Annotated in this window: 50 protein-coding genes (2 of these 50 cut by a window edge); 17 read left to right on the plus strand and 33 right to left on the minus strand. The window is 73.8% G+C overall.

Features of this window, described 5'->3' with window-relative positions; all coding sequences use genetic code 11:
- From AC6CH6_RS14370 to AC6CH6_RS14420, 11 genes are all read right to left on the minus strand, one after another.
- A protein-coding gene (locus AC6CH6_RS14370) for a copper chaperone PCu(A)C (protein ID WP_498255631.1) crosses the window boundary here: on the minus strand, positions 1-569 show its 5' portion. 148 nt of this gene lie to the left of the window's left edge; only the first 569 of its 717 coding nucleotides appear in the window; its start codon is at positions 567-569; the stop codon falls past the left edge of the window.
- Between the two features lie 148 nt (positions 570-717).
- Positions 718-1,278 carry a copper resistance CopC family protein gene (locus tag AC6CH6_RS14375; RefSeq protein WP_498255632.1) on the minus strand — a complete coding sequence of 187 codons (561 nt, stop codon included), beginning with the start codon at positions 1,276-1,278 and terminating at the stop codon, positions 718-720.
- Positions 1,279-1,406: 128 nt separating this feature from the next.
- Positions 1,407-2,081 carry a hypothetical protein gene (locus tag AC6CH6_RS14380; RefSeq protein ID WP_498255633.1) on the minus strand — a complete coding sequence of 225 codons (675 nt, stop codon included), beginning with the start codon at positions 2,079-2,081 and terminating at the stop codon, positions 1,407-1,409.
- A 240-nt stretch (positions 2,082-2,321) separates the two neighbouring features.
- Complete coding sequence (locus AC6CH6_RS14385; RefSeq protein ID WP_031282576.1) at positions 2,322-2,606, minus strand: HU family DNA-binding protein; 285 nt, start codon at positions 2,604-2,606, stop codon at positions 2,322-2,324.
- A gap of 73 nt (positions 2,607-2,679) precedes the next feature.
- Positions 2,680-2,985: a 30S ribosomal protein S14 gene (gene rpsN, locus AC6CH6_RS14390; protein WP_017832641.1), complete on the minus strand. Its 306-nt coding sequence runs from the start codon at positions 2,983-2,985 to the stop codon at positions 2,680-2,682.
- A 4-nt stretch (positions 2,986-2,989) separates the two neighbouring features.
- On the minus strand, positions 2,990-3,157 hold the full coding sequence (rpmG, locus tag AC6CH6_RS14395; protein ID WP_017832642.1) for a 50S ribosomal protein L33: 168 nt from the start codon (positions 3,155-3,157) through the stop codon (positions 2,990-2,992).
- A 1-nt stretch (position 3,158) separates the two neighbouring features.
- Positions 3,159-3,395 carry a 50S ribosomal protein L28 gene (gene rpmB / locus AC6CH6_RS14400; protein ID WP_017832643.1) on the minus strand — a complete coding sequence of 79 codons (237 nt, stop codon included), beginning with the start codon at positions 3,393-3,395 and terminating at the stop codon, positions 3,159-3,161.
- 325 nt (positions 3,396-3,720) lie between these two features.
- Positions 3,721-4,590 (minus strand): SGNH/GDSL hydrolase family protein, encoded by an 870-nt coding sequence (locus AC6CH6_RS14405; RefSeq protein ID WP_498255634.1) that lies wholly within the window; start codon positions 4,588-4,590, stop codon positions 3,721-3,723.
- A gap of 58 nt (positions 4,591-4,648) precedes the next feature.
- The gene (gene malQ, locus AC6CH6_RS14410) at positions 4,649-6,859 is read right to left on the minus strand and encodes a 4-alpha-glucanotransferase (RefSeq protein ID WP_498255635.1); all 2,211 of its coding nucleotides are present in this window, start codon (positions 6,857-6,859) and stop codon (positions 4,649-4,651) included.
- A gap of 58 nt (positions 6,860-6,917) precedes the next feature.
- The gene (locus AC6CH6_RS14415; protein WP_498255636.1) at positions 6,918-7,964 is read right to left on the minus strand and encodes an NAD(P)-dependent alcohol dehydrogenase; all 1,047 of its coding nucleotides are present in this window, start codon (positions 7,962-7,964) and stop codon (positions 6,918-6,920) included.
- 106 nt (positions 7,965-8,070) lie between these two features.
- The gene (locus AC6CH6_RS14420) at positions 8,071-9,063 is read right to left on the minus strand and encodes an LLM class flavin-dependent oxidoreductase (RefSeq protein WP_498255637.1); all 993 of its coding nucleotides are present in this window, start codon (positions 9,061-9,063) and stop codon (positions 8,071-8,073) included.
- A gap of 147 nt (positions 9,064-9,210) precedes the next feature.
- On the opposite strand from AC6CH6_RS14420, the gene AC6CH6_RS14425 reads away from it, so the two are divergent.
- A complete protein-coding gene (locus tag AC6CH6_RS14425; protein ID WP_498255638.1) occupies positions 9,211-9,927 on the plus strand; it encodes an HAD family hydrolase in 717 nt (238 codons plus the stop codon).
- A gap of 18 nt (positions 9,928-9,945) precedes the next feature.
- Here AC6CH6_RS14425 and AC6CH6_RS14430 read toward each other — a convergent pair whose 3' ends face one another.
- Positions 9,946-10,791, minus strand: a complete 846-nt coding sequence (locus tag AC6CH6_RS14430) for an HpcH/HpaI aldolase/citrate lyase family protein (protein WP_498255639.1) — start codon at positions 10,789-10,791, stop codon at positions 9,946-9,948.
- 122 nt (positions 10,792-10,913) lie between these two features.
- Entirely contained in the window at positions 10,914-11,990 is a 1,077-nt protein-coding gene (locus AC6CH6_RS14435) for a glutathione S-transferase family protein (RefSeq protein ID WP_498255640.1), read from the minus strand.
- A 194-nt stretch (positions 11,991-12,184) separates the two neighbouring features.
- Here AC6CH6_RS14435 and AC6CH6_RS14440 point away from each other — a divergent pair, with 194 nt between their 5' ends.
- Positions 12,185-12,880, plus strand: a complete 696-nt coding sequence (locus AC6CH6_RS14440) for a hypothetical protein (RefSeq protein ID WP_498255641.1) — start codon at positions 12,185-12,187, stop codon at positions 12,878-12,880.
- 59 nt (positions 12,881-12,939) lie between these two features.
- Positions 12,940-13,422: a MarR family winged helix-turn-helix transcriptional regulator gene (locus tag AC6CH6_RS14445; protein ID WP_133409130.1), complete on the plus strand. Its 483-nt coding sequence runs from the start codon at positions 12,940-12,942 to the stop codon at positions 13,420-13,422.
- A gap of 399 nt (positions 13,423-13,821) precedes the next feature.
- Here the strand turns inward: AC6CH6_RS14445 and catA are convergent, their stop codons facing one another.
- Complete coding sequence (gene catA / locus AC6CH6_RS14450; protein ID WP_498255642.1) at positions 13,822-14,706, minus strand: catechol 1,2-dioxygenase; 885 nt, start codon at positions 14,704-14,706, stop codon at positions 13,822-13,824.
- A 367-nt stretch (positions 14,707-15,073) separates the two neighbouring features.
- Between catA and benA the strand changes: the two genes are divergently transcribed.
- The 5 genes from benA to AC6CH6_RS14475 all read left to right on the plus strand — a co-directional run bounded on the left by benA (position 15,074) and on the right by AC6CH6_RS14475 (position 22,453).
- Positions 15,074-16,456: a benzoate 1,2-dioxygenase large subunit gene (gene benA, locus AC6CH6_RS14455; RefSeq protein WP_498255643.1), complete on the plus strand. Its 1,383-nt coding sequence runs from the start codon at positions 15,074-15,076 to the stop codon at positions 16,454-16,456.
- Between the two features lie 39 nt (positions 16,457-16,495).
- Complete coding sequence (gene benB / locus AC6CH6_RS14460) at positions 16,496-17,032, plus strand: benzoate 1,2-dioxygenase small subunit (RefSeq protein ID WP_498255644.1); 537 nt, start codon at positions 16,496-16,498, stop codon at positions 17,030-17,032.
- A 125-nt stretch (positions 17,033-17,157) separates the two neighbouring features.
- Positions 17,158-18,732: a benzoate 1,2-dioxygenase electron transfer component BenC gene (benC, locus tag AC6CH6_RS14465; protein WP_498255645.1), complete on the plus strand. Its 1,575-nt coding sequence runs from the start codon at positions 17,158-17,160 to the stop codon at positions 18,730-18,732.
- Positions 18,732-19,559: a 1,6-dihydroxycyclohexa-2,4-diene-1-carboxylate dehydrogenase gene (locus tag AC6CH6_RS14470; protein WP_498255646.1), complete on the plus strand. Its 828-nt coding sequence runs from the start codon at positions 18,732-18,734 to the stop codon at positions 19,557-19,559. The genes benC and AC6CH6_RS14470 overlap by 1 nt, the downstream gene beginning before the upstream one ends.
- A gap of 62 nt (positions 19,560-19,621) precedes the next feature.
- Positions 19,622-22,453 carry an AAA family ATPase gene (locus tag AC6CH6_RS14475; RefSeq protein WP_498255647.1) on the plus strand — a complete coding sequence of 944 codons (2,832 nt, stop codon included), beginning with the start codon at positions 19,622-19,624 and terminating at the stop codon, positions 22,451-22,453.
- A gap of 89 nt (positions 22,454-22,542) precedes the next feature.
- On the opposite strand, the gene catC is transcribed toward AC6CH6_RS14475, so the two are convergent.
- The 3 genes from catC to AC6CH6_RS14490 form a co-directional block, all read right to left on the minus strand.
- Entirely contained in the window at positions 22,543-22,821 is a 279-nt protein-coding gene (gene catC, locus AC6CH6_RS14480; protein WP_133409124.1) for a muconolactone Delta-isomerase, read from the minus strand.
- A 77-nt stretch (positions 22,822-22,898) separates the two neighbouring features.
- Positions 22,899-24,002 (minus strand): mandelate racemase/muconate lactonizing enzyme family protein, encoded by a 1,104-nt coding sequence (locus tag AC6CH6_RS14485; RefSeq protein WP_498255648.1) that lies wholly within the window; start codon positions 24,000-24,002, stop codon positions 22,899-22,901.
- The gene (locus AC6CH6_RS14490) at positions 23,999-24,934 is read right to left on the minus strand and encodes a LysR substrate-binding domain-containing protein (RefSeq protein ID WP_498255649.1); all 936 of its coding nucleotides are present in this window, start codon (positions 24,932-24,934) and stop codon (positions 23,999-24,001) included. Before AC6CH6_RS14490 ends, AC6CH6_RS14485 begins: the two co-directional genes overlap by 4 nt.
- A gap of 186 nt (positions 24,935-25,120) precedes the next feature.
- Here AC6CH6_RS14490 and AC6CH6_RS14495 point away from each other — a divergent pair, with 186 nt between their 5' ends.
- Positions 25,121-25,735 carry a flavin reductase family protein gene (locus tag AC6CH6_RS14495; protein ID WP_498255650.1) on the plus strand — a complete coding sequence of 205 codons (615 nt, stop codon included), beginning with the start codon at positions 25,121-25,123 and terminating at the stop codon, positions 25,733-25,735.
- Positions 25,736-25,745: 10 nt separating this feature from the next.
- Here AC6CH6_RS14495 and AC6CH6_RS14500 read toward each other — a convergent pair whose 3' ends face one another.
- On the minus strand, positions 25,746-27,452 hold the full coding sequence (locus AC6CH6_RS14500; RefSeq protein ID WP_498255651.1) for a long-chain-fatty-acid--CoA ligase: 1,707 nt from the start codon (positions 27,450-27,452) through the stop codon (positions 25,746-25,748).
- A gap of 113 nt (positions 27,453-27,565) precedes the next feature.
- Between AC6CH6_RS14500 and AC6CH6_RS14505 the strand changes: the two genes are divergently transcribed.
- The 5 genes from AC6CH6_RS14505 to AC6CH6_RS14525 all read left to right on the plus strand — a co-directional run bounded on the left by AC6CH6_RS14505 (position 27,566) and on the right by AC6CH6_RS14525 (position 32,621).
- A complete protein-coding gene (locus AC6CH6_RS14505) occupies positions 27,566-28,537 on the plus strand; it encodes a hypothetical protein (protein ID WP_498255652.1) in 972 nt (323 codons plus the stop codon).
- A gap of 136 nt (positions 28,538-28,673) precedes the next feature.
- Positions 28,674-29,390 (plus strand): LuxR C-terminal-related transcriptional regulator, encoded by a 717-nt coding sequence (locus tag AC6CH6_RS14510; protein ID WP_017832665.1) that lies wholly within the window; start codon positions 28,674-28,676, stop codon positions 29,388-29,390.
- A 33-nt stretch (positions 29,391-29,423) separates the two neighbouring features.
- Complete coding sequence (locus AC6CH6_RS14515) at positions 29,424-30,719, plus strand: sensor histidine kinase (protein WP_498255653.1); 1,296 nt, start codon at positions 29,424-29,426, stop codon at positions 30,717-30,719.
- Entirely contained in the window at positions 30,716-31,729 is a 1,014-nt protein-coding gene (locus tag AC6CH6_RS14520; protein ID WP_368794956.1) for a DUF8320 family protein, read from the plus strand. Before AC6CH6_RS14515 ends, AC6CH6_RS14520 begins: the two co-directional genes overlap by 4 nt.
- Positions 31,730-31,859: 130 nt before the next feature.
- The gene (locus AC6CH6_RS14525; protein ID WP_498255654.1) at positions 31,860-32,621 is read left to right on the plus strand and encodes a DNA-3-methyladenine glycosylase I; all 762 of its coding nucleotides are present in this window, start codon (positions 31,860-31,862) and stop codon (positions 32,619-32,621) included.
- Here the strand turns inward: AC6CH6_RS14525 and AC6CH6_RS14530 are convergent.
- From AC6CH6_RS14530 to AC6CH6_RS14550, 5 genes are all read right to left on the minus strand, one after another.
- Positions 32,587-33,816, minus strand: a complete 1,230-nt coding sequence (locus AC6CH6_RS14530) for an aminotransferase class I/II-fold pyridoxal phosphate-dependent enzyme (protein ID WP_498255655.1) — start codon at positions 33,814-33,816, stop codon at positions 32,587-32,589. The genes AC6CH6_RS14525 and AC6CH6_RS14530 overlap by 35 nt on opposite strands.
- Before the next feature lie 469 nt (positions 33,817-34,285).
- Entirely contained in the window at positions 34,286-35,734 is a 1,449-nt protein-coding gene (locus tag AC6CH6_RS14535; protein WP_336649649.1) for a dihydrolipoamide acetyltransferase family protein, read from the minus strand.
- Between the two features lie 82 nt (positions 35,735-35,816).
- Complete coding sequence (locus tag AC6CH6_RS14540) at positions 35,817-36,800, minus strand: alpha-ketoacid dehydrogenase subunit beta (RefSeq protein WP_498255656.1); 984 nt, start codon at positions 36,798-36,800, stop codon at positions 35,817-35,819.
- Positions 36,797-38,119, minus strand: coding sequence for a thiamine pyrophosphate-dependent enzyme (locus AC6CH6_RS14545; RefSeq protein ID WP_498255657.1), 1,323 nt, complete (start codon positions 38,117-38,119; stop codon positions 36,797-36,799). Before AC6CH6_RS14545 ends, AC6CH6_RS14540 begins: the two co-directional genes overlap by 4 nt.
- A 56-nt stretch (positions 38,120-38,175) precedes the next feature.
- Positions 38,176-39,339 carry a histidinol-phosphate transaminase gene (locus AC6CH6_RS14550; RefSeq protein ID WP_035928359.1) on the minus strand — a complete coding sequence of 388 codons (1,164 nt, stop codon included), beginning with the start codon at positions 39,337-39,339 and terminating at the stop codon, positions 38,176-38,178.
- A gap of 167 nt (positions 39,340-39,506) precedes the next feature.
- Here AC6CH6_RS14550 and purB point away from each other — a divergent pair, with 167 nt between their 5' ends.
- The gene (gene purB / locus AC6CH6_RS14555) at positions 39,507-40,934 is read left to right on the plus strand and encodes an adenylosuccinate lyase (RefSeq protein WP_498255658.1); all 1,428 of its coding nucleotides are present in this window, start codon (positions 39,507-39,509) and stop codon (positions 40,932-40,934) included.
- Positions 40,935-41,061: 127 nt separating this feature from the next.
- On the opposite strand, the gene AC6CH6_RS14560 is transcribed toward purB, so the two are convergent.
- Positions 41,062-41,325 carry a hypothetical protein gene (locus AC6CH6_RS14560; protein ID WP_017833496.1) on the minus strand — a complete coding sequence of 88 codons (264 nt, stop codon included), beginning with the start codon at positions 41,323-41,325 and terminating at the stop codon, positions 41,062-41,064.
- A gap of 324 nt (positions 41,326-41,649) precedes the next feature.
- On the opposite strand from AC6CH6_RS14560, the gene AC6CH6_RS14565 reads away from it, so the two are divergent.
- Entirely contained in the window at positions 41,650-42,357 is a 708-nt protein-coding gene (locus AC6CH6_RS14565; RefSeq protein ID WP_165979620.1) for an AfsR/SARP family transcriptional regulator, read from the plus strand.
- 127 nt (positions 42,358-42,484) lie between these two features.
- On the opposite strand, the gene AC6CH6_RS14570 is transcribed toward AC6CH6_RS14565, so the two are convergent.
- From AC6CH6_RS14570 to AC6CH6_RS14605, 8 genes are all read right to left on the minus strand, one after another.
- Positions 42,485-46,552, minus strand: a complete 4,068-nt coding sequence (locus AC6CH6_RS14570) for a Pls/PosA family non-ribosomal peptide synthetase (RefSeq protein ID WP_241482883.1) — start codon at positions 46,550-46,552, stop codon at positions 42,485-42,487.
- A 470-nt stretch (positions 46,553-47,022) separates the two neighbouring features.
- Complete coding sequence (locus AC6CH6_RS14575; protein ID WP_498255659.1) at positions 47,023-48,693, minus strand: FAD-dependent oxidoreductase; 1,671 nt, start codon at positions 48,691-48,693, stop codon at positions 47,023-47,025.
- A gap of 22 nt (positions 48,694-48,715) precedes the next feature.
- A complete protein-coding gene (locus AC6CH6_RS14580; protein WP_498255660.1) occupies positions 48,716-49,633 on the minus strand; it encodes an FAD:protein FMN transferase in 918 nt (305 codons plus the stop codon).
- Positions 49,634-49,749: 116 nt separating this feature from the next.
- Entirely contained in the window at positions 49,750-50,700 is a 951-nt protein-coding gene (locus AC6CH6_RS14585) for a glycerophosphodiester phosphodiesterase (RefSeq protein ID WP_498255661.1), read from the minus strand.
- 169 nt (positions 50,701-50,869) lie between these two features.
- Positions 50,870-51,688, minus strand: a complete 819-nt coding sequence (locus tag AC6CH6_RS14590; RefSeq protein WP_419966384.1) for a di- and tripeptidase — start codon at positions 51,686-51,688, stop codon at positions 50,870-50,872.
- A gap of 105 nt (positions 51,689-51,793) precedes the next feature.
- Positions 51,794-52,768 carry an acyl-CoA thioesterase gene (locus AC6CH6_RS14595; RefSeq protein ID WP_498255662.1) on the minus strand — a complete coding sequence of 325 codons (975 nt, stop codon included), beginning with the start codon at positions 52,766-52,768 and terminating at the stop codon, positions 51,794-51,796.
- 63 nt (positions 52,769-52,831) lie between these two features.
- The gene (locus tag AC6CH6_RS14600) at positions 52,832-54,727 is read right to left on the minus strand and encodes a pyruvate kinase (protein ID WP_498255663.1); all 1,896 of its coding nucleotides are present in this window, start codon (positions 54,725-54,727) and stop codon (positions 52,832-52,834) included.
- 81 nt (positions 54,728-54,808) lie between these two features.
- Positions 54,809-55,060: a hypothetical protein gene (locus AC6CH6_RS14605; protein ID WP_133409105.1), complete on the minus strand. Its 252-nt coding sequence runs from the start codon at positions 55,058-55,060 to the stop codon at positions 54,809-54,811.
- 230 nt (positions 55,061-55,290) lie between these two features.
- Between AC6CH6_RS14605 and AC6CH6_RS14610 the strand changes: the two genes are divergently transcribed.
- Positions 55,291-55,905, plus strand: coding sequence for a cyclodeaminase/cyclohydrolase family protein (locus AC6CH6_RS14610; RefSeq protein ID WP_498255664.1), 615 nt, complete (start codon positions 55,291-55,293; stop codon positions 55,903-55,905).
- A gap of 19 nt (positions 55,906-55,924) precedes the next feature.
- Here AC6CH6_RS14610 and AC6CH6_RS14615 read toward each other — a convergent pair whose 3' ends face one another.
- Positions 55,925-56,392, minus strand: the 3' portion of a protein-coding gene (locus AC6CH6_RS14615; RefSeq protein ID WP_368794967.1) for an MDR family MFS transporter. It continues 1,062 nt past the right edge of the window; the window shows 468 of its 1,530 coding nt (coding positions 1,063-1,530); its start codon lies off the right edge, out of view; the stop codon is at positions 55,925-55,927.

Below are 56,392 nucleotides of genomic sequence, written 5' to 3' on the forward strand. Positions count from 1 at the left end.
CCCGCGAAGTCGCGGACGGCCGCCGTGACCGTCTGCTGGGTCCCGTCCTCGAAGCGCAGGACGAGCTCGAGGTCGTCCCCGGCACGGAGCCCGCAGCGCAGGTCCAGGAGCATGAGGTGGTCCGCCCCGGGCTCGAGGGCGTAGGACTCCCCCGGCGCGATGCCGACCGGGTCCTGCATCCGCTGCATGACCGTGCTGCCGGTCTCGGGGTCGAGCACGGTCTCGTGCAGCTCGACCGCCCCGGCGACGCCCTCGGCGGACGCGCCGGTGAGCACGACCGGGGCGTCGCCCTCGTTGACGAGGGTGCCGAACACCCCGGTCATGCCTCCGGCGGGGGCCGCCTTCGCCCAGGGCTGCTCCACGGTGAGCGGTTCGTGCGCGGCGGCGCCCCCCGCGTCGTGCGGGGAGGGGGCGCCGGAGGCGGAGGTGGACGCGGCGGACGGTGCCGGTTCCTGGGCGGAGGACGCGCAGCCCGTGAGCGCGAGGGCGCCGAGGGCGAGGACGGTGCTGGTGCGCAGCAGCGCGGCGGGCAGAGAGGTGGACAGGGAGGTGGGCAGGGAAGTGGGCATGGGTGCTCCTGGGAGTCGATGACGAGGGTGCGCGGGGCGGGGCACGCGCAGGAGGGTGCACGGCGGCAGCCCCCGGGGGCGCGGCGGCGCCCGGCGGGCTGCGGGCGGCAGGTGCGGACGGTGCGGGAGCGGGGCGGACCCCGGGAGCTCAGCCCTTGCGGCGCCGGTTCGAGACGAGGCTCACCACGCCGAGCACGGCGAGGGCCACGGCGGCGCCGGCGACCGCGACGAGCCAGAGCGGGACGTCCCCGGACGAGGCGCGGTCCGCGGCGTCCTGGGCGCTCGCGGCGGCGTCCTCCACCGCGGCGCTCGGGTCCGCCGAGGGCTCGCCGCCGGAGCCGACGTCGTAGCTGAACGTGCCCTCGATGGGGTGCCCGTCGCCGGAGACCACGCGCCAGACCACGCGGTAGGTCTCGTCCTCCGCCCCGGCCGCGGCCAGGGGCTGGACGACCGTGTTCCCCTCCGGCTCGAGCGGGCCCTCCGTCACGGAGCGCCCCTCGGAGTCGGTGACCAGGATCTGGTGGCCGATGTCCATGATCTCGCCGGAGAAGGTGAGCTCGAGCTCCTCCGGCGCGGTGGTCAGGACGGAGTCGGGCTCCGGCGTGACGGCGGTCAGCTCGTCGTGCGCGGCGGCGGGCAGCAGGGGCAGGAGGGTGAGGGCTGCCGCTGCCAGCAGGGCGGCGGTGCGGCGGGTGGTGGACGTGGGCATGAGGTCTCCTCGGAGGGCCGGGCGGCGGTGGGCGGGGCCGCCGGGCCGGGAGGGCCGGGCGGCGGGCACGGGCCGTCGGACGTCCTGCCGAGGTCGGTGGCCCGGGCGGCGCCCCGCGGTCGTCCGGCTCAGCCGGCGGGCAGCGTGGCGGGTCCCGGGAGGAGGACCGGCAGCAGGGGTCGACGGCGGGCGCGCGGCGGCCCGCGGTGGGAGCGCACGGGACGCAGCAGCGTCTGGTCGGTCAGCACGTGCGGGCGCCCGGCCCGCACGGCGCGCGGGCGGCCGACGACCACGGGGGCCGGCCGGACCTGCCGCCGGCGGCGCACGCGCAGCCGCAGCGCCTCCAGGAGGACCACGGCCGCGACCTCGCCGTGGCGCATGAGCACGTAGGAGGCCAGTGCGGCGAGCACGTGGGAGACGAGCATGGCGGTCCCGCCGTGCTCGGCGTGGGGCTGGACGTCCAGCACGAGGGCGGGGCCGGGCACGCCCCCTGCGGCGCCGTGCTGCGCGGCGTGGTGCAGGGAGGGGTGGGCGGCGTGGGCCACCGTGCCGGCACCGCCGGAGGCCGCGAACAGGGCGTGCAGGACGGACTGGCTGAGCAGCACGCCCAGCAGCAGGGACGACCGCGAGAGCACCCGGCCGGCCAGTGCCATGCACAGCGGCCCGGACACCGCCAGCGAGAGGAGCACGAGCACGACGGGCGGGGCCTGTCCGCCGGCGGCCGCGTGGGAGATCGCGGCGGCGGAGGTGGCGATGGCCGCTCCGGCCCAGCCGCGGGCGAGGCGCCGTGCACGTGGGCTCACGCCGCACCTCCCGTCTCGTCGCCGGCCGCTCGGCCCGGTGGTCCCATTATGCGCGCCGTCCCCGGCGCCGGACCAATTGCGGCGCCCGGGGCCGCGCGGCCGGTCGCGTCCGCGGCGCGGCGTGCCCCTTCGGCGTGCCCGGCGCGGGACCCGGGCACGCCGAAGGGGCGGCCCCGGTGCGGGGGCCGCCCCTTCGGACGAAGCCATGGGACGGGGTCCGGAACGGACCCGCGGGTGTCCTTACTTCTTGGACACGGCCGCCTTGAGCTTGGAACCAGCGGTCAGCTTGACGCCGTGGCCGGCCGGGATCTCGATGGTCTCGCCGGTCTGGGGGTTGCGACCGGTGCGAGCGGCACGGTCGGTGCGCTCGACAGCCAGCCAGCCCGGGATGGTGATCTTCTCACCGGCGGAGACGGACTCCTCGAAGACCTGGAACATCGCGTCCAGGACGCCGTTCACGGCGGCGTTGGTGGTGCCGGCCTTCTCGGCGACCTCTGCGACGAGTTCACTGCGGTTCTTAGCCATGTTCATGTCCTCCTGGACTTGGGGTCGTGGGGAAGCGCGGCACGGGGGACCGATCGCGCTCCTGCGTCAGAAATTACCAGCTGGACTTGGTGATGCCGGGCAGTTCGCCGCGGTGAGCCATGTCGCGGAACCGGACGCGGGAGATGCCGAACTTCTGGAGGGTGCCGCGGGGGCGGCCGTCGATCTGGTCCCGGTTGCGCAGCCGGACCGGGGAGGCGTCCCGGGGCAGCTTCTGCAGGCCCAGGCGGGCCTCCTCGCGGGCCTCGTCGGTGGCGTTCTCGTCGACGAGGGTCTTCTTGAGCTCGGCACGCTTCGCGGCGTAGCGCTCGACGACGACCTTGCGCTGCTCGTTCTTGGCGATCTTGGACTTCTTGGCCATGGATTCAGCGCTCCTCGCGGAAATCGACGTGCTTGCGGACGACCGGGTCGTACTTCTTGAGCACCATGCGGTCCGGGTCGTTGCGGCGGTTCTTGCGGGTCACGTAGGTGAAACCGGTGCCGGCGGTGGACTTCAGCTTGATGATGGGACGAACGTCCTTGTCCTTGGCCATGCTAGATCTTCTCCCCACGTGCGAGAATGTCGGTCACGACGGAATCGATGCCACGGGCGTCGATGACCTTGATGCCCTTGGCGCTGACGTTGAGCGTCACGCTGCGGCGCAGCGACGGCACCCAGTACCGCTTCTTCTGGATGTTCGGGTCGAACCGGCGCTTGGTACGGCGGTGCGAGTGCGAAATGCTGTGCCCAAAGCCCGGCTGAGCTCCAGTCACCTGGCAGTGCGCTGCCATAGTGTTCTCCTCCAATGTTGACGAAATGACGGCACGCAGTGGGTGCCACAGTTGATCACTCAGCTGCGGCAACGGGCGTCCCGCCACCTTCAGAATTGCCACCGTTCGCCAACCGGGCCCTCTCGTAAGGCCCGCGGCCGGAACCGGCGAAGGCCTCGCCACGATGAAGACGGTGAAGATCAAGGTGCCGGAAGGTGGACTCCACCACACGACAGCCTTGAAGTCTAGGCCCGGACGGACTTCCCCGCAACCTGACGTCAGGTGTGACCAGCTTCGGGTCAGTCTACCGGCTCCCCGGACCCCCGCAAACCGGAGGACTCCCCGATCAGCCGCACCGGGCGGGGGCCGACGGCTCGTCGCGGGCCGCGGGACCGGCGGGGAGCACCGGGCGCGGGAGCAGCGTCGTGTACCCGGGGTGGCGGGCGGCGACCGCGTCCCCGGAGGAGGTCCCGCGCAGCCGCCGCCCGACCCAGGGCAGCAGGTACTCGCGGGCCCAGTGGAGGTCCTCCTTCAGCACCCCCGGGCTCGCCGTGACCGGCAGCCGGTCGGTGGGCGGCAGCTCCAGGGCGTGCTCCACGCCCAGCAGCTCGAGCACCCGGGCGGCCACGCGGGTGTGCCCCGCGGTCGACATGTGCAGCCGGTCCACCGCCCAGTAGCGCCAGTCCTGCAGGGTGCGCATCCGCCAGTAGTCGAGGACCAGGCACCCGTGCCGGTCGGCGATCTCCCGGACGTGCTCGTTGTAGAGCGCCTGCCGGGGGCGGGTCCAGGACGTGGGGGCGTCCCGGCCGGGGTCGAAGGCCGTGAACAGCACCACCTGGGCGCCGGAGCCCCGCAGCCGGGCGACCGCCTGCTCGTAGACCCCCATGAGGGCGTCCACGTCCGCCCGGGGGCGCAGCAGGTCGTTGCCCCCGGCGTAGAGGCTCACCAGGGTCGGCTCCAGGGCCAGGCACGCCTCGAGCTGCTCCTCGACGATCCCGCGGAGCAGCCGCCCCCGGACCGCGAGGTTCGCGTAGCGGGTGTCCGGGTGGGCCGCGGTCAGCTGCTCGGCCACGAGGTCGGCCCAGCCGCGCACCCCGTTGGGGCGTGCGGGGTCGGGGTCGCCCACGCCCTCGGTCATGGAGTCGCCGAGGGCCACGTAGCGGATGGGCGGTGCGAGCGGCACGGCGGCCGGGCGGGGCGTCGTCGGCTCCGTCATGCGGTGTTCTCTCCGTTCGGGGCAGGGGGGTGCTGCGGGCGGGGCCGCGAGGGCGCGGTCAGGGCGCCGTCCGGTCGGTGTGCTCGGGCTGCCCCGGCTCCCCCACGGACCGGAGGCGGGAGCGGTTGCCGAGCGACTCGTTGACGGCGCGCACCAGGGAGTTCGCCCGGGCGTTGTCCGGCAGCTGCTCGATCAGCACCGGGTTGCCCGCGGAGTCGGCCAGGGGCACGCGCCAGTTCGGGTACTCGTCCCCCGTGCCCGGCTGGTTCTGCATCCGGCGCTCGCCGACGGCGTCCACGAGGGAGACGTTGAACAGCAGCGCCGGGGACTGGGCGAGGTAGCGGTGCAGCGCCTCGACCAGGCCCTGCTCGTCCGTGGCGTCCCCGTCGGGGAGCAGCCCGTCCGCGGCGACGGCCGCGAAGAACGTGTCGAGCTGCCGGCGGGCCTCGGCCCGCTCCTCCTCCACGGGCCGGGCCAGCAGGCCCAGCTCTTGGCGCACGTCCACCTGCACGCCCTGCAGGAAGCCTGCCGTGGGCGGGAAGTCGTGGGTGCTGACCGAGGCCATGCTCAGCTCCCGGTACTGCGCCGGGGGGAGCGGCTCGTCGCCGTCCACCTCGAACCACAGGATCGAGGTGCCCAGCACGCCGCGCTCCGCGAGGTACTCCCGCACCCACGGCTCGAGGGTGCCCAGGTCCTCCCCGACCACCACGGCCCCGGCGAGCTCCGCCTCGAGCGCGAGGATGCCGACCATCGCCTCGTGGTCGTAGTAGACGTAGGCGCCCTCCGAGGCCTCCTGGCCGTCCGGGATCCACCACAGCCGGAACAGGCCCAGGACGTGGTCCACCCGGATGCCGCCGGCGTGCCGGAAGATCGTGCGCAGCATGTCCCGCCAGGGCAGGTAGCCGGCCTCGGCCAGGCGCTCCGGGTGCCACGGGGGCTGGGACCAGTTCTGGCCCTTCTGGTTGTACATGTCCGCGGGCGCGCCCACGCTGACGCCCAGGGCCAGCACGTCCTGGAGCGTCCACGCGTCGGCGCCCTGCTTGTGCACGCCCACGGCGAGGTCGTGGATCACGCCGATGTCCATCCCGGCCAGGTGCGCCGCGCGCTGGGCGGCCTCGAGCTGCTCGTCCAGCAGCCACTGCATCCACACGTGGAAGTCGATCCGGTCGGACAGCCGGGTCCGCGCCTCCACCGCGTACGGGGCGTCGGGGCGCGCCGCGGCGTCGTCCCACTCGGGGGCGTCCTCGCCGAGCTCCTCCCGCAGCGCGCACCAGAGGCCGAAGTCCTGCAGGCCCTGCCCGCCCTCGGCCACGAACCGGCGCAGCTGCTGCTGGCGGTGCGGCGAGCGGCGGACGGTGAACAGCAGCTCCAGGCTCTTCAGCTTGGCCGCGTACGCCTTGTCCCGGTCGATGGTGCTGGTGTCGAGGTTGTCCTTGCGCTGGATCGCGGCCAGCGTGTTGACCACCTCGAGGTCGCCCGGGCGCAGGTACGCGTACTCGGGGACCTCGGCGATGCGCAGGTAGAGGGGGTTGAAGAAGCGGCGGCTGGTCGGCAGGTACGGCGAGGGCTCCACCGGCGGTGCGGGCTCGGCGGCGTGCAGCGGGTTGACCAGCAGGTAGTCCGCCCCCTGCTCGCCCGAGATCGCGGCGAGGCTCGCGAGGTCCGAGGCGTCGCCCACGCCCCACGAGCGCCCGGAGGTCACCGAGTAGATCTGCGCCATGTAGCCCCAGCGGTGCCGGCCGTGCAGCCGGTCGGTGCTGGCGAGGTGCCGCGGGGTCACGGCCAGCGGCGTCGTGACCGCGCGTCCGCCGTCGACCTCGGGGCACTCGGCGCGGACCTCGTACCAGCCCACGGCGAGGCCCTCGGGCACCTCGAAGGTGGCCTGGCCGGTGAGGACGCCGTCCACGTCCCGCGGGGAGCGCCAGTTGTCGACCTGGGGGGCGGTGGTCCGGGCGCCGCCCTCCGCCACGAGGGTCACGCGGACGGTGGAGCCGTGCGGGACGTGCACCGCGAAACGGGTGCGCTCCCCCGCGACGGCGACGACCACGGGCGGCAGGACCCGCCGCCAGGGCGCCAGCTCCCGCTGAGCGAGGCACGCCTCGATCGCGGCGTCGTCGCCGGCGTCCGCGCCCAGCGCGTCGAGCACGGCGCGCAGCGTCGGCTCCGGGACCTCCCGCTCCTGTCCGTCGAACCCGGAGTAGGTGGTGGAGACCCGGTAGGCCTCGGCGAGCCGGCGCAGCGCGCCGTCGGTGGTGGTGGTGTGGGCCATGGCCCCCACTCTAACCACCGGCGCGGCCGGAGCCGCAGGCTGCTGATGATCCGGGCGGCTACGCCAGGGTGCGGGCGACGTCGACGACGAAGCGGTACCGCACGTCCGAGGCGACCACCCGGTCGTAGGCGGCGTCGACGTCGTCGGCGCCGATCAGCTCGATCTCGGACTCCACGCCGTGCTCGGCGCAGAAGTCCAGCATCTCCTGCGTCTGCGGGATCCCGCCGACCATCGACCCGGTGAGCACGCGCTGGGGGCCGATCAGGGCGCCCGGGCGGACGCTGTACGGCTCGGTGGGCAGCCCCACGGAGCACAGCACGCCGTCGACCCGCAGCAGGGACAGGTACTGCTCGACCGGCAGGTCCGCGGAGACGGTGTTGAGGATCAGGTCGAAGCGGCCCTTGTTGCGCTCGAAGGTCTCGGGGTCCTTCGTGGCCCAGTAGTCGGTCGCGCCGAAGGCCAGGCCGTCCTCCTGCTTGGACAGGCTCTGGCTCAGGACGGTGACCTCGGCGCCCATGGCGGCGGCGATCTTCACGGCGACGTGGCCGAGCCCGCCCATGCCCAGGACGGCCACCCGCCGGCCCGGTCCGGCGCCCCAGCGCCTGAACGGGGCGTACGTGGTGATCCCGGCGCACAGCAGCGGGGCGGCCCGGGCGGGGTCGAGCGCCTCGGGGACGCGCAGGACGAACCGCTCGTCGACCACGATCGCGCCGCTGTACCCGCCCCTGGTGGGGGTGCCGTCGGCCTGGGGCGTGTTGTAGGTGGCGGTCACGCCCTCCGTGCAGAACTGCTCCTGGCCGCCGGTGCAGTGCTCACAGCGGCCGCAGGAGTCGACGAAGCAGCCGACGCCCACCGTGTCGCCGGGGGCGAAGCCGGTCACGGACTCCCCGACGGCGCGGACGCGGCCGACGATCTCGTGCCCCGGGGTGACGGGGTAGTGCGTGCCGCCCCACTCGTCGCGCGCGACGTGGATGTCCGAGTGGCAGATGCCGGCGAAGTGGATGTCGATCTCGACGTCGCCCGGGCCGACCGGGCGGCGCTCGATCGCGGTGCGGCGGAAGCCCGAGTCGGCGGAGACGGCCTCGAGGGCGGGGACGGTGGTCATGGGGTGCTCCTGTCGTGGTGCGGATGACGCCCGGCGGGGGTCGCCGGGCGGTGGTCGTGGGGTCCGGGGACGTTCGGCCGGGACGGCCGGCGCCGGGACGGTGCGCTCACCAGGCGTGGGCGACGAGCTCGTAGGACCGGGCGCGCACCTCGGGGTCGTGGGCGTAGCTGTTGAGCATCAGCTCGTCGGCCCGGGTGAGCTCGACGATCTGCTCGAGTTCGGCGACCACCCGCTCGGGCGTGCCGACCGCCGAGACGGCGAGGTGCTCCTGCACCATGCCCGCCTCCGCCGCGGTGAGCTCCACGCGCTCGACGGGCGGCTGGAGCGGCCGGCGGTCGTTGCGGGCGATCCCGCGCACCAGCAGCTGGTGGGTGCTGAACTGGCGCCGCGCCTCCTCGTCGGTGTCGGCGGCGAGGATGTTCGCCGCGACCATCACGTGCGGGCGCTCGACCGTGGCGGTCGGGGCCTGCGCGTCGAAGCGCTGCCGGTACAGGGCGATGGCGTCCATGATCCTGGCCGGGGCGAAGTGGGAGGCGAACGCGTAGGGCAGGCCGAGCCGGGCTGCGACCTCCGCGCCGCCCGTCGACGAGCCGAGGATCCACAGGGGAACGTCAGTGTCCCGGGCCACGGGCGCCCGGACGACCTCCTGCTCCTGGCCGCCGAACAGCCGCACCAGACGACGCACGTCGGCCTCGAAGGTGTCGTGGCCGGCGTGGCCCCGCCGCAGCTCCAGGGCGGTGCGCATGTCGGTGCCGGGCGCCCGGCCCAGGCCCAGCTCCACGCGGCCGGGGTAGAGGTTGGCGAGCGTGCCGAAGGCCTCGGCCACGGTCAGCGGCACGTGGTTGGGCAGCATGATCCCGCCGGAGCCCACGCTGAGGCGCTCCGTGGCGGCGAGCGCCTGCCCGACGAGCACCGCCGTGGCGGAGGACGCGAACGCCTCCGTGTTGTGGTGCTCGGCGTACCACAGGCGCCGGTAGCCGGAGGCATCGAGCCGGCGGGCGAGGTCCAGCGCCTCGCGGAGGGCGTCCGCGGTGGAGCGGCCCTCCGAGAGGGGCACGAGGTCGAGGGCGGACAGCGGGACGCGGGGCGTGGCGGGCAAGGGCGGGGCTTCTTCCGTCGGGGATGGCACGAAGGGGTTCGGTGGCGGCAACACCCCCGGCCGGGGTGCTTATTCCGGGCGTCCTCCCGGGCGTTGTCCTCCTCACACCCCCGCCCCCGACGGCGCCCGGTGGGGCACCATGGGAGCATGACGTCCTTCCCCGCCCCCACGCCGTCGCTGCCCATGTCCTCCCCCGAGCTGCCGGCGCCCGCCCCCGGGTGGGCACCGGCGTGCGTGGTCTTCGACTGCGACGGCATCCTCATGGACACGGAGGCGAACTGGGCCCGGGTCCAGCGCGCCGTCTCGGAGCGCTACGGGCTCGAGTTCACCGAGGCCATGGAGCGCCGGATGATGGGCTGGTCCGCGGCGGACGTCGCCACGGCGATCGCCGAGGCCGCCCGGGCCGACCGCGCCGCGGTCCACGCCGACGTGCTGCGCACCGAGGAGGAGACGCTGACCGGGCACATCGTGCCCCTGCCGGGCGCGCTCGAGACGGTGCGCGCGTTCGCCGAGCGACTGCCCGTGGCCGTGGCCAGCAACTCCACGAGCACGATCCTCGGCGTGAAGCTGGAGGAGGCCGGCTTCGCCCCCCACCTCAGCACCTGGGTCTCCTCCGAGGACGTGCCGCGCGGCAAGCCGGCCCCGGACATCTACACCGAGGCGGTGCGGCGGCTGGGCTTCGCCCCGGGCGAGGCCCTGGCCGTGGAGGACTCCGTGGTGGGCGCGACCTCGGCCGTGGCGGCGGGACTGGTGGTCGTGGCCGTGCCGTCCGTCCCGGACGGCGACCCCGTGCCCGCCCACCACCGGGCCGCGACGCTGACGGACCCCGTGTTCCGGGAGCTCATGACCCGCTGGCTGGGCTGAGCGGGGCGCCCGCAGCGCTCAGCGGTTCCAGAGACCGTAGGTCTGCGCCAGCTCGGAGACCTTGCGGGCCCGGGCCAGGCGGGGCAGGTAGCTGCCGTCGCCCACCACGTGCCCGGAGTCGTGCTGCGTGATGAGCTCGCGGGCCCAGGTGATCTCCTGCTCGCTCGGGGCGAGGTGGCGGTTGATCCCGTCGGTCTGCTGCGGGTCCAGGCACAGTTTGCCCGTCATGCCCATGGACTGCGTCACGGCGCACGCCTCGGCGAGGCCCTCCTCGGAGGCGCCCAGGGTCGGCCCGTCGATGGGACCGGGCAGCTCCCCCACCCGGGAGGCCACCACGAGGCTCGAGCGCGCGAACGCGAGCGCCAGGGGGTCCGCGCTGACACCGGTGTCCCGGCGGAAGTCGCCGACCCCGAAGGCGAGCCGGAACACGCCCGGGGCGCGGGCGATGTCGTTGGCGTTCATGATCCCCACCGCCGACTCGATGAGCGCCACCACGGGGGTGCCGGCCGGGGCCATCATGGCCGTCTTGGTGATGTGGTCGGGGTGCTCCGTCTTGGCCAGCATGATCCCGCGCAGGTGGCCGACCCGGCTGAGCGCGGCGAGGTCCTGCTCCCAGTACGGCGTGGTGATGTCGTTGATCCGCACCCACGCGCTCGCCCCGGCCCGGAAGGCCTCGACGACGTTCTGCCGGGCCTGGTCCTTGCCCTCGGCGGGAATGGCGTCCTCGATGTCGAAGACCACGGAGTCCGCCTCGGAGGCGAGGGCCGCGGGGAAGACGGACGGGTCGGCGGCCGAGGTGAGCAGCCAGGAGCGGGACAGGCGGGCGGGCAGCGCGGCGGCGCGCTGGTTGCGGTAGGGGGCCACGTGAGGGTCCTTTCCGAGAGGAGGTCAGCGGGGACGGGAGGCCCCTGGGCACCCGTCCCCGTGAACGGGCCCGGGCCGTAGGAGCTGTCCAGTCTAGGCCGCGCGCCGATCCGGCGGAACGCTCAGACGGTCAGGGGCGTGTGACGTCCGTCAACCCGCTCCTCCGGCCGGACGGGGCCCGGCGCGGTCCCCGTCCCGAAGGGCGAGCCGCCGAGGGCCTCCCGGCCGTGCGCGGACACCCAGTTGGCCAGGTCCGGGCCCACGGGCACGATCCGGTTCGGGTTGATGTCCTCGTGGACCACGAAGTAGTGCTGCTTGATCTGCTCGAAGTCCACGGTGTCGCCGAAGCCCGGTGTCTGGAAGAGGTCCCGGGCGTAGCCCCACAGGTGGGGCATCTCGGTGAGCTTGTTGCGCGAGCACTTGAAGTGCGAGTGGTAGACCGGGTCGAAGCGCACCAGGGTGGTGAACAGCCGCACGTCCGCCTCGGTGATGTGCTCCCCCATGAGGTAGCGGCGGGACGAGAGGCGGTCCTCGAGCCAGTCCATGGCGACCCACAGCCGCTCGTAGGCCTTCTCGTGGGCGCGCTGGGAGCCGGCGAAGCCGCACCGGTAGACCCCGTTGTTGACCTCGGTGTAGACCCGCTGCATGACGTCGCGCATCTCGTCCTCGAGATCGGCCGGCCAGAGGTCGGGAGCGCCCTCGCGGTGGAAGGCGCCCCACTCCTTGGCGAGGTCCTCCGTGATCTGCGGGAAGTCGTTGGTCACCACCTGGCCGCTCGCGATCTCCACGACCGCCGGCACGGTGATGCCCCGCGGGTAGTCGGGGTAGCGGGCGAAGTACGCCTCCTGGAGCCGCTCGATGCCCAGCACCGGGTCCCTGCCGTCCGCGTCGAGGTCGAAGGTCCACGACCGGACGTCGTGGACGGGACCGGGCAGCCCCACGGAGAGGGCATCCTCGAGCCCCAGGAGCCGTCGCACGATGAGGGTGCGGTTGGCCCAGGGGCAGGCTCGCGCGGCGACGAGCCGGTAGCGGCCGGCCTCGACGGGCCAGGCCCGCGCCCCCTCGGGCACGTCGGCGCGCGCCGGGTCGCGGACGATACGGTCCTCGATGTAGGCGGTGTCCCGGGTGAACTCCTCGCCGGGATGCACGTAGGCGCCGGCGGTGCTGTGCTCGGACCGCTGGGTGCTGCGCTGTGACATGGTGGCTCCTCGCGGTGCGGCGGGACGGGGCGCCACCGGCCGGGACGACGGTCGGCGGCGGGACGGCCGCACCTCCCGCCCCTCGGTTTTGATGATATGTCAATCACAGAGAGGGCGCCAGCGGGAGGTCCCGTCGGAGGCGAGGTCTACAGTGGAGGCGTCCGGCACCCTCCCACCACGGAAACAGCCCGCCCATGAGCACCCACGACAACGAGCCCGAGTACGGCCAGCGCCTTCCCCCGCAGCACGTCCCGCCCCGGACCGCGCCCCGGGCGGCCCGCGGGCCTGCGGCCTCGCCCCGGGCCGCCCGGCGGATGGCGCGCGGGCTCTCCTTCACCCTCGTCCTGCTGGGCCTCCTGCTCGGCGGCGGACTCGCCGCCCTGGGCCACGCGTGGGGGTGGGCGGTCGGCGCGCTGCTCGGGCTGCCCGGGCTCGCAGGCTTCGTCGTCGTCCAGGCCCAGCTGCACCCGGCCCTCCGGGACGCCTCGGTGCTCCCGCTGCGGAGCCGCTCGAAGCTGTGGCTCATCCCCGCCGCCCTGCTGCTGCTGGGCCTGCTGCCCCTCGCCGGGGTGTTCGCGGTCCAGCCGCTGCTGGCGGGCACCACGGGTGCGCACCTGGCCGACGAGTACGTCAGCGTCCTGGTCGTCTCGGGGATGACGCTGGTCGTCGCGGCCGGCCTGGGCTTCGGGCTCGTCGCCATGGCCTCGTTCACCCCGGTCGACGACGACGACTCCCCGTTGCGCCCCACCGGCTACGCCGAGCGGCTCCGGCGGCCCGCGCGCGGACCCGGCGACCTCTACGACCCGGAGTGGATCCACCGCCGCCCGGCACGGTACGGCCGCGACGCCGGCGACCGCCCGGACCCGCCGGAGGGCCCGGCCGGCGGTTGACATTTGTTGACACGTCAATTTATAGTGGGGGTTTTCCCGCGCCACGAGAGGACCGCCGCATGAGCCACCCGGAGACCGACGAGGTCAACTGGCTGTCCGACGAGGAGCAGCGCGTCTGGCGCGGCTTCCTGGCCCTGAGCCGCGGCATGCAGACCGCGGTGGACCGCCAGCTGTCCCGGGACAGCGCGCTGTCCGGCTCGGAGTACGAGGTCCTCGTCCAGCTGTCGGAGAGCAGCGCCGGCGTGATCCGCTCCCGCGACCTGCTCCACGAGCTCGGCTGGGAGCGCAGCCGCCTCTCCCACCTGCTCTCCCGCATGGCCCGGCGCGGGCTGCTCGAACGGCTGCCGTGCGACAGCGACGCCCGCGGCCTCGACGTGCGGATCACCCCGGAGGGGCGGCGTGCCATCGAGGCCTCCGCCCCCGGCCACCTGGAGCTCGTGCGGGCGGCGCTGATCGACCACCTGACCCGGGAGGAGATGGACGCGCTGCTCTCCGTCTCCGGCAAGGTGCTCCCCCGGCTCGAGGAACTGGGGCTGTGCTGACGCCGGGCGCCTGAGCCGCCCACCGGCCGGGCCGCCCGCGGCCCGGAACCGCCCCGGACAGGGGACAGGCCCTGCCGCATGGGGGGATCGGCAGGGCCTGTCAGGCATCCCGATCGGGGGAATGGGACACCAGTCGTCGGCAGGAACCATCCGGAGGCAGATGGGGGGATCACCTCCGGGCCATCGCCGACGACAGATTTACCTTAGACCCAGTGATCTGCATGAGCAAGCCGCCTGTGCGTTTTGTGTCCTCGACGGCCGCGGCGGCCCGGGAGGCGGCCACGGGCGCGCTCGGCGCCGTGGCCGGACGGCCCGGCCGGGACACGGGAGCACCCCCGCGGGCCGAGGCCTGCGGGGGTGCTCCCGTGCTCCGCGGGCGTCGCGCCCGCGGCCGGCGTCCTACTTGGTCTGGCCCTCCTTCGCGAGGACGTAGTCGTAGACGACCTCTTCGCCCTCCCCGCCGTCGGTGCGCGGCTTCGGGTCCAGCATCAGCTCGGGCTTGACCGCCGAGGCGATGTCGTCCTCGTTGTGCGGGTCGCCGGGGAAGTACAGCTGCTGGGTGACCAGCTGGTGGCCCGGGGCCGAGACCTTGATGTGGATGTGCGCCGGGCGCCAGGCGTGCCAGCCGGCCGCACCGATGAGCTGCCCGCAGGCCCCGTCGGTGGGGATCTGGTACGGGGCCGGGCGCTTGGTGTTGATCTCGAAGTACCCGTTCTCGTCGGCCTGCACCGCGGCCCGGAACAGCCACTCGGGCAGCTCCGGCGCGTACTGGGAGTAGAAGCCGTTGGCGTCGGCGTGCCAGATCTCCACCTGGGCGCCCTGCAGCGGGTTGCCGTCGGTGTCGGTGAACCGGCCCTTGAACAGCAGCGGGGTGCCGGGCTCGTCCTCGCGCATCTGAAGGGTCGCGGGAGTGGGCAGCACCGGGGAGTCCGGCACGTAGTAGGGGCCCTCGATGGTGCCGACGGCGCCGGGGCGCTCGGCGGAGTTGACGTCCTCGATGGTGTGCTCCAGCCACACGTCCAGGAACAGCGGCCACTCCCCGTCGGTGCCGACCTTGATCAGCCACGCCTTCAGCGCGTTGTACTCCTCGTAGGTGACCTGGTGCTTGACCGCGATGTCGTTGATCGCCTTGATCGCCTCGCCGGCCAGCAGGGACACCCGCTCCTTCGGCACGTCCAGCTTCGCCAGCTTGCCCGAGGCGGTGAACCGCTCGGTCGCCTTGGACCCGGCCTCGACCGCGGTGCCCTCGTTCTCCTTGCGCGTTGCCGCGTGGGTCTCCGTCATGGTGTGCTCCACATTCCTCGTTGAACGGTGATCAGGGACGCCCCTCGTGCCCGCCGCTCCCGACGCGGCTCGCGGCCGCCGGCTCGGGCCCTCCGGCTGTGACACCGGACACGTCGACGTCCCCCTCAGCCTAGGGGCGCGATCAGGACGCGACAAATATCAATTGGGCGTCTTTTCTGCACCCAATACGGCATAAACACCCCCTGGGTTACTCCTAGGGGTTTGCCTGATGTGAGCGGAGTCACGGCACACCAGACTGGCTCCGTACCGTCCGGCAGGAGCCGGTCGCAGACTTCGGCCCGCACGTCCCGAGCAGACGTCCCGCCCAGACATCCCGAGCAGGCAGCCCGACCAGAAGGAGCACGTCATGACCGAGAACCTGACCCACGTCCGCGAGGTCCTCTCCGACGCCGTGGTGGACGACCGCGAGAACGGGCTCATCCGGGCCAAGCGGGAGATCTTCACCGACCAGGAGATCTTCGAGCTGGAGATGAAGTACATCTTCGAGGGCAACTGGGTGTACCTGGCCCACGAGTCGCAGATCCCCAACGTGGGCGACTACTTCACCACCTACATCGGCCGCACCCCGGTGGTCATCACCCGTGACAAGGAGGAGAAGCTGAACTGCATCGTCAACGCGTGCTCCCACCGCGGTGCGATGCTCTGCCGGCGCAAGACGGACAACCGCACCACCTTCACCTGCCCCTTCCACGGCTGGACGTTCAAGAACTCCGGCGAGCTGCTCAAGGTCAAGGACGGCCGCAACGGCGGCTACCCGGAGAACTTCAACAAGGAGGGCTCGCACGACCTGACCAAGGTCGCCCGCTTCGACTCCTACCGCGGCTTCCTGTTCGGCTCCCTCAACCCGGACGTGCTGCCGCTCGAGGAGCACCTGGGCGACGCCACCACGGTGATCGACTCGATCGTGGACCAGTCCCCCGAGGGCCTCGAGGTGCTGCGCGGCGCCTCGACCTACACCTACGACGGCAACTGGAAGGTCCAGGCGGAGAACGGCGCCGACGGCTACCACGTGACCTCGGTGCACTGGAACTACGCCGCGACCACCGCCCGCCGCACCGCCGGCGACTCCGCCAACACGACCAAGGCCATGGACGCCGGCAAGTGGGGCAAGGTCAAGGGCGGGTTCTACTCCTACGAGCACGGCCACCTGCTGCTGTGGCAGGAGTGGACGAACCCGCAGGACCGCCCGCTGTGGGACCGCCGCGAGGAGCTCGTCGACAAGTACGGCGAGGAGATGGCGAACTTCATGATCAACATCTCGCGCAACCTGTGCCTGTACCCGAACGTGTACATCATGGACCAGTTCTCCTCGCAGATCCGCCACTTCCGGCCGATCTCCGCGGACCAGACCGAGGTCACCATCTACTGCATCGCCCCCCGGGGCGAGTCCCAGGAGAACCGCTCCAAGCGCATCCGCCAGTACGAGGACTTCTTCAACGCGACGGGCATGGCGACCCCGGACGACCTAGAGGAGTTCCGCTCCTGCAACAAGACCTACTGGGCCACCTCCGCCCCGTGGAACGACATGTCCCGCGGCGCCGCGCACGAGATCCAGGGTCCGGACGAGCAGGCCCAGGCCCTCGGCATGACCAAGGTCATCGCCTCCGGTGTGCGCACCGAGGACGAGGGCCTGTACCCCGTCCAGCACGGCTTCTGGAAGGACGTCATGGACAAGGGTCTGGCCGCGGAGGAGCGCGCCGCCGCGCAGTCCGCTCCCGTGACCGCCTGACCCGGACTCCCCCGAACCACAGAAAGAGTGCAGAACACCATGACCAACCTGCTGAACCCCCTGGCGGCGCTGAAGACCGCCGAGGAGATCGCGACCCTCGAGACCGTGCGCGCGTTCCTCTACAAGGAGGCACGCCTGCTGGACGACCGGCAGTTCGACGAGTGGCTCGAGTGCTACCACCCGGACTCCGAGTTCTGGATGCCGTCCTGGGACGACGACGACCGGCTGACCGAGGACCCCCAGAACGAGATCTCCCTGATCTACTACGACAACCGCGGCGGCATCGAGGACCGCGTGTTCCGCATCAAGACGGACCGCTCCTCCGCCACGTCCCTGCCGGACCCCCGCACCGGGCACAACATCACCGACGTGGAGGTCCTCGAGCACGACGGCGACCGGGTGCAGGTCCGCTTCAACTGGTTCACGCTGTACTTCCGCTACAACACGACGGACACGTACTTCGGCACCAGCTTCTACACGATCGACCTCTCGGGCGACGAACCGGTGATCCTGAAGAAGAAGGTCGTCCTGAAGAACGACTACATCCACCACGTCGTGGACGTCTACATGATCTGACGCCGGCCGTGGCCGGTCCCGCGCCGGGGCCGGCCACGACGGACCGTCCGTATTCCGTGCTCACCGAGCACCCCCCGCACTTCCCACGGGCCGCGACGACGCGGCCCCCCACCCAGGAGGAAATCATGGGCCACCAGGTAGCCCTCAGCTTCGAGGACGGCGTCACGAAGGTCGTCAAGGTCGGCGACTACGAGACCGTCCTCGACGCCGCCTACAAGGCGCGCATCAACATTCCCGCGGACTGCCGGGACGGCGCCTGCGGCACCTGCAAGGCCTTCTGCGACTCCGGCTCCTTCGACCCCGGGGACTTCATCGACGACGCCATGACCGAGGAGGAGCTCGAGAAGGGCTACCTGCTGACCTGCCAGGCCGTCCCCGAGTCCGACATGGCCATCCAGATCCCGGCGACCGCCGAGTCCGCGAAGACCTCCGCGGCCACGTACGCCTCCACGCTCCAGGAGCTGGACAAGCACTCCGAGACGACGATCTCCTTCACCCTCGACGTCGAGAAGCGGGAGGACCTCGCGTTCCTGCCCGGCCAGTACGTCAACATCAAGGTGCCCGGCACCGACGCCGAGCGCTCCTACTCCTTCAGCAGCGGCCCCGAGGTGGAGGGCGCGGCCTTCATGGTCCGCATCACCGCGCAGGGCGCGATGTCCGAGTACCTGCGCGACCGCGCCCAGGTCGGCGACACCGTCGAGTTCAGCGGCCCCTACGGCTCGTTCTTCCTGCGCGAGCCCAAGCGCCCGCTGCTGCTGCTCGCCGGGGGCACCGGCCTGGCCCCGCTCCTGTCGATCCTGGAGAAGCTCGCCGAGAACCCGCCCAGCACCCCCGTGCACCTGATCTACGGCGTGACCCGCGAGGCCGACATCGTCGGCCTGGACCGGCTCCGCGCCTACGAGGCGAAGCTGCCGGACTTCACCTGGGACCACATCGCCTCCGAGGAGGGCACCTCCGCCCCCCACACCGGCTACGTCACCCAGATCATCGAGCCGGACCACCTCAACGACGGCGACGTCGACGTCTACCTGTGCGGCCCGCCCCCCATGGTCAACGCCGTGTCCGCGTGGCTGGACCGCGAGGGGATCGAGCCCGCGAACTTCTACTTCGAGCGCTTCGCGCCGAAGGAGACCACCGGCGGCGACGCCGAGACCGGCGCGCCGCCCTCCCCCGAGACGATCGCCGCCGAGGGGGACACCATGACCCGCTCCGAGGCGCTCTCCTCGCTGGAGACCGGCCGGCTGGAGTTCCGCAAGGAGGACAGCTTCGCCCACCTCGACGCCCGCATGGGCCTCGAGCTCGCCGTCACCGAGCTCGTGATGGGCCGGCTGACCGGGGAGCAGCTGGAGCAGTTCCGGCGCCTCGCCGAGGCCACCACGCGCTCCGTGGGCGCGGGCACCGTGCAGGACCCCGAGGAGTACGTGCGGACCAACGAGGAGTACCACGAGTACCTCTTCATGGTCTGCGACAACCCCACGCTGCTGGAGTCCTACCGCCGGCTCGACGTGCGCGAGCAGATGGCCGCGACCTTCGAGCGGGGCACGGAGATCTTCGCCCGGGTCGCCCAGGACCACCTGGACGTCGTCGAGGCCTTCGAGCGCAACGACAAGGAGCGCGCCCGCGAGGTCATCACGGCCCACGCCCGCGACGCCAAGCAGACCATGTCCACGGCGATCGACGCCAAGGAGGCCGGTCGCTGATGGGCGCACCGTACGCGGGACAGTTCCTCACCCCGGGCCGCTTCGCCGGCAGGGTGGCGGTCGTGACCGGCGCCGCGCAGGGCATCGGGCAGAAGGTGGCCGAGCGGATCGGCGCCGAGGGCGGCGCCGTCGTCCTCGTGGACCGCGCCGAGCTGGTGCACGACGTCGCGCAGGGCATCGTCCGCGCCGCCGAGGCCTCGGGCTCGGGCGGATCCGCCACGTCCGTGACCGCCGACCTCGAGACCTGGGCCGGGGCCCAGCAGGCCGTCGAGGCCGCGCTCGCCGCCCACGGCCGGGTGGACGTGCTCGTCAACAACGTGGGCGGCACCATCTGGGCCCGCCCCTACGAGGAGTACGACGAGGAGAAGATCGAGAAGGAGATCCGCCGCTCGCTCTTCCCGACCCTGTGGTCCTGCCGCGCGGTGCTCCCGGCCATGCTCGAGCAGGGCTCGGGCACGATCGTCAACGTCTCCTCGGTGGCCACCCGCGGCATGCACCGGGTGCCCTACGCAGCGGCGAAGGGCGGGGTGAACGCTCTGACCCAGTCCCTGGCCATGGAGGTCGCCGGCCGCGGGATCCGCGTGGTCGCCACCGCCCCCGGCGGCACGGAGGCCCCGCCCCGCAGGGTCAAGCGCGGGCCCGAGGCCGAGAGCGCCCAGGAGAGGGCCTGGTACCAGACGATCGTCGACCAGACCGTGGACTCCTCGTTCGTGAAGCGCTACGGCACGCTCGACGAGCAGGCCGCGCCCATCGTGTTCCTCGCCTCCGACGAGGCCTCCTACGTCACCGGCAGCGTCCTGCCGGTCGCCGGCGGGGACCTCGGCTGAGCCGCCCCCGGGCGGACGCCCGCCGGCGTGGTCGCACCCCCTCCACGGGTAGACTCGCGGCCATGACGGCGGGCCTGCACCACGGAGAACCCGGCGAGGAGCTCCCGCTGGTCGGGCGGGCCGCCGCGCTCGAGGAGCTCCTCGAGGTCCTGCGGACCGTGCGCAAGGGCCACGTCCGCACCGTGGTGCTCGAGGGTCCGCTGGGCTCGGGCAAGACGGCCCTGCTCGAGCTGTTCCTCGACCACTGCCGCTCCGCCGCGCGCGGCGTCCGCGTGCTCAGCGCCACCGGCGACGAGTGGGAGTCCCAGCTCGCCCTGGCCGGGTACAGCCAGCTCATGCTCGCCACGCCCCTGCGCTCCTCCCGGGGCTTCGACGGCGAGCCCGCGCCGCCCTCGGCCCCGGTCGCGGACCTGAGCCCCGCGCAGGCCGTGAACTACGCCGCCACCCTGAGCACCCACCTCGAGAGCCTGCAGACCCGCGGCAGCGTGGTGGTCACCGTCGACGACGCCCACCGGCTGGACGAGCAGACCCTGCGGATCCTGGTGTTCGTGATGCGCCGGCTGCACGGCAAGCGGGTCATGTTCGTGCTGACCCTCGACCCGGCGCAGGCGTGGCACGTCCCGGCCGGGGTGCTCGACTTCCTCACCGGCCACCAGGTCCAGCGCATCCCCCTCGAGCCCCTCGGGGCGGAGGAGGTCCGGGCCGCGGCCCGGCAGTTCTTCGGCCTCGACCTCGGCGCGACCGCCGCGCACCGGCTCGTCCGGCACACCGGCGGGCTCCCCCAGCAGGTGCTCGAGCTGCTGCGCGAGCTGCCCGAGGACACGTGGCACTCCTGGTTCGCGGACCTGCCGGCGAGCTCCCGGGTGCGCGCCCGCGTGCACAGCGTCCTCACCGGGGCCTCCCCCGACCTGATCCGCACGGCCGAAGCCGTCTCCGTGCTGGGGCGCAGCGCGGGCCTGTCCGAGGTGGCCCACGTCAGCGGGGTGGACGCCCTGATGGACGCGCTCGACGAGGGCCACCGCGCCGGGCTGCTGGACCTCTCCGTGGACCAGGCCCGCTCGGTCGTGCAGTTCTTCGAGCCGGGGGCCGCGGAGGCCGTCTACGGGCTGATCGTGCCGAGCCGGCGGATCGCGCTGCACCGGCGGTCCGCGACCGTGGTGCAGGAGGAGGGCGAGCGGCTCGGCCACCGCGTCTCGGCCACCCCGGGGCCCGACGAGTCGCTGGCCGTGGAGCTCGAGGCCTTCGCCGCGCGGCAGGCGATGGTGGGCGCCTGGCAGGACGTCGCCACGGCGCTGTTCTCGGCGTCCCGGCTCTCCGCGGACACGCGCGCCCGCAACGACCGTCTGCTCCGGGCCGTGGACGCCCTGGTCGGCTCGGGCAACATCGCCCAAGCCGGCATGTGGGCGGCCGCCGTGGACGCCATGCCGTCCTCCCCCCTGCGCTCATCGGTGCTCGGCTACCTCTCCACGGTGTCCGGGCAGAACCGCAGCGCGCAGACCCAGCTCGAGATGGCCTGGCGCACGAGCAACCGGCAGCGGGACCCCGCGGCCGCCGCGCAGATCGCCCAGCGCTTCGTGCTGCACGGCGTGGCCTCCTGGGACGGGCCCGTCATCACCCGGTGGGCGGAGACCGCGATGTCCCTCACCGCCCCCGGCACCCCCGCCCACATCGAGTCCGAGGCGATCTACGGCCTGGGCCTCTTCGCCCAGGGGCGGCTGCGGGAGGCCGAGGCCTCCTACGAGCGCGCCTTCGAGCACGCGGCGGAGAACGCCCAGAAGCAGCGCGTCCAGATGGGCGCCGGGTGGCTCGCCCTGCGCGCCGACGACGTCGAGACGGCGCTCGTCAACTTCCAGGCGGCCGCCCCCACCGAGTACCGGGGCGGGTCCCTGCGGATCTCCCTGTGGGCGGAGGCCTGGCTGGCCCGCACCCAGCTGGTGCTGGGCGACTGGGACGCCGCGGCGGCCACCGTCTCCCGCGCCTCGGTGCGCCTCGAGACCTCGCAGATGCCGCTCATCCGCCCGCTCCTGTACTGGACCGCCGCGGAGCTGTGGTCGATGCGCGGGGACTGGGACCGGGCCCGCCACTACGTCTCCCAGGCCGCCGTGCAGCCGGGCACCTACCGGGCCATGCAGGTCCCGGCCAGTCTCGCGCGGGCCCGCTTCCACGAGGCCCGCGCCGACTACGAGAGCGCGCTGGGGGTGCTGCAGCCGCTGACGGACCTCGACCCGTGGACCGACGAGCGGGTCTCCTTCTGGCCGTGGCAGGACACCTACGTCAACGCCCTCGTGATGACCGACCGGCTCGAGGACGCGGACGCGTTCCTCACCGCGTTCGAGCGCGTGCGCCGCGAGCGCCGGATCCCCTCCGACGACGCCCGCATCTCCTGGGCCCGGGGCCGGATCCTCGCCGCGCAGGGGGACCCGGACACGGCGCGGGAGCACTTCGAGGCCGCCCTGGGCCACCTGCGCGGGCTCAACCGCCCGTACCTGCGCGCCCGGATCAGCTTCGCCTTCGGGCAGAGCATGCGCCGTGCGGGCAAGCGGCGCCTGGCGTCCACCGTGCTGCGGACCGCGCGGGACCTCTACGACTCGCTGGGCGCCGCCACGTACGTGGAGCGCTGCGACCGCGAGCTGAAGGCCACCGGTCTCGACGTCGGGAACCTGCCGGACCCCTCCGACCCGGTGCTCGCCGCCGTGGGCCGCACCGCCGTGCAGCTCACCGCCCAGGAGCAGGCGGTGGCGGAGCTGGTCTCGGGCGGTGCCACCAACAAGGAGACCGCGCGGGCCCTGTTCCTCGCGGAGAAGACCGTCCAGTACCACCTGACGCGCATCTACGGGAAGCTGGGGATCCGCTCCCGCAGCGAGCTCGCCGCCCGCTACCGCTCCCCCGACTGACCGCCCCCGGACGACCGCGAGGTGGCGGACGACGGCGACAGCCGGTGGCCGGGTCGCCGTCGTCCGCCACCTCGCGGGGCGGGCCGGTGCTACTTCACGTCGGAGGGGTGCTTGGCCAGGGGCACCACGGTGATGTCCATGTAGGGGAACAGCGGCAGGTTCTGCAGGATGTCGTGCAGCTCGTCGTGGGAGTCGACGTCGAAGACCGAGTAGTTGGCGTACTCGCCCACCACGCGCCAGATCTCCGGCCACTTCCCGGAGCGCTGCAGCTCCTGCGAGTAGGCCTTCTCGGTGGCCTTGATCTCCGCGGCCTCCTCGGCGGGCATGTCGGTGGGCAGGTGGATGTCCATGTGGACCAGGTACTTCACGGTGCGTCCTTCCGTCGGGATGGGTTCTCGGGCTGAGATCTCGGGCTGGGTTCCCGGGCCGGGTACCCGGGCCGGGTCTACCGGTCGGTGCGGTAGCGGGTGAGCTTGTCCTCGTCCACGGCGGTGCCCACCCCGGGCACGTCCGGCACGCGGATCCGGCCGTCGGCGATGACCACGGGCTCGGCGAGGAGGTCGTCGGACATGTCCAGGAAGTTGGACAGCTCCCCGGCCCGCTTCGAGGTGTGGGCCAGGGCCGCGCCGAAGACCACGGAGGCGATCGTGCCGACCTGGGTGTCGATCTGATTGCCCACGTAGACGTCCACGCCCATGCCCTCGGCCATGCCCACGATCTTCGCGGCCTCGGTGAAGCCGGAGCGGGCTGTCTTCACCGCCAGCAGGTTCGCCCCGCCGGTGAGGATCTCCTTGGCGGCCTCCCCCAGGTTCGGGGCGGACTCGTCGGCGGCGATGGGGATCGTCGAGCGCTCCACCAGGCGGCGGCGGCCGAGCACCTCGCGGGCGTCGTCGGGCTCCTCGAGGAACTGCAGGCCCAGGTCGGCCGTGCGGCGCAGCACCTCCATGGCCTCGTTGGCGGACCAGCCGCGGTTGGCGTCCATGTAGAGCTCGGCGTCCTCGCCCAGGCCCTCGCGCAGCACGGCCGCGGCCTCGACGTCGAGGCCGATCGGGTGCCGGCCGGTCTTGAGCTTGAACGTGGTGATGCCGTAGGTCTCGCGGAACTCCAGGGCGAGGTCCAGCAGCTCCTGGGCCGGCTTGAAGCCCAGCATGTGGGAGACCCGCATGGAGTCGGTGAACCCGCCCAGCAGTCTGGTCACCGGCTGCCCGAGGAACTGGCCGATGACGTCCCACAGGGCGATGTCCACCGCCCCCTTGGCGGTCTGGTTGTGGACGGTGCGGGCCAGCACGGCCTGGACCTTCTCGCGGTCGAGGACGTCCAGGCCCACCAGCTGCGGGGCGAAGAGGTCCTCGACGACGGCCACGATGGACTTCTGGGTCTCGCCGTAGGTGTAGGGCCGCGGAGGGGTGTCGGCCGTGCCCACGATCCCGTCGTCGGTGGCGATCCGCACCAGCACGTGGTCCGCCTCGTGGACGGCGCCCGAGGCGAAGTGCAGCGGGTGGACGTAGGGGATCGAGTAGGGGATCGCCTCGACGGTCGCGATCTTCATGGGCGGGCGGGCCTTTCCTGGGCGGGCGGGACGGGCGTGCTGCCGGGGGATCCGGGGGCGGCCTGGACGTCGACGACGAGGTCGATGAAGTTGTGCAGGAGCGCGGAGCGGTCCTCGCGCCGCCACGCGACGGCGAGCTCGATCTGCGGCGAGTGCTCGATGTCGCGGTAGACGACGCCCTCGAGCTGGACGGCGCGCACCCCGGCGGGCACCACGGCCACCCCGCCGCCGGCGGCCACGAAGGACAGCAGCGTGGACGTCTCCCCCGCCACCTGGGCGATCCGCGGCTGGAAGCCGGCCTGGCGGCAGAGATCCGCGGCGGTGCGGTAGAGCACGGAGTCGGGCGGGTAGGTGATGAACTCCTGGTCCTGCAGCTCGTGCACGGCCACGGGCAGGTCCACGGCGAGGGCGCTGAAGGAGGGCAGCGCCACCACGAGCGGCTCGCGGGCGACCACCCGGTACTCGACGTCCGCAGAGGCCACGGGCGGGCGCAGGAGGGCGGCGTCGAGGGTGCGCTCCCGCAGCCCCTCCTCCATGGCGGGGGTCAGCATCTCGCCGTGCAGCGCCAGGGACAGCCCGGGCATCGTCTCCTTCGCCCGCCGCACGACCCGCGGCATCACCCCGTAGGTGGCCGAGCCGGAGAAGCCGACCCGCAGCACGCCCGTGGCCCCCTGCCCCACCTGGTAGACGTCGGCCTTGAGGGCCTCGATCTCGTTGATGATCCGCCGCCCCCGGTCCAGGAGCACCTGGCCGGCGGCGGTGAGGTCCACCCGCCGGGTGGTCCGGTCCAGCAGCCGCACGCCGAGCTGCTCCTCGAGCTGGCGGATCTGCTGGGACAGCGGCGGCTGGGCCATGTGCAGGCGCTTGGCGGCGCGGCCGAAGTGGCGCTCCTCGGCCACGGCGATGAAGTAGTTGAGCTGCCGGATCTCCATCGTGGCACCTGGCCCTTCCGCTCGGTCGGAGGGGTCGTCGTCGACCGCCACCCGCTGTATTGATCCACAGAGTACACCCAAAGTGCTCCATTAGGACATCCAAGACCCCTAATCGACTCCGCTGCCGCCGTGCGCCCCGGGGCCGCGCCCTGTGCCCGCGGCCCGTCGAGGTGGTGCAATGGGCCCATGCGCACCGACATCACCGCCGACCGGCACGGCTCCTTCGCCCGGGCGGTCAAGTCCCTCGTGGTCCCCCGCCCCATCGCGTGGGTCAGCTCCCTCTCGGCCGCAGGCGTCGACAACCTGGCCCCGCACTCGTTCTTCACGGTGGCCTCGGAGCACCCCACGATCGTCCAGTTCGTCTCGGTCGGGGAGAAGGACAGCCTCCGCAACATCCGGCAGACCCGGGAGTTCGTGGTCAACTTCGCGCCCGCCGGGCTGTTCGAGCAGATCAACGCGACCGGCACCGACTATCCGCCCGAGCTCAGCGAGTTCGACGCCGTGGGGCTGACCCGGGAGCCCTCGCGCACCGTGGCCGCCCCCCGCGTGGCCGAGTCCCCCGCCGCCATCGAGTGCCGGCTGCACGGGGACCCCATCCCCGTGGGCGACAGCTTCCTGGTCCTCGGCGCGGTCACCCACGTGGCGGTGGACGAGCGGGCCATGGACGAGCGGGGGCCCGTGGCGGCGGCGCTGCGGCCGATCGCGCGGCTCGGGCGCGACGAGTGGGGCGAGCTGGGCCGGATCCGGTCGATCCGGCGGGTCCCCTACCGGGACGTCTCCCCGGAGGCGGACCTGCCCTGAGCGCCCGGGCTCAGAGCCGCACGCCCGTGCGCTGCAGCTGCTCTCGGACCTCCCGGCGCTGGATCTTGCCGAGCATCGTGCGCGGGAGGTCCTCGACGGCCACGATCCGCCGGGGGACCTTGTAGCGGGCCAGGCCCGCCCAGCAGTGCTCGCGCAGGGCCGCCTCGTCGAGCTCGGCGCCCGGCACGAGGGTCACGGCGGCGACGACCACCTCGCTGCCGCTGGGGTCGGTGAGCCCCACCACCGCGGCGTCCGCCACGGCGCGGTGCCGGCGCAGCGTGTTCTCGACCTCGCTGGGGGCCACGTTGAACCCTCCGGTGATCACGACCTCCTTGAGCCGGTCGACCACCTGCAGGAACCCGGCGTCGTCGACCGTGACGATGTCGCCGGTGCGCAGCCACCCGTCCTCGGTGAGCGTCCGGGCGGTCTCGTCGGGGCGCCCCCAGTACCCCTGGAAGACCTGCGGGCCCCGCACCCACAGCTCCCCGGGGTGGTCCCGGGGGACGTCCTCGAGGGTGTCCGGGTCGACGAGCCGGATGTCGGTGGACGGGAACGGGATCCCGATGGAGCCCGCCCGGCGGGAGTCGTTGAGCGGGTTGCAGGCCACCAGCGGGGAGCACTCGGTCAGCCCGTAGCCCTCGATCAGGATCCCCCCGGTGGCCCGCTCCCACTGCTCCACGAGCGGGACCGGCAGGCTCATGGCCCCGGAGACGGCCACCGGGATGCCGCGCAGGTCCACGCCCTGCTCCGGTGCGGCGTCGAGGAGCTTCTGGTACACCGGGGGCACCGCGGGCAGCACCGTGGGCCGGGCGCGCTTCATCGCCCCGAGGATCAGGTCCGCGCGCACGGTCGGGAAGAGCACGAGCCTCGCGCCGAGGGACATCGCGAACGTCACGCCCAGGGTCAGGCCGAAGGCGTGGAACAGCGGCAGCACGCCGTGCACCACCTCGCGCTCGCCGGAGCCGAGCCAGTGCCGGCCCATGAGGGCGTTGGACTCGAGGTTGCGGTGCGTGAGCATCGCCCCCTTGGGCAGCCCGGTGGTGCCGGAGGTGTACTGCAGCAGCGCGAGGTCGTGCGCGGCGGGCCGCGGGTGCTCCGCGGCGATCGGGGCGGAGGCCAGCAGCTCCCGCCAGGGGATGGTGCCCGGGGCCGGGCCGGTGAGCTGCGGGCGGGAGGCGCGTGCGCTCGGCAGCGGCAGGCGCAGGGCCAGCCGCTTCGCCCGCGGCATCGCGGCGGTGATGTCCACGGACACGACCGCGTCGACCCGCAGGTCCGCGGGCAGGGAGCGCACCCGCTCGGCCGCCCGGTCCCAGACGATCGCCACGCGCGCCCCGTGGTCCTCGAACTGGTGGCGCAGCTCCGGGGCCGTGTAGAGCGGGTTGTGCTCGACGACGACGGCGCCCAGGCGCAGCACCGCGTAGAACGCCACGACGTGCTGCGGGCAGTTGGGCAGGACGATCGCGACCCGGTCGCCGCGGCCCACGCCCAGCCGGCGCAGGCCCTCGGCCGCGCGGTCGACCTGCCGGCCCAGGGCGGCGTAGGAGGTCGTGGCCCCGAAGAACTCGAGCGCGGCGCTCGCGCCGTGGCGGGCCACGGAGCGCTCGAGCATGTGCACCAGGGACGTCTCCGGCAGGTCCAGGTCCGCGGGGACGCCCGGGTCGTAGCTGGCGGTCCAGGGGCGGGCACGCAGGAACTCGCGGACGGTGTCGACAGGCATGGTCCCGACCCTACTCGGCGGCGGCGCCCGGCCGCCCGGCCGCGGCGACACCCCGTGCCGGACGGGACGGCTCACCGGGCCCGTTCCGGGGACCGGCCGTAGACTCCGGTGCCATGACGCCCTCCTCGACCCCCGGCTCGCCCTCCCCCGACGACCCGACGCCCTGGTCGGACACCGGCCCGCACGACTCCCCGGACGCCACCCGGCCGCTGCCCCCGGTCAGCCGGTTCGCCGCCCCGGCCGGCGGCGGCTCGCCGCACGACGCACCCGAGGGGGGCGCCGGGAGCGGCGGGACCGAGGACTGGTCCTGGTACGACGACGAGGACGACCAGCACACCCGGCCGCTGCCGGCGGTGACCGCCCAGCGCCCGGTGCCGGAGGACCCGGGGCCGCGCACGGACCCGACGCCCGCGGTCGGGGCCCCCGGCACCGCCGCCGGCTACGGCCCCGCGCCCGGCTACGGCCCCGCGCCCGGCTACGGCGCCGGACCCGGCGACCCGTCCTCCGGCGTCCCGGTCGACGCCGCGACCCGTCTCGCCCGGCAGCGGGAGGAGTTCGGGGGCCTCCAGCTGGTCCCCGGCTTCTTCGGCTGGCTCAGCGCCATGGCCCTGACCTGGCTGCTCCTGGCCCTGGCGGGCCTGACCGCGGCCGCGCTGGGGCTGCGCCTCGTGGACGGGGTCGGCGGCGTGGTGGACGACCTCGCCGCCGGGTCCGCGGCGGCCTGGACGGGCGCGGCCGCCCTCGGCCTGGTCGAGTTCCTCGCGTTCCTGGGCGGCGGCTACGCCGCGGGCCGGATGGCGCGGTTCTCCGGGGCCCGGCAGGGCGTGTCCGTGTGGTTGTGGTCCCTGTTCGGCCGCTCCGTGGCCACCGTCGCGGGACTGGTGTGGGCCGACACCGTCGGCCTGGCGCCCGTGGGCGTCTCGGCCCAGGCGCTGATCGGCGACCTGCTGGTCCCGGGCCTGCTCGCGGTCCTCGCCGTGCTCGCCGTCGACCTGCTCGCGGCGGTGCTCGGCGGGCTGTGGGGCGTCCGCTACCACCGCAGGGTCGATCGCTGGGGGGACGGACCGGAGGACCGGGTCCGGTAACTTTGCGTCCCGGCACCGTGTCGGGTTCGCATCCGACCACCAAAGAGGGGACAATCGGAGCACCTCGGTGAGATCCGTCACCCCCACGCGGAAATCTGCGGACCGGCCCACCGAGCAGCACCCGGAGGAAACACCCATGCCGTCCACCCTTGTCGCCGTCGTCGATGACCACGAGGTCGTCCGGGAGGGCGTCCGCCTCGTCTCCATGACCTCGCAGGCGGACGTGAAGCTCGTCGGATCGGCCTCCAGCGTCCCCGGACTCCTCGACCAGCTGGGCCGGGACCCCGAGAACCCCGCCCTCACCGCCCAGGGCGCCAAGCGGATCGAGTGCGAGGTCGTGCTCCTGGACCTGTCGCTCGACGACATGTCCCGACCCGCCACCAACGTGGAGCTGCTGCGCGCCGCCGGCATGAAGGTGCTCATCTTCAGCATCGGCGAGAACGCCGCGCTGATCCGCGAGGCGCTGCGGGCCGGCGCGCTGGGCCTGGTGCGCAAGTCGGACCCGCTCGAGCACGCGATCGAGGAGGCCCGCAACATCGCCGAGGGCAAGCCCGTGATCACCAAGGAGCTCGCCGCCGCGATCGACGGGGACGTGGAGTTCTCCCGGGCCAGCCTCTCCCCGCGGGAGCAGGAGACCCTGCGGCTCTACGCCTCCGGCTTCGCCCAGGTCCAGGTCGCACGCCGGATGGGCATCAAGCAGAGCGCCGTCAAGACCAACATCGACCGCATCCGGGAGAAGTACGCGCGCGTCGGGCGCCCGGCGCCCACCAAGATCGACCTGCGCATCCGGGCGATCGAGGACGGCCTGGTCGAGCCCACGGCGGACATCACCACGGCGGAGAAGCATCTGTGATCCGCCCCTCGCCCCGGTGAGGGCCGCCGCTCCGTGAGCCACGCCGCGCACCGGCCCCCGCTCGCCTACCGGAAGGTCCCCGCCCGGCGGCGCCGCAGCAGCCTCCTGGTGCCGACCTCGCCGCAGGAGCTGGGGATGAACTCCTACCGCATCCACCTGCTCGCGAACATCTGCCACGGGCTGGTCGTCGTCGCACTGTTCCTGGAGGCCCTCACCATCGTCGAGGACCAGCTGCGCGCCTTCGAACGGTGGCACCTGGTGTTCCTGCTGGCCCTCCTGGTCAACGGCGGCGCGATGCTTTTCCAGGGCGCCAGGCGGCAGGTGCGGATGTGGCCGGTGCTCGCGGCCCCGGTGCTCGTGGCCCTCACCGTCCTGACCCTCCCGCTCGCCTGGACGGGGGCCGCTCCGCCGCAGGACCCGTGGGTGGAGCCGTTCATCCTGCTCGCCGCCGCCGCCACCGTGGTCGCGTGGAGCATCGAGCTGGCCGTCGCGTACCTGGCGTCCGTCACGGTCTTCTACGTCCTGGTCATGGTGCGCACCACGGAGTCGGCGGACGTGATGGGCGTGCTGTTCGACGCCACGAGCCGGATCGCGTTCGGCGTGGTCCTCGTGGTGCTGATCAGCCTGGTCTACAAGGGCGGGCAGAACGCGGACCAGGTGTACGCGGCCGCGATCGCGCAGGAGCTGCAGCTGAACCGCTCGCGCTCGCAGGCCGAGGAGCAGGAGCGGCTGGACCGCCTCATCCACGACAACGTCATGGCCGCCCTGCTGGACGCCGGACGGGCCCCGGGCCCCGTCCAGCGGCGCACCCGGGAGCTGGCCCAGCGGGCCCTCGAGGTCCTCGCCTTCGAGGAGCGCCGCGCCGAGGGCAAGGGCACCACCATGGTGCACACCCTGCTCGACGACCTGCTCGAGTCCCTGTCCCCGTGGCGCAACCGGGTGCGCTTCAACAGCATCACCCCCTACATCAGGCCCCCCGGCCAGCCGCGCCCGCTCATCCCCGTGGAGACGGCGCAGGCGCTCGTGCAGGCGGTCACCGAGGCGGTCTCCAACAGCGCCCGCCACGCCGGCACCGAGGTCACCTTCGTGACCATGGACGGCGGCGTGTGCCCGCCCACCCCCCTCAACCCCGAGGGCTTCTTCCTGCGCTTCCAGGTGGTGGACCGGGGCCGCGGCTTCCAGGTCCGCAGCATCGACTCCCGGCGGCTCGGGGTGCGCGTGTCCATCCTGGGCAACGTGCGCCACGTGGGCGGCGCGGTGGACGTCGACAGCGCACCGGGCCGCGGCACCCGCGTCACGATCCTCTGGCCCCGGGACGCGCAGCCGTGATCTCCCGCACCCTCTTCCATCCCCTGAGCCTGGTGGCCGCCACGGTGTTCTTCCTGATCCCCGTGGTCCTCGGGATCCTGCAGACGCCCAGCATGGACAAGCCGGACCTCATGCAGGCCGCGCTCGTGACCTACGTGGTCGCGGTGGCGCTGGTCGTCTACCCGTACGGGCAGCGCCGGCTGCCCGATCTGCCCGCGGCCCTGGGCGTGCTCCTCATGCTGGTGTCGATCCAGCGCTCCTACGACGCCCTGAACCCCCAGGCGGAGCTGTTCGGCGGGCAGTGGTTCACCCTGGGCTTCGACGGCTTCCTCGTGGTCCTGGGCATCCGGCGCCGCGCCGGGTGGGGCTGGGCCACGCTCGTCATCGCGGTCGCCGTGTCCATGACGTGGGGCGCCCGCTCCGCCCTGGGCCTCTGGGACGCGGCGCTGACGAACGCCGCGGCGGCGGCCCTGCTGCTCGCGAGCCAGCTCATCGCCCGGGAGTACGACCGGGCCTCCGCCGCGTTCGCCGAGGCCCGGGACATGGTGATCTCGGCGCGCTCCCACGACGAGGCGGAGCAGGACACGGTCAACGCCTCCGTGCAGCGCGTGCACGAGGTGCGCCGCCTCGCGGGCGGACTGCTCGAGCGGATCGCGCACGACCCCTCCCCCGTCTCCGAGTACGAGATCGAGCAGTTCCGCCTCACCGAGGCGCAGCTGCGGGACTCCATCCGGGGCCGGTCGATCGCCACCCCCTACCTGCTCGAGGTCACGCGGGCGGCACGGGCCCGGGGCGTGCTGGTGGACATCCTGGACGAGCGCGGCAAGCCCCTGCCCACGGCGGTGCTGCGCGCGGCCACCCGCCAGGCCATGGAGGTGCTCAACGCCGCGACCTCGGGGTCGGTCACGATCCGCGCCTTCCCGGAGGGAGAACCCGCCGCGGTGTTCATCGTCCACGACGGCAACGCCGGGGACGAGGAGCCCGTGGCCATCGAGATCGCCGACGGCACCGGTGCGGTCTCCCGGTTCTGACCGGCGCCACCGCCCGCGGTGCGGGCACCCGCACTGCACCCGGCTCCCCCGCGCCCCGGGCACCGGCGGCACCGTCCACAGGGAGCCGCGTCCCTGCGGTCCGCCGGCCCGGCGTTCCTACCGTGGTCCCATGGACACCGCCTCCGCCGGGCACGACCCGCACCCCGCCGACGACCGCTCCCGCCCCGGCACGGACGACCGCCCGCCCGACGCCCGCCGCTCCCGCGGCGCCCACGACCGCCCCGGCGACCGCCCGCCCGACACCGCCCTCCGGGGCGGCGCCGGCCGCTCCCCCGACGACGCCTTCCGCGCCGTGCTCTGCGGGGACGGCCTGCGCCGCTGCCCCTGGGCGCCCACGGGCCCGGCCGCCCTCGAGGAGCACGACCGGCGCTGGGGCGCACGGCCCACGGACTCCTCCGGCTGGTTCGAGGCCCTCGGCCTGGAGATCTTCCAGGCGGGCCTGGCCCGCTGGAGCATCGCCCAGCGGCGGGAGGGCCTGCGCCGGGCGCTGCGGGACTTCGTCCCCGAGGAGATCGCGCGGATGACGGAGGACGACGTCGACGAGCTGCTCCTGGATCCCGCGGTCATCCGCAACCGGGTCAAGATCGAGGCCGTGGTGCACAACGCGCGCGCCTGCCGCGGACTCGGTCCCGAGGACTGGGCGGAGCACGTCCGGGATCTCCGCCCGGCCGCCGCCGAGCCGCCCCTGACCGTCCTGGAGGAGTCCCGCCGCTCCCCCGAGGGGGACCGGCTGGCCGCCCGGCTCAAGGAGCAGGGACTCGTGTTCGTGGGGCGCACCACCGCGCACCGGTTCCTGCTCCGCACCGGGGTGCTCCCCGGGCACCTGGCCGGGTGCTTCAGGGGCGAGACTGGAACCGGAGGATCCGGGTGAGGGCCTCCTCCACCCGGTCGGGCCCCGCGGCGAAGGACAGCCGCACCGCGCGGTGGCCGCGCGCGGCGTCGAAGTCCAGGCCCGGGACGACCGCGACGGCCTCCGCCTCCAGCAGCCGCCGGCACCACTCCAGGGAGCTGCCGTGCCGCTCGAGCTGCTCCCCGAGGTCGGCGTAGAGGTAGAACGCCCCGTCCGCCGGCGCGACCTCCCCCCACCGGAGCGCCGGCAGCGCTTCCAGGAGCAGGCTCCGGGAGCGCGCGAACTGCTCGACCGCCCGGTCCGCCTCGGCGTAGGCGTCCGGGGTGAAGGCCTCCACGGCGGCGTGCTGTGCGGCGGCGGGCGGGCAGAGGCTCAGGTTGCCGGCCAGCGCGTCGACCGCGGCCGCGAGATCCCGGGGCAGCAGGGCCCACCCCAGCCGCCACCCCGTCATCCCCCAGTACTTGGAGAAGGAGGAGATCACCACGGCGTCGCGGTCGTGCTCCCACGCGCTGGTGCCCCGGTACGGCCCGCCGTCGCGGAGCGCGCCGCCCTCCGGGGCGGTGTGCACGATCCCGTGGTAGATCTCGTCGCTGATCAGGCGCGTCCCGTGCTCGGCGCACCACCGGGTCAGCGCCGCCAGCTCCCCGGGCTCCAGCACGGTGCCGGTCGGGTTCGCCGGGCCCGCCACCACCAGTCCCTGCAGGGGCCCGTGCTCGGCGACCGCGGCGTCGAGCATCCCGGGCGTGGGCTGGAAGCGGGTCGCCGCCCCGCAGTCGAGCTCGACCACGTCGGCGCCCAGGGCGGCCAGGGTGTTGCGGTAGGCCGGGTATCCCGGCCGGCACACCGCCACCCGGTCCCCCGCGTCGAACGCCGCCAGGAAGGTGAGCACGAGCGCCCCGGAGGCCCCCGTGGTGATCGCGACGTCCTCGGGACGGACGTCGAGCCCGTACCACCGGGCGTAGTGGCCGGCCACCGCCCGGCGCAGCGGCTCGATCCCGAGGGCGGGGGTGTAGCCCAGCCCCTCGTTGCGGGCGTGCACCCGGGCGGCCGCCCGCGCGACGGGACCCGGGGCGCCGCCGGAGGGCTCCCCCGCGCAGAGGGAGACGACGTCCCGGCCGGCGGCGTGCAGGCGCTCGACGTCGGCGAGGATCTCCATCACCCGGAACGGCGGCACCGCCGAGCGTGCGGAGGGACGGGGCGGCAGGTGCGCAGGCATGCGCCCAGCCTACGGCCGCCGCGGTCCGGCGCGATCCCGGTCATGCCCCGTCATGCGCACATCGGGGGACAGACTTTTGTCCAGACCTCCGCAATACTGGACCCAGTCCTGGACGTCAGGAGGCCGCACTGAGGCGGTCCTCCGGGCGTGGGGGGACAGGTCTCCGGCAGCAGTGCCGGGGGCCGACGGGCAGGTTGCCACCGCGGCCGGCGTCGCACGAGTGATCCATCGTGAATGAGATGTGTGATTGTGTCTGGGGGGATTTCAATCACGGGTCCACAGGAGATGGGGCGCCGGGCACGGGACGCAACCGCCCAGTTCCACGTCGGTGCGGCGTCGGGCCACGGCCCGGCAGGGAGAGCCGTGAGACGTGGCGGCACGCGCGTCGACGACGCAGCACACGGCCCCGCACCGATCGGTGCGGGGCCGTTGCCGTGCCGCTCGTGCCGCGGACCGCACGGGCCGGGGCTCACTCCAGCAGCAGCGCCGGCTCCTCGAGGATCCGGGCCACGTCCGCGGTGAAGCGGGCCGCGAGGTCCCCGTCGACCACGCGGTGGTCGAAGGACCCGCCCAGCGTGGTGACCCAGCGGGGCACCACGGCGCCGTCCACGACCCACGGCTTCTGCTTGATGCTCCCGAACGCGATGATCGCCACCTCGCCGGGATTGATGATCGGCGTGCCGGTGTCGAGGCCCAGGGCCCCGATGTTGGTCACGGTCAGGGTGCCGCCCTGCATGTCGGCCGGCTGGGTCCGTCCCGCCCGGGCGGTCCGCGAGAGCTCGTCCAGGGCCACGGCCAGCTCGCGCAGCGAGAGGTCCTGGGCGTCCTTGACGTTCGGGACCATGAGACCGCGCGGCGTGGCCGCCGCGATGCCCAGGTTGACGAAGTGCTTGACGAGGATCTCCTCGTCCGTCCACGTCGCGTTGACCATCGGGTTGCGGGCCGCGGCCCACACGACGGCCTTCGCGAGCACCAGCAGGGGCGTGACCTTGACGCCCTCGTAGTCCGGGGCGGCCTTGAGCCGCCGGACGAACTCCATGGTGCGCGTGGCGTCGACCTCCACGAAGACCGAGGCGTGCGGGGCGCTGAAGGCGCTGCGCACCATGTTCTGCGCCGTGGCCTTCCGCACGCCCTTGACGGGGATCCGCTCGATCCGCTCCTCCGGGGCCGCGGGGCGGCGCCGGTCCACGGCCTCGCCGAGCCGCGCCACGTGGGCGAGCAGGTCCTGCTTGGTGATCTGTCCGGCGGCGCCCGTGGCGGGGACGTCGGCGAGGTCGACGCCCAGGTCCCGTGCGGCCTTCCGGACGGGAGGCTTCGCCAGCGCGGGGCGGCGCGGGACGACCTCGACGGCCGGGGGCACGTCGCCGCGACCGGGCCGGCGCCAGACGCCGCTGTCCTCGGCCAGCCGGGCGGCGCGCCCGGCGATGCCCTGGGCCGCCGTGCCGATCCCACCGCCGAGCCCGGCCCCCAGCGGGCCCCGGGACAGCTTCTCCGTCCAGCCCGCGGGTCGGGCCGGCTCCGGCTCGGCCTCCGGCGCCGTCGGCGGGGCCGCCCGGCGCCGCCGCCGCACGGGGTCGGCCTTGGGCCCGGAGCCGACGAGCGGCCGGTCCGCACCGGGCTCCCCGCCCTCCCCCAGGATCCCGGGGACGCCGGAGGCCGGGGCGGGCTCCGCCGACTCGCCCGGGGAGCCCACGGCGATGATGGGGGTGCCGACCTCGACCGTGCTGCCCTCGGCGGCCAGCAGGTCCAGGACGGTGCCGGCGTACGGGGACGGCAGCTCGACCACGGACTTCGCGGTCTCGATCTCGACGAGCACCTGGTTGACCGTGACGGTCTCGCCCGGTGCGACCTTCCACGCGAGGATCTCCGCCTCGGTCAGGCCCTCGCCGACGTCGGGCAGGTTGAAGATCTGGGGCATGTCAGTACTTCCTCTCTCGCGCGCGGCCCCCGGGCCGGCGGCGGTGCCGCCGGCCCGGGGGCCGGCGACCGGGTCGGCGGGGTCAGTAGGCGAAGGACCGGTCCACGGCCTCGAGGATGCGGTCGAGGTCCGGCACGTACTGGTCCTCGACGGCGGCCACCGGGTACGGCAGGTGGTAGGCGCCCACCCGCAGCACCGGTGCCTCCAGGGAGTAGAACGCCCGCTCGGTGAGGCGGGCGGCGATCTCCCCGCCGAGGCCGCCGAAGGTCGGGGCCTCGTGGGCGACGACGAGGCGGCCCGTCCGGCGCACGGAGTCCTCGAGGGTGTCGAAGTCGATCGGCGACAGCGAGCGCAGGTCGATCACCTCGACGCTGCGCCCGTCCTCCTCCGCCGCCTGCGCGGCGGCGAGCGCGACCGGCACGAGGGGGCCCCAGGCCACCACGGTGGCGTCCTCGCCGTGGCGGACGACCTGCGCGGAGAACGGGTCGGCGGTCGGGCGCTCGACGTCCACCGCGCCCTTGAGCCAGTACCGCCGCTTGGGCTCGAAGACGATGACGGGGTCCTCGCACGCGATGGCCTGCTGGGTCATCCAGTAGGCGTCCTGGGCGTTGGACGGCGTGACGATGCGCAGCCCCGCCGTGTGCGCGAACAGCGCCTCGGGGGACTCCGAGTGGTGCTCCACCGAGCCGATGACCCCGCCGTACGGGATGCGGATCGTCACGGGGACGGTGACGTCCCCGTTGGTGCGGTTGCGCATCTTGGCCAGCTGCGTGGTGATCTGGTTGAACGCCGGGAAGGAGAAGCCGTCGAACTGGATCTCGCACACGGGCCGGTAGCCGCGCAGGGCGAGCCCGATGGCGGTGCCCACGATCCCGGCCTCCCCCAGCGGGGTGTCCATCACCCGGTGGGCGCCGAAGTCCGCCTTGAGCCCCTCGGTGACGCGGTAGACGCCGCCGAGGGAGCCGATGTCCTCGCCCATGAGCAGCACCCGGGGGTTCTCCTCCATGGCCCGGCGCAGGCCCGCGTTGACCGCCTTCGCGATCGTCAGGTCCGGTGCGGTGCTCATGCGAGGTCCTCCTGGGTGCCGGCGGTCTGCGGGTCGGGGGCCCCGGCCACGGGGTCGGCCGCCACGGTCAGTCCCGCGGCCTGCGTACCCCGGTCCGGTCCGGCGCTGCCCGGCCCGGCGTCGTCGTCGTCGGTGTCGGTGTCGGTGTCGGTGTCGGTGTCGGCGAAGCCCGCCTGGTAGGCCGCGTACCAGGCGCGCTCCTCCTCCACGAGGGCGTGCGGCTCGGCGTAGGGCCGGTCGAAGAAGTCCTCGAACGCGGGCGGGTCCATGGCCAGCACGAGGGCGCGGGCCTGGTCGGCGAACGCCTGGGCGTCGGCCGCGATGTCGGCGAAGAAGTCGTCGCCGGTGCCGTGGGCCTCGCGCAGGTGCGCCTCGAGACGGAGCAGCGGGTCGAGCTCGCTCCAGTGCTGCTCGTCCTCCCGCAGGCGGTACTTGGTGGGGTCGTCCGCGGTGGTGTGGGCCCCGAGCCGGTAGGTCTCGGCCTCCACGAGCACCGGGCCCTGGCCGGCGCGGGCCTTCTCGAGCGCGTACCGCGAGGCCGCCAGCACCGCGAGCACGTCGTTGCCGTCCACGCGGATCCCCTCGAAGCCGTACCCCGCGGCGCGCTCGGCCAGGGGCACGCGGGACTGGGTGCGGAACGGCACCGAGATGGCCCACTGGTTGTTCTGCACGAAGAAGACCACCGGGGCGTCGTAGGACGCGGCGAAGACCATGCCCTCGTGGACCTCGCCCTGGGTGGAGGTGCCGTCCCCGAAGTAGACGACCGCGGCCGCCGGCTCGGCCTCCCGGCCCTCCGCCTCGGCCGTCCGCCGGTCCAGGTCGATGCCCATGGCGTAGCCCACGGCGTGCGGGACCTGGCAGCCGAGCACGATGGAGTAGACGTTCATGTGGTGCCGGCTGGGCCGCCAGCCCCCGGCGCTGTGCCCGCGGAACACGGTGAGCAGCTCGGCGGGCTCGACGCCCCGCTCGATGGCCACGGCGTGCTCCCGGTAGGTCGGGAACACGTGGTCGGCCGGGCGCAGCGCGCGGGCGGAGCCCACCTGGGCGGCCTCCTGCCCGCGCATCGGCGCCCACAGCACCAGCTGCCCCTGCCGCTGGAGGTTGGTCGCCTCCTCGTCGAAGCGGCGGGCCAGCGCCATCGAGCGGTACAGCCCGCGCAGCTGCTCGGCGTCGACGTCGCGCACGTACGGGGACAGGACCGGGTCCTCGCTCAGCCGGCCGTCCCGGTCGAGGAGCCGCACCAGGCGCGTGCGCACCTCCGGTGTCGGCACGGTGCGGGCCGGCACGGGGGCGGCCGGGGACGATGGGGCGGCATCCATGGGCAGGACGTCCTTTCGGGTTGCTCGGGAGGGAGCCGGGCCGGCGCGGCCGAGGATCAGAGCACGGGCGGGTGGGGGAACTGCGCGCACAGCTCCAGGAACCGGGTGTTGGCCTCCGGCTCCCCGATGGTCACGCGCACGCCCTCGTCGCCGAAGCGGCGCACGGACAGGGCGTGGGCGTCGCACAGCTCGGCGAAGCCCCCGCTGTGCTCGCCCAGGTTCAGCCACACGAAGTTGGCCTGCGTCTGCGGGTACGGCCAGCCGAGCCCGTCGAGCCCGGCGAGGACCCGCTCCCGCTCGTCGACGACCCGCTGGACGCGCTCGGCCACCTGGTCGTAGTGGCGCACGGACGCGATCGCCGCGCGCTGGGCGAGGTCGGTCACGGAGAACGCGGGGGACGCCTGGCGCAGGTACTGGGTGATCTCCTGGCGGGCCACGGAGTAGCCGATCCGGAGCCCGGCCAGACCGTGGGCCTTGGAGAACGTCCGCAGCACGACGACGTTGGGGTGCCGGCGGTACAGGTCGACGCCGTCGACGAGGTCGTCGCGGCGCTGGAACTCCTGGTACGCCTCGTCGATCACCACGACCACGTCGCGCGGCACGGCGGCGAGGAACTCCTCGACCTGCGCGGTGGTGAGGCTGGGGCCCGTCGGGTTGTTCGGCGTGCACAGCAGCACGACCTTCGTCCGGGCGGTGACCGCGGCGGCCATGGCCTCGAGGTCGTGGGAGCCGTCCCGGCGATTCGGGACCGGGACGCCCAGCCCGCCGGAGAGCCCGATGCTGATCGGGTAGGCCTCGAAGGAGCGCCAGGCGTGCACCACCTCGTCCGGGGTGCCGTCCTCGCCGGCGCCCACGAAGGCGCCGAGCAGCTGGTTGAGCGCGCCGAGGCTGCCGGCGCCGGTGACGATGTCCTCGGCGGGAACGCCGAGGAACTCGCCGAGCACCTCCCGCAGCTCCGCGGAGGTCGTCTCGGGGTAGCGGTGCACCGCGTCCCAGCCGGCGAGGACCTCCTTGACGGCGGGCACGGGCCCGAACGGGTTCTCGTTGGAGGACAGCTTGTAGGACACGAGCCCGTCGACCACGACCGGGGGCTTGCCGGCCGCGTAGCGGGGAAGTCGGGACAGAGCCGGGCGCGGCCGGACCGCCGGGGTGGTGGCGGTGGCCGGGCCCGAGGCCGGGGCGGTGCCGGCCAGGGTGCGGGTAGCGTCGCTGGTACTCATGGAGGTCATGCTATCCCCGCACCCCCGGGGTTCCCCCGGTCGATGACGCCCCTCCGGACGACCCGCTGCTTTTCGGGGCGAAAGCTACAACCGGGTTCCGCGAAAGTTGGCGGCGGACGACAATTCGTCCGCCCGGGAGCGCGCGGGGGCCGTGGAAGAATGTGCCCATGCCCAACACCGATCGCATCCTGTCCTCAGGGCGCGCGGCGCTCGCCGCCGCCGTCCCGCCCGTCGCGCTGGGGCCCCTCGACGGCCGCTACCAGCCCGTGGTCGCGCCCCTGGTCGACCACCTCTCCGAGGCCGCCCTCAACCGCAACCGCGTGCACGTGGAGGTCGAGTGGTTCGTGCACCTCGCCGAGCGGTCGGTGCTGCCGGGGCTGGCGCCCCTGACCGAGGAGCAGACCGCCGGGCTGCGCCGGATCGTCACGGACTTCGACACGGACTCGGTCGCGGAGCTCGCGGAGATCGAGGCCGTGACGGTCCACGACGTCAAGGCCGTGGAGTACTACATCGGCCGCCGGCTGCCCGCCCTGGGACTCGAGCACCTGGTCCCCCTCGTGCACTTCGGCTGCACCTCCGAGGACATCAACAACCTGGCGTGGGCCCTGGGGGTCAAGGACGCCACGACCGACGTGTGGCTGCCCGCGGCCCGGGCGCTCGTGGCCGACGTCGCGGCGCTGGCCGGGTCCGCGGCGGAGACCCCCATGCTCTCCCGCACCCACGGCCAGCCCGCCACGCCCACCACGCTGGGCAAGGAGATGGCGGTGGTCGCCCACCGCCTGGGCCGCCAGCTGTCCCGGATCGAGCGCACCGAGTACCTGGGGAAGATCAACGGCGCCACGGGCACCTACGCCGCCCACTACGCGTCCGTCCCGGACGCGGACTGGACGGACGTCTCGCGCAAGTTCGTGGAGGGCCTGGGCCTGTCCTGGAACCCGCTGACCACCCAGATCGAGTCCCACGACTGGCAGGCCGAGCTCTACGCCGACCTCGCCCGGTTCAACCGGATCCTGCACAACTTCTGCACCGACGTGTGGTCCTACATCTCGATCGGCTACTTCCAGCAGATCCCGGTGGAGGGCGCCACCGGCTCCTCCACCATGCCGCACAAGGTCAACCCCATCCGCTTCGAGAACGCCGAGGCGAACCTCGAGCTCTCCAACGCCCTGCTGGACGCCCTCGGCGCCACGCTCGTGACGTCCCGGTGGCAGCGCGACCTCACCGACTCCTCGTCCCAGCGCAACATCGGCGTGGCCTTCGGGCACTCCCTGCTCGCGGTCTCCAACGTGAGCAAGGGCCTGGCCCGCCTCGACGTGGCGGAGGCGGTCCTGGCCGCCGATCTCGACGCGAACTGGGAGGTCCTCGCGGAGGCGGTCCAGATGGTCATGCGCGCCGAGGCGATCGCCGGCGTCGAGGGCATGGACAACCCCTACGAGCGCCTCAAGGACCTGACCCGCGGCCGCCGGGTGGACGCCGCCCGGCTTCAGGAGTTCGTGGCGGGCCTGGGCCTGTCCCCGGCCGCGGAGCGGCGGCTGTCCGGGCTGACCCCGGCCACCTACACGGGCATCGCGGCGGACCTCGTGCGCTTCCTGTGAGCCCGCGCCCCGCGTGACGACGGGGTGCCCGGGCCCGGGCACCCCGTGCCGCGCGGATCGGCCCGGGCGGACCGACCCGTTCGGATCGGCCCGCGCGGATCAGTCCGGGCGGATCAGACGGTGCGGATCAGACGGACGGGAGGTCGTGCAGGTTGTTGCACACGGTGTCCTCCGGGGCGGCCCACAGCCGCTTCTCGCACCCGGCGGACACCACGCGGACCCGCAGCTGTCCCGACGACCCCGGGACGTAGTAGAGGTGGACCTCGCTCTCGATGTCCCGGATGATCCGGGTGGTCGACCGCGGGGACCACACCTCCGCGGGATTGCACAGGGCGACGATGTTCCCGAGGGGGTCCGTGCGGACGCCCGTGACGGGTCTCTGGTCGGTCATCGGTAGAACTCCTGAGCTCGTGCCCCGGCCGGCACCGCCGGTCCGGGGATCAGTCATATACCACGGCGCGGTCCTGTGCACCACCCTCCACCGGGGTCGCGTGCCGGCCGCTTGGGTTTTCGTTTGCTTTTGACGCACTCCGGGCGTTCGCTTTTGACTCACGGGGCCTTGCCCGGGATCATCGGTGCCTGAACCCTCTCTCGCGGCGGACCTGGATCCTGGTCCGCGGGACCGGAGAGGACGGTGCTCGGACCACGGCCTTCGGGGGAAGGCAGGCTCCGGGCGCACCGGGGACAGTGATCATGACAGTGGGGGATCATGACAATGGATGGGGAACACTCGATCAGGCTGCGGCTTCTCGGCAACGTCGAGGTCGAGCTCGACGGCACCGTGCTGGCCCTGGGCCACCGGCAGCAGCGGCTGCTGGCCGCGCTCGCCGTCCTCGGTCCCAAGCCGCGCCGGTTCCTCGGCGAGCTGCTGTGGCCCGACCGGACCGCGGAGCGCGCGATGGGCAGCCTGCGCACCACCGTCTTCAACATCTCGCGCCAGGTGCCCGGGGCCGTCGGGGCCCGCGGCAACAACATCGCCCTGGCCGGGACGGTCACCGTGGACCTGCACGAGCTGCGCGCGTCCCTGGACCGGGCGGCCACCGCCACGGCGCCCGTGACGGAGGACCCCTGGTTCCTGTCCCCCGACGGCGCCCAGCTGCTGCCCGGCTGGTACGACGGCTGGGTGATGGCCGAGCAGGACCGGCTGCGGACCCTGTACGTCAACGCCGTGGAGCACCTCGCCCGGCTCTCCCTGGAGCACCGCGACTTCTACCGGGCCCACGTGCTCGCCGACAACGTCCGGGCCCTCGACCCGCTGCGGGAGAGCGCGGTCCGCGTGTCGATCGAGGCGGACCTGGGTCTGGGCAACAACGCCCCGGCCCTGCAGACGTTCCGCAGCTTCTGCAGCACGATGGCCGACGAGCTCGGAGCGCCGCCCTCCCCCCAGATCACCCAGCTGATGGGCCACATGCGCAGCGCCTGACGCGCTCCCGCACGGAGCCGTCCCGCCCTGAGCCGTCCCGGCCGGTGCGTGCCCTGCGGCGGAGGAACGACGTCCCCGCGACCCGCTGACGGGTCGCGGGGACGTCCACTGGGCGGTCATGGCCGGGTCATCGTCCCGAGGTCAGGGCGGCCGTGGCCGACCGCACCGGGATGCCGCGCCAGGCGGTGTGGGGCAGCAGCTGCTCGCCCTTCATCACCAGCGACAGCGCGTCCACCGAGGCACCCGCGCCGACCGTCGTGTCGTAGAGCACGATCGAGCGCGCACCGACGGAGGCCCCGGGCAGGATCTCCACGTGGGACATCTTCATCACGCGGTCCTCGAAGAGGTGCGTCTGCAGCGACACGTCCGTCGAGACGGCGGCGTCGTCGCCGATGTGGACGAGGTCGAACTCGGTCAGGTAGGTGGTGCCGATGTACGTCCGCCGGCCGATCTGCGCGCCGAACAGGCGCAGGACCGGGCCGATCAGGGGCGTGCCCACGAGACCGCCGATGAGGGCGGGGACCGCCGCGGACTCGTACACGCCGGTGACGAACTCGCTGCGCCGGACGAAGTTGTCCCACAGCGGCTCGACGCGCTGGCGGTACCGGCCCACGATCGCCCACTTCAGGACGACGACGGCGAGGACCACGGTCAGGCCGGTGGCCAGCGCGACCAGGGGCAGCACGGCCACGAAGCCGAGCAGCGTCAGCTCGGGCACCAGGGCGACCGACGCGAGCAGGCCCAGGTAGCCGATCAGCCCGATCAGCGCCGGCGGGACCGTGATGCGCAGCGCCTCGATGACGAGGCGGGCCGCCACCTTGCCGCGCGAGGGCCGGAAGGTGAGGCTCTCGTCGTAGTTGCCGCTGTCCTGCCGGCGGGGCAGGAACATGGCGGGCGAGCCCAGCCAGGACGTGCCGTCCGGCACGTCGGCCGGGGGCACCGAGGCGACGCCCACCAGGGAGCCCTCGCCCATCCGGGTGCCCGAGGGCACGAACGCGGCGTTGCCCACGAACGAGCGGTCGCCCACCACGGTGCGCTCCATGTACAGGTGACCGTGGTGGTAGACGGCGCTGCCCACGCTGGCCATGTCCGCGACGAAGCTCCCCTCGCCGAGGGTGAGGAGGTCCGGGTCGATGTGGCCGACCGTGGAGACCTCGGAGCGGGGGCCGACCTTGGCGCCCAGGGCGCGCAACCAGGGGACGGTGTACATCGTGGCGTACAGGGCGTTGGTGCTCTCCAGGCTGGTGGAGAGCAGCTGGTCCGCCATCCACTTGCGCACGCCGAGCCCGCTGCGCACGGGGTGGATGCCGGTGGGCGTGCGGCGCAGGACGATCTTCCGGCCGCCCGCGACCACGGCGCAGACCGTGAGCACGTAGACGACGCCGACCGCCGGGGTGAGGGCGAGCCCCACGGGGAGGCCGAACTCCAGGGCCGCGGCCCAGATCATCAGGAAGGACGGGAGCACCAGGACGAAGGGCATCAGCTCGAGGACCAGCCAGCCCAGGAGCAGGCCGGCCGCCAGCGGGGCGGGCCAGCGGCCGCTGGGCAGCGGGCGCCGCTCCATCCGCTCGAGCAGCTCGTCGTCGCCGTCACCGGGCCGGGCCGGGGAGCCCAGCCAGTGCTCGCCGGCGGGGATCGTCTGGTTGCGGGAGGCCAGGGACTGCTCGGCCAGGCGGGCACCGTCCTCGATCCGGGTGCCCGGCTGCAGGAGGGCGTTGGCCCCCACGAACGCGTCGTCGCCGATGTGCACCGGCGCGATGGTCACCCACCCCTCCTCGACCTGGGCGGTCTGCACGGAGGAGTTGTAGCCGATGCTGGCGCGCGCGCCGACGGTGACGAGCGAGGGCAGGCCGATGGCGGCGGTGCCCACGTGGGCGTCCGGACCGATCCTGGCGCCCAGCAGGCGCAGGTAGACGGCGGCCATCGGGGTGCCGGTCAGGAGGTTGAGCGGCGAGAGCCGGGTCAGCCCGTCGATGCACCACAGCAGGTAGTACTGCCGGCCCCAGAGGGCGTGGTGCCCCGGTCTGACGAAGCGCCCCAGCACGCGGGAGCCGAGGAACGGCAGGAGGACGCGGGCGAGCACGGAGACCAGGACGCCCACCAGGAGCATGTCCCACATCAGGGCGTAGCTGAACTGACCGCCGTAGGAGTACAGGACCGCGGCGAGCGGGGAGCCGACGAGCATGGCCGCCAGGACCATCGTCGTCACCTGCGCGAGGCCGCACAGCGCCACGCGGCCGCTGGTGTGGTGCAGCGGCGCGGGGCGGTCGTCCGGGGCGGCCGCGGCGGGGACGTACGCCGGGGCGGCGTCCAGGTGGCGCGCCAGGTCCCGGACGGTCGGGTAGGTGTAGATGTCCGCGATGGAGATGTCCTGGTCCGGGTGCGCGCGGCGCAGCTCGGACGTGGCGGTCGCGGCGAGCAGCGAGTGCCCGCCGAGCTCCATGAAGAAGTCCGCCTCCACGGAGAGCTGGTCCTCGGGGATGCGGAAGACCTTGGACCACACCTCCGTGATCCCCCACTCGGCGTCCGTCGCCGGCGGGACCAGCCCCATCGTGGTCACGAAGCGGGGCGTGCTGGGGTCCGGCAGGTTCTTCCGGTCCACCTTGCCGCTGACCATCATCGGCATCGCGGGCAGGATCTCGTAGAAGGACGGCACCATGTACGGCGGCAGCGCCGCGACCACGGAGTCGTGGAGCAGCTCGAAGAGGGCGCGCTCGTCGCGCACCGGGGCGCGCAGGGTGAGGAACGCCGCGACGTCGTCGCCGCCGGAGGTGAGCTTCACGGCGGCGTCCGCCACCGCGTCCTCCCGGCGCAGCACGTTCTCGATCTCCTGCAGGTCCGCGCGGTGACCGCGGATCTTCACCTCGCTGTCGGCGCGGCCGAGGTACTCGATCTCGCCGTCGGGCATGAACCGGCCCAGGTCGCCGGTGCGGTAGATCCGTCCGGCCCGGGGCCCGTCCGGGTGGGGGCGGAAGCGCTCCTCGGTGACGTGCGGCAGGTTGACGTAGCCGCGGGCCACGCCGGGGCCGGCGATGCAGATCTCGCCGGGCTCGCCGTCGGCGACCTCGTTCATCTCCTCGTCGAGGATCCGCACCTCGTAGGTGGGCAGGGGCTTGCCGATGGTCACGGGCCGCCCGGGGGCGAGCTCGCCCCACGTGGCGGTCACGGTGCCCTCGGTGGGGCCGTAGGTGTTGAGCATCCGGCGCTCGGGGGTGGACCACCGCTCCACGAGGTCGGCGGGGCAGGCCTCGCCGCCCACCAGGATGCTGCGGATGCGGGGCAGGTCGTGCTCCAGGGTGGCCAGGACGGTCGGCACGCAGTAGAGCACGGAGATCTCCATGCGCTGCAGGAACTCGGCGAGCCCCTGTCCCAGGCGGGCGTCGTCGGTGGGCCCGGCCACCAGGGAGGCGCCCACGGCCCAGGTCGGCCAGATCTCCTCGATGGAGAAGTCGAACGCGATGGTCATGCCCTGGTAGACGCGGTCCTCGGAGCGGACGTCGTAGACCTCGGGCACGATCTCGATGAAGTTGCAGATGCTCGAGTGCGCGACCTCGACGCCCTTGGGGCGGCCGGTCGAGCCCGAGGTGTAGATGATGTAGCACGTGGGGTCGCCCTCGTGGCGGACGACCGGGCGGTGCGCGGGCGCCTCCTCGAGCCGCTCGCCGATCCGGCCGACGTCGACGACGTCGGCGGGCGCGTCCTCGACCAGGGCCACGAACTCGGCGGAGGTCAGCATGAGGGACAGGTCGGAGTCCTCGGCGATGAACTGCACGCGGTCCGCGGGCAGGTTCGGGTCGATCGGGACGAAGGTGGCGCCCGTCTTGAGGATCGCCAGGAGGGACGCGTAGAGCATCGTGGAGCGCTGGAGCAGGATCCCGACGCGGTCGCCCGCGCTCAGGCCGTAGCCGGTGATCAGGTGGGCCAGGCGGTTGGCGAGCTCGTCGAGCTCCGCGTAGGTGTAGGCCCGGCCGTCGGCGTGCAGCGCCTGGGCGTCGGGGGTCAGGTCGCAGCTGCGCTCGAAGAAGTGGTGCAGCCGGGTGGGCTTGGTCTCCGTGCTCCGGACGCCCCGGGTCGAGGGCTCCGTCCACGGTGCTGCTCCGGCGGGGCCTCCCTTCGCGGCGGCCTCGTCCCACAGCACTCGCTCTGCCGCCGCAGCCTCCTCGCGGCGGTGAGAGCGATGTGGCACTGAGGTCATGTCCAACTCCTTTCGATGCACGTAACACCGGTGTTACCGGCAAGTCCGTTCTACGGAGCGGGGTGTTATGGCCTCCTCACGGATCCGTCACGGCGGCGTTATTCCTCCGTTATCGATGCGTTCGTCGGCGGAGCTGCCAGGGGCGATGCCGACCGCCCGATCGGTTTCCAGTGGGGAAGATCACAGCGCAGATCTCGCTCTGCGAGACGTTTTCGACTGCAATCGTGCGGTTCCCGGGCCGGGGGTCGACGGTCGGGGATGCTCCCCCGGCGCGCGCCGCGCGCCGGGGGAGGCAGTGGCCGGCCGCCCGTACCGGCCACAGCTCCGGGGACAGGAGAATTCGCCGTGTTACCTTTCGTGAACGAGCGTCGGGCCGTTCCGGCACGCACGAGGCCCCCGCGCGGGAACAGGACCGTCTCGTCCCTGTTCCCGTGCGGGGGCCTCGTGCTGCGCCGCGCCCCGGGTGCCGCTCAGCCGGCCGGGGAGCCCCGGTCCTCGTCGTCGCCGGAGGGCGTCGCCGCGGCGCCGTCCGGCCGGGCCGCCCAGGTGAGGTAGCCGCCGTCGAGGTTGACGACGTCCCGTCCGTGCTGCGCCAGGACCCGCGCCGCGAGGTAGCCGCGCAGGCCGGCCTGGCAGTGCACCACGAGCTCGCCCTCCGGCAGCTCGTCGAGGCGGTCCCGCAGCTGGTCCAGCTCGATGTTGATCCCGCCGGGGATCGGCATCGCCGTGTGCTCGCCCGGGGTGCGGACGTCCAGCAGGGTGGCGCCGGAGGCGAGGCGGTCGTCGAGCTCGTGCCACTGGACGGTCTCGACGAGCCCGTCCCGGTGGTTGCGGTCGATGTAGCCGAGCATGTTCACGGGATCCTTGGCGGAGCCGTAGAGCGGGGAGTAGGCCAGCTCGAGCTCGGCGAGGTCGGCGGCCGCGATGCCGCCGGTGATGGCCGTGGCGAGGACGTCGATGCGCTTGTCCACGCCCGCCCCGCCCACGCCCTGGGCGCCGAGGATCGCGTCGTCCTCTGGGTCCACGAGCAGCTTGAGGGTCATCCCCTCCGCCCCGGGGTAGTAGCCGGCGTGGTTCGCGGGGTGCGTGTGGATCGCGCGGTAGGGCCGGCCCGCGGCGCGCAGCCGCTTCTCGTTCCAGCCCGTGGCCGCGGCCGTGAGGCCGAAGACGCCGACCACGGAGGTGCCCAGCACCGGCCGGTCGGAGACGTCCATGCCGGCGATCACGTCGGCGACGAGCCGGCCCTGGAGGTTGGCCGTGTTGGCCAGGGCGACGAGCGTGGCGGACCCGTCGAGGGCGTCGCGCTTCTCCACGGCGTCCCCCACGGCGTAGACGTCCGGGTCGGAGGTGCGCAGGTGCTCGTCGACGACGATGCCGCCGCGCGCCCCGACCTCCAGACCCGCGGCCCGGGCCAGCGTGCTGTCGGGGCGGACGCCGACCGCGGCGAGGACCACGTCGGCGGGCAGCTCGGTGCCGTCGTCGAGCGTCACGGTGCGCTCCCCCACCTCGGTGACCGTGGTCCCCAGCCGCAGGTCGAGCCCGCGCTCGCGCATCAGGGTGTGCACGGGCTCGACCATCTCGGGGTCGAGCGGGGCCATGACCTGGGGGGCGGCCTCGACGAGGGAGACCTGCAGGCCGCGGTGGACGAGCTGCTCGGCGACCTCGAGGCCGACGTAGCCGCCGCCGACGACCACGGCGGAGCGGGCGCCCTCGACCGCGGCCACGACCGCGTCGGTGTCCTCGATGTCGCGCAGGACCAGGGCGCGCTCGATGCCGGGCACGGGCGGGCGGACGGGGACGGCGCCCGGGGAGAGGACGAGGACGTCGTAGCCCCGCTCCTCCTCCCGGCCGGAGGCGAGGTCCCGGACGCGCAGCACGTGCCGGTCCCGGTCGACGCCGACGACCTCGTGCCCCACCCGGACGTCGAGGCCGAACCGGGCACCCAGGGACTGCGGGGTCTGCAGCAGCAGCGCGGAGCGCTCCTCGATGACGCCGCCCACGTGGTAGGGCAGGCCGCAGTTGGCGAAGGACACGTGGCCGCTGCGCTCGTACACCGTGATCTCGGCGTCCTCCAGCAGTCGGCGCAGACGGGTGGCCGCGGACATTCCGCCGGCGACGCCGCCCACGATGACGATTCTCATGCAGTCATGCTACCGGCGCCGCTCAGGCCGCCGCGCGGTTCGCCCGCTCCGGCCAGCCCGGTGTCCTGAGCCGGCGCCGGAGGGTGCTGCCGGGGCGGGAACCGGTGAACTCGCCGTCGGCCCCGCACGCCGCGACCCAGCCGGGCGCGTCCCGTCCCAGCACGTGCGCGGCGCGGGCGTAGGCCTGGGCCTCCACCGCGCTCTGCGCGGCGACCACGACCCGGTCCCACGGGCTCGCCGAGGCGGCGCCGGTCACCGGGTTGACCAGGACGCTCCCGGGGCTCTCCACCACCGCGAGGCCCCGCCGGCCGCGCTCGACGAGGGCCGCCCGCACCCCGGGATCCACACCGGCCCGGGGGTCGGCGGTCCGGGGATCCGCGCTCCGTGCCGCCGGGGCGGCGCCCACGAGGGCGGCGGCCGCGGCGGTCGGCCCGCCCACGGCGCACGCGGCGCCGACCTCGGCGACCAGCGCAGAGCCGGGGTGCGTCTCCGTGAAGACCCGGACGATGCGGTCCGCCGCCCACGCGTCGGCGACCGGCGCGAGGTCCAGGACCGTGCCGCGGCCCATGCGCAGCCGCCGGGCGGCCACGTCCAGGTCGAGGCTCCCGATCCCGGGCGCCGGGTGCGGCTCGAGCCCGTCCAGGGCCCGCCAGGCCGCCCCGCCGGTGGTGGGATCGGTGAGCCCGCTCGTGAGGCGGGCGGAGAGCAGGGCGGCCGCGACGATCCCGGCGAGCACGGGCCCGAGGACGACGTCGACGTCCTCGTGCTCGGCGAACCGGTTCAGCAGGGACAGCTCCGAGTCGATGCGCTCGGGCGCCACGGCGCGGGCGACCTCGCGGCGCACGTGCTCGGCGAGCCGGACGGCCTCGGCCTGGAGGTCCGGTGCGGGGGCGCGCACGGCGCCGGCGTCCGGGGCGCGGGGCGGGATCGGGGTGGGCATGACCGTCTCCTGGTGGTGGGGGGGAGAGGCGGGCGACGACGGCGTGCGGGGGGACACGGACAGCTGCTGTCGAGCATACGCGCGCCGGGCCCGGCCGGCGGTGACGTGACCCACCGTTACCCGACCGTCATGCTCGCGCACCGGGACCGGCCCGTGACGGCCGCCGCGCCCGCCGGGACGCCGGCCGGGACGCCGATCGGGGCCCCGGAAGGCGCCCGCACCCGGCGCAGCACGTCGGCCGGGCGGTTCGTGGTGAGCTGCTGGACGCCGAGCGCGCGGCACAGGTCCACGTCCCGTGCGGTGTCGACCGTCCAGACCCGCAGCACGCGTCCCTCCGCCCGCCACTGCCGCACGAGTTCGGGGTGGGCCCGGACGAAGTCCAGCCCCGGGCCCACCAGGTCCACGAGGCCCGCCGAGATCACGGGCAGCGCCGGCGGCACCACGAACCGCATGCCGGCGTGGAGCACCGCCGCGGCCGTGCGGCCGACGCGCAGGCTGTCCCCGACCGTGCGGCGGGTGGTCGTCCCGACCAGCTGGCACACGTGCCGGGCGGGCACCGTCTCCAGGAAGTGCCGGACGGCGTCGGGGTGGAAGCTCATCAGCGAGACCGTGACGTCGTCCAGCCGCCCGGTCTCGGGGTCCCAGCCCTCCCGCATCAGCAGGCCGAGGACCTCCTCCTCGAGCCGGTGGCCGAACGGGCTGGGGTGCTTCGTCTCCACGGCCAGGCCCACGGGCCGGCCCGCTCCCCGCAGCAGGTCCAGCAGCTCGGGCAGGGTGAGCAGCTGACGGTCCGGCGCCCCGTGGCCCGGCGGGATGTGCACGCCCTTCCAGGAGGTCCAGTCGAGGCGGCGCAGCTCGGCGAGCGTGCGGGCGGAGACGGGGCCCCGGCCGTCGCTCGTGCGGCCCAGCTGGGCGTCGTGGTGCAGGACCAGGTGGCCGTCGCGGGTGAGGTGGACGTCGCACTCCACCCCGTCGGCGCCGTCCAGCAGCGCCTGCACGTAGGCGGCCCGGGTGTGCTCGGGGAGGTCCGCGCTGGCCCCCCGGTGCGCGTAGACGATCGGCCGCACGGCGCTCCCTCGGCTGTCGGTCGGGGCGCGGTGCGCCCCGCTCGTGCACCAGGCTAGGGAGACGCGGTGAACGCGGGGCCACGCCCCGGCGGACCTGTCGTGAACGACGACGACGCCCCGCCGGGGGCGGGGCGTCGTCGAGCGGCAGCGCGGGAGCGCGGCGCGGGGTCTACTGCTCGCCGGTGATCTCGCCGTGGGCCGCGGCGACCGTGTCGGCCTTCCGGCCCCGCCTGCCCTTCCGGGACTTGCCGTCGTCGAACCGGGGGGCCCGCTCCTCGGGCCCGAGCTCGGCCGGGAACGTGGTGGGCAGCGGCCCGAACGCCTCGTGCGTCGCGGCGATGACCTGCTTGGACATGGCCAGGTTCGCTCCCCCGCCGACGATCGCGCCCACGCCGAACGGCAGGGCGCGGCCGAACACGGCTCCGGTCTGCTTGAGCAGGAAGCGCTTGACGAACATGTTGCGGATGATCCTGCTGACGTCGAAGGTCTTCGAGTCGTCCTTGCCCATCATCAGGCCCCAGGAGGACATCATGCCGCGGCCCTTGGTGCCGCTGGCCAGGATCTGGTTCATGACCTGGCGGCCGTCCTCGCCGAGCATCAGGGCCATGACCATGGTGCGGGTCTTCTCCGGGTCCTCCGTGTGCACCCCGTGCAGCTCGGCGATCGCCTGGGCGTACAGGGCGGTGGCCTCGAGGTAGCCGACCACCGCGAACGAGGACAGGCCCAGGGACGCGACGGTGCCGATGCCGGGGACCACCGCGGTGGCGCCGACGGCCCCGCCGCCCATGGTCACGGACCGGACGTAGATCTTCTCGAGCCGCCTGGCGATCTGCTCGGGCGTCTCGTCGGGGTGGTCGGCGCGCTCCTTCTTCACGAAGCCCAGGACCACGGGCCGCTGCACGCGCAGCACGGTGTCGAGGAGCTTGTTCATGGCGGGCTTGGGCTTGCCCTCGTCGTCGAACGCGTTGTTCAGGGGATTCAGGTCCATGGCGTGCTCTCCTTGTGGGGTGCCGGGACGGTGGGTCTCGGCCCACTATATGCACAGCAGGCTGATCGGGTCCCGGGATTCGCCGACGGCTGAGGAGGGGGGCGGTCAGCTCCCGGGCAGCCGGGAGACGGACGGGTCGACCTGCTGGAAGGAGTCCGGGAACTCGGCGCGCAGCCGGACCAGCTCCCGGGCGAACGCGTCCAGGTCCCGGTCCTCCTGGCTGACCGGTTGCCACTGCCGGGCCGGCAGGGCGTGGCCCTGGTCGTCGAGGGCGACCATGACCATGAGGCAGTTGGTGGTCAGCGCGAGCTCCCCGGTCGCGGGGTCCCCCGACCAGCAGTTCACGGAGATGTGCAGGCCGCGGGCCGCGGTGTGGATGAGCCGTGCCCGGACCTCCACGAGGTGGCCGATGTGCATGGGCCGGTAGAACCGGACGCCCCCGGCGTAGACGGCGATGACCGGCCGGCCCGCCCACCGGGCCCCGCACACGTACGCGGCCTCGTCGATCCAGCGCATGGCCGTGCCCCCGTGCACCTTCCCTCCCCAGTTGATGTCCGTGGGCGCGGCGAGGAAGCGCAGCACGGTCTCCTCGGCGGTGCCCTCGTCCGTGTACCGCTGCTCCGCCATCAGCTCCTCGATGCTGTTGCGCAGCTCGATCCGCCGCTGCGTGACGGCCGACTGCCGGCGCTCGTGCTCCGTCTCGGGCGCCCACTGCGGGACGGGGGTGGGGCGGCCGTCCCCGTCCACGGCCACCATGATGATCAGACACGTGTCCTTGAGGGTCACCCCGTGCTCGCGGGGATCCGCGGAGGCCACCTCCACGCGGATGTGCATCGAGGACCGTCCCGTGTGCACGATCTTCGCGGAGACCTCCACCATGTCCCCCACGCACACCGGGCGGTCGAAGTGGATGTTGCCCACGTACGCCGTCACGCAGTAGGCCCGGGACCAGCCCACGGCGCACGCGTAGGCGGCCTTGTCGATCCACTCGAGGACGCGCCCGCCGTCCACGGTGCCGGTGCGCCCGGCGTCGGTCGGGGCGGCGAGGAAGCGGAGAACGGCGGTGTCGCGTGCGGCCATGACCCCAGTGTGGCACGGGTCACCGCACGGCCCGCCCCGCGGCTCACCCGACCGCTCGCCCGCTCACTCGACGACGGGCGCCCACGCGTTGAGCCGGCGGAGCATGTCCGACTTCTTGCGGGTGTGCCCCTCCATCCGCACGAGGATGTCGTCGAGGGCCTCGATCGCGTCCACCACGAACGGTCCCTTGTTGAGCATCACGCACTCGGCGCGCTGGCCCATCGCCGCGTCCGTGACCTCCGCCCGGGAGGGCAGGCCCTTCTTGGCGAGGGACTCCAGGACCTGGGTGGCCCAGACCACGGGCACGTGCCCGGCCTCGCACAGCCACAGGATCTCCTCCTGCACCTCGGCCATCCGCTCGAACCCGGCCTCGACCGCGAGGTCCCCGCGGGCGATCATGACGCCCACGTCCTGCCACCGCATGGCCTCCAGCAGCATCGCCGGCAGGGACTCGAAGCCGCCCACGGTCTCGATCTTGAGGGTGACGTCCAGGGCGGTGTTGCCGATCCGCTCGAGCTCCCGCAGCAGGTCGGTCACGTCCTCCCGCGAGCGCACGAAGGACATGTTGACGATGTCGGCGTGCTCGGCAACGAACGGCAGGTGGGAGCGGTCCTCGTCGGTGAGCGAGGAGATGCGCAGGTCCGTCTCGGGCAGGTTGATGCCCTTACCGGCCTTGAGCCGGGTGCCGTCGGGGCCCGCCTGCAGCACCTCCAGCGCGATCTCGTCGGGCCCCACGGAGGTGATCCGGCAGCGGATCCTCCCGTCGTCGATCCAGGCCGGCTGCCCCTCCCGGGCGTCCGTGAACACCTCGGGCAGGGAGCAGCCGATCCGGAACGGGCTCTCGGACCGGACCGGGGCGGGTGCGAGGTCCCGGGTCAGCACCACGGTGTCCCCCGCGCGCACGCGCAGGGCCTGCTCGACGGCGGGCAGCTCGCCGAGCACGCCCTCCGTGCCGTCCTCGGCCCGCACGGCCAGGCCCGTGGCGAAGTACACGGTCTTGGCGCACTCGACGAGCACGCCGGGCCCGGTGGCCTCGATCACCCGCAGGGTCCGTCCGGAGCCGCGCGCGTCCTTGAGCCGCAGCCGCTCCCCCGGGGTGCGGGCCGCGGTCCAGGCGGCGCCGGCCACGGGGACGGCCGGGGCGTCGTCGTCGACCGCCGGGTCCGCCTCGCCCAGCCAGAGGCGGGCCGGGGCGGTCACCCGGCCGCCGCTGTCCCGGGTGGGCTTGATCTTCTCGACCTGCGGACCGGGCTCGATCGGCCCGGTGCGCAGCTTGGGCCCCGCGAGGTCCATGGCCACGCGGACCTCGCGGCCGAGCGCCTGCCCGGCCGCCCGGACGTGCCCGATCATGGCCGCCCACTGCTCGGGGCCGTCGTGCGCGCAGTTGATCCGGGCCACGTCCATCCCGGCGCGGACCATGTCCTGGACGAGCCGGGGGTCCGAGGCTGCCTCCGAGGGGAAGGTGACCATGATCCGGGTGCTCCGCCCCTCCCGGCCCGGGCCGAGCAGGGCCGCGGTGTTGCGGCGCAGCACCTCCGCACCGGGCTCGCCGGGCTCGTCGGGGCCGGGCGCCCCGACGTCCTCCTCCGGCCGGCCGGCGAGCACGCGGAGGGTCTCCAGCACGGCGCCGAGGTGGCTCATGACCCCGGCCTCCATCCGCCCCAGGGAGGACACGCCCAGGCCGCTGAGGTCCCGCTGCAGGTCCCGCACGTCCTGGCTGCGCACGGCCACGTAGTCCACGAGGTTGAGCGCGGACCCGCGGTGGCGGGGGTTCACGCGCTCGAGCTGCGGCACGGCCGTCCGGCGGGCCCGCAGCACCACGTCGACGAGCGCCGCGACCCGGTCGTGCAGCCGCGCGGCGCACTCCTGCCGGGCGGTCGCCGCCATGCCGTGCTCCCTCCCGCGGTCCCGGCCGGGTGCTGCCCCGCCGCGACCGCCGTCGACCTGCTGACTCCCCATGATCCTCCTCGTCCGCCCGGCTGTCAGCGCCGACCGTACCCGCCCCGGGCGAACAGCGGCTGAACACGAGGCGACGGGGCCTCAGGCGGGGCGGGCGAACGGGGAGCGGCGCAGGCGGTAGCCGTGGACGGGGATCAGCCGGCGGGAGCCGGTGCCGGCCTCCAGGATCCAGAGCAGCCGCAGGTGGGGGGCGCACTGGCCCACCGTGCCGACGTGGCGGAGGTGGTCCTGCTCCCACACCTCGATCCGGTCGCCGGGGCGGATCCGTGCGGGGTCCTGGACCCAGGTGTCATCGGCGGTCGCGTCGACGGTCGTCGCTCGGAGGGTCGTCATGGCGGCACGTCCTCTCGGGGTCGGGGTCCGGGGAGGGGGCCCTCGGACACCTCCAGGATCGTCCGCCGATGTGGCCGGTACGTTTCCGTCCGATGGACGGGCCGTGCATTCGTCCCGCGGGGGCTGTGAGACTCACCACGCGGACCGGCGGAGGGCTAGGCTCGTGCGGACGCCACCGCCTGCGCCCGCCCCGCGGCGGGCGGCAGGTCCCGCCACCGGAAGGAGCCGCTGTGATCAGCTCGGAGAACGTCAGGGCCTACGTGGAGCGCATGGCCTCGGACGAACCCGCCCCCGGCGGCGGCGCCGCGGGCGCCCTGCAGGCGGCGCTGGGCGCGGCCCTCATCGCGATGTCCGCCCGCTACTCCACGGCGTCCGAGCACGCGGACCGCGCCCGGCGCGCGGCCGACCGGGCCGAGGAGCTGATCCCGCGCGCGCTGGGCCTGGCGGACGCCGACGCCGAGGCCTTCGGCGCGCTCTCGGCCGCCTACACCCTGCCGAAGGACACCGACGAGGAGAGGGCGGAGCGCTCGCGGGCGGTCCAGGAGGCCACGGCCGGCGCCGCGCGCCCCCCGCGGGAGCTGATCGGCGTGGGCACCGAAGTGGTCGGGCTCGCGCGCGAGCTGACCGGCTGGTGCAACCCCAACGTCCTCAGCGACGTGGCGGCGGCCTCCGAGGCGGCCCGGGCCGCGGTGGCCACGGCCATGGTGACGCTCGAGATCAACGTCCGCGCCCTCAAGGACGCCGCGACCCGGGAGGAGCTGCGTGCGGGGCTGGCCGAGGGCGAGCGGGCCGTCGAGGACGCCGCGGAGCTCACGCGGCTGATCCGCGAGCGCGTCCAGGGCTGAGGACCGGGCCCGCGGGGCCTCAGTCCTCCGCGCCCGCGGCGCTCTCCGTGCCCGCCGTGCCCGCGGGGCGGCGCACCCCGAAGGAGCCGACGACGGCGAGCAGCGAGATGATCCCGCCGCACAGGAAGGCGCTCCGCACGCCCGCCTCGGTGGCCTCCGGAGCCGAGGCCCCGGCGGCCGCCGCGCCGGCGGCGGAGAGGGTCAGCACGGTGACGAACAGGGCCGTGCCCGCCGCACCCGCCACCTGCTGCAAGGTGCCCACCATGGCGGAGCCGTGCGAGTACAGCCGTGTCGGCAGGGCGCCCAGGCCCGCGGTGAACAGCGGGGTGAACATCAGGGCCAGACCCGTGCTGAGCACCACGTGGGCGAGCAGCACCATCGGGACGGGCGTGGCCCCCGTGGTGGAGGCGAGATACCAGAGGGACGCGCTCAGCAGGATCGAGCCCGGCACGAGCAGCACGGTGGGGCCCGAGCGGTCGTAGACCCG

This window comes from Kocuria sp. GQ42, from assembly GCF_059758435.1.

Bases quoted from the DNA above. Each gene is read 5' to 3' on its own strand.
- AC6CH6_RS14375 (WP_498255632.1), bottom strand. From the start codon at position 1,278: ATGCCCACGTCCACCACCCGCCGCACCGCCGCCCTGCTGGCAGCGGCA.
- AC6CH6_RS14385 (WP_031282576.1), bottom strand. From the start codon at position 2,606: ATGGCTAAGAACCGCAGTGAACTCGTCGCAGAGGTCGCCGAGAAGGCC.
- rpsN (WP_017832641.1), bottom strand. From the start codon at position 2,985: ATGGCCAAGAAGTCCAAGATCGCCAAGAACGAGCAGCGCAAGGTCGTC.
- rpmG (WP_017832642.1), bottom strand. From the start codon at position 3,157: ATGGCCAAGGACAAGGACGTTCGTCCCATCATCAAGCTGAAGTCCACC.
- rpmB (WP_017832643.1), bottom strand. From the start codon at position 3,395: ATGGCAGCGCACTGCCAGGTGACTGGAGCTCAGCCGGGCTTTGGGCAC.
- AC6CH6_RS14405 (WP_498255634.1), bottom strand. From the start codon at position 4,590: ATGACGGAGCCGACGACGCCCCGCCCGGCCGCCGTGCCGCTCGCACCG.
- malQ (WP_498255635.1), bottom strand. From the start codon at position 6,859: ATGGCCCACACCACCACCACCGACGGCGCGCTGCGCCGGCTCGCCGAG.
- AC6CH6_RS14415 (WP_498255636.1), bottom strand. From the start codon at position 7,964: ATGACCACCGTCCCCGCCCTCGAGGCCGTCTCCGCCGACTCGGGCTTC.
- AC6CH6_RS14425 (WP_498255638.1), top strand. From the start codon at position 9,211: ATGACGTCCTTCCCCGCCCCCACGCCGTCGCTGCCCATGTCCTCCCCC.
- AC6CH6_RS14435 (WP_498255640.1), bottom strand. From the start codon at position 11,990: ATGTCACAGCGCAGCACCCAGCGGTCCGAGCACAGCACCGCCGGCGCC.
- AC6CH6_RS14440 (WP_498255641.1), top strand. From the start codon at position 12,185: ATGAGCACCCACGACAACGAGCCCGAGTACGGCCAGCGCCTTCCCCCG.
- AC6CH6_RS14445 (WP_133409130.1), top strand. From the start codon at position 12,940: ATGAGCCACCCGGAGACCGACGAGGTCAACTGGCTGTCCGACGAGGAG.
- catA (WP_498255642.1), bottom strand. From the start codon at position 14,706: ATGACGGAGACCCACGCGGCAACGCGCAAGGAGAACGAGGGCACCGCG.
- benA (WP_498255643.1), top strand. From the start codon at position 15,074: ATGACCGAGAACCTGACCCACGTCCGCGAGGTCCTCTCCGACGCCGTG.
- benB (WP_498255644.1), top strand. From the start codon at position 16,496: ATGACCAACCTGCTGAACCCCCTGGCGGCGCTGAAGACCGCCGAGGAG.
- benC (WP_498255645.1), top strand. From the start codon at position 17,158: ATGGGCCACCAGGTAGCCCTCAGCTTCGAGGACGGCGTCACGAAGGTC.
- AC6CH6_RS14470 (WP_498255646.1), top strand. From the start codon at position 18,732: ATGGGCGCACCGTACGCGGGACAGTTCCTCACCCCGGGCCGCTTCGCC.
- AC6CH6_RS14475 (WP_498255647.1), top strand. From the start codon at position 19,622: ATGACGGCGGGCCTGCACCACGGAGAACCCGGCGAGGAGCTCCCGCTG.
- AC6CH6_RS14485 (WP_498255648.1), bottom strand. From the start codon at position 24,002: ATGAAGATCGCGACCGTCGAGGCGATCCCCTACTCGATCCCCTACGTC.
- AC6CH6_RS14490 (WP_498255649.1), bottom strand. From the start codon at position 24,934: ATGGAGATCCGGCAGCTCAACTACTTCATCGCCGTGGCCGAGGAGCGC.
- AC6CH6_RS14495 (WP_498255650.1), top strand. From the start codon at position 25,121: ATGCGCACCGACATCACCGCCGACCGGCACGGCTCCTTCGCCCGGGCG.
- AC6CH6_RS14500 (WP_498255651.1), bottom strand. From the start codon at position 27,452: ATGCCTGTCGACACCGTCCGCGAGTTCCTGCGTGCCCGCCCCTGGACC.
- AC6CH6_RS14505 (WP_498255652.1), top strand. From the start codon at position 27,566: ATGACGCCCTCCTCGACCCCCGGCTCGCCCTCCCCCGACGACCCGACG.
- AC6CH6_RS14510 (WP_017832665.1), top strand. From the start codon at position 28,674: ATGCCGTCCACCCTTGTCGCCGTCGTCGATGACCACGAGGTCGTCCGG.
- AC6CH6_RS14525 (WP_498255654.1), top strand. From the start codon at position 31,860: ATGGACACCGCCTCCGCCGGGCACGACCCGCACCCCGCCGACGACCGC.
- AC6CH6_RS14530 (WP_498255655.1), bottom strand. From the start codon at position 33,816: ATGCCTGCGCACCTGCCGCCCCGTCCCTCCGCACGCTCGGCGGTGCCG.
- AC6CH6_RS14535 (WP_336649649.1), bottom strand. From the start codon at position 35,734: ATGCCCCAGATCTTCAACCTGCCCGACGTCGGCGAGGGCCTGACCGAG.
- AC6CH6_RS14540 (WP_498255656.1), bottom strand. From the start codon at position 36,800: ATGAGCACCGCACCGGACCTGACGATCGCGAAGGCGGTCAACGCGGGC.
- AC6CH6_RS14545 (WP_498255657.1), bottom strand. From the start codon at position 38,119: ATGGATGCCGCCCCATCGTCCCCGGCCGCCCCCGTGCCGGCCCGCACC.
- AC6CH6_RS14550 (WP_035928359.1), bottom strand. From the start codon at position 39,339: ATGAGTACCAGCGACGCTACCCGCACCCTGGCCGGCACCGCCCCGGCC.
- purB (WP_498255658.1), top strand. From the start codon at position 39,507: ATGCCCAACACCGATCGCATCCTGTCCTCAGGGCGCGCGGCGCTCGCC.
- AC6CH6_RS14560 (WP_017833496.1), bottom strand. From the start codon at position 41,325: ATGACCGACCAGAGACCCGTCACGGGCGTCCGCACGGACCCCCTCGGG.
- AC6CH6_RS14565 (WP_165979620.1), top strand. From the start codon at position 41,650: ATGGATGGGGAACACTCGATCAGGCTGCGGCTTCTCGGCAACGTCGAG.
- AC6CH6_RS14570 (WP_241482883.1), bottom strand. From the start codon at position 46,552: ATGACCTCAGTGCCACATCGCTCTCACCGCCGCGAGGAGGCTGCGGCG.
- AC6CH6_RS14575 (WP_498255659.1), bottom strand. From the start codon at position 48,693: ATGAGAATCGTCATCGTGGGCGGCGTCGCCGGCGGAATGTCCGCGGCC.
- AC6CH6_RS14580 (WP_498255660.1), bottom strand. From the start codon at position 49,633: ATGCCCACCCCGATCCCGCCCCGCGCCCCGGACGCCGGCGCCGTGCGC.
- AC6CH6_RS14590 (WP_419966384.1), bottom strand. From the start codon at position 51,688: ATGGACCTGAATCCCCTGAACAACGCGTTCGACGACGAGGGCAAGCCC.
- AC6CH6_RS14595 (WP_498255662.1), bottom strand. From the start codon at position 52,768: ATGGCCGCACGCGACACCGCCGTTCTCCGCTTCCTCGCCGCCCCGACC.
- AC6CH6_RS14600 (WP_498255663.1), bottom strand. From the start codon at position 54,727: ATGGGGAGTCAGCAGGTCGACGGCGGTCGCGGCGGGGCAGCACCCGGC.
- AC6CH6_RS14605 (WP_133409105.1), bottom strand. From the start codon at position 55,060: ATGACGACCCTCCGAGCGACGACCGTCGACGCGACCGCCGATGACACC.